This window comes from Undibacterium sp. Ji42W (assembly GCF_049340405.1).
In the GTDB taxonomy this organism is placed as follows: Bacteria; Pseudomonadota; Gammaproteobacteria; order Burkholderiales; family Burkholderiaceae_D; genus Undibacterium.
The window spans coordinates 56,172-113,842 of record NZ_JBMPOV010000002.1 but is presented as its reverse complement, the minus strand read 5'-3'; the positions used below and the strand labels follow the sequence as shown (position 1 = coordinate 113,842).

Sequence of the window (57,671 nt, the reverse complement as noted above, 5' to 3'; positions counted from 1 at the left end):
CGTTGCCGACAAGTCCATTCCGGCAGTGCAGCAACAAAGCATGGCACTGGCGGCGCGGCGTTACTATGCTTTCTGGAATACCGGTGACGCGCAGTTTGCACAAGCGGCACTGGCAGATAATTTCATGGACAGGAATTTGCCTGCGGGTCGGCCACAAGGCCCTCAGGGCGCCTTGTTTGCCTCAAAAAATTTCCGCACAGCCGTACCTGACCTGAAGTTGGATGTGGAAGAGATGTTGCTGGTGGGTGACCGTGTTGTAGGCCGTCTGCATTTTACCGGTCACTTCAGTGGCATTTTTCATGGGCGGCAAGGGAATGGTCGCAAGGTTGATTTCATTGCAACCGATATTTACCGCGTCGTCGATGGCCGCATCGCAGAGAACTGGCATCTGGAAGATAACCTGACTTTGTTGCAGCAACTGGGCATCATCAAAAATTAAGAGAGAGAGTTTACAATGACAAACAAAATCAATCTGCCCGATGGGCAATTTTGGCCAGATGGCATACGCATGGTTGTCTCTGTTTCCATGCAGTTTGAAGCCGGTGCGCAATCAGAACACCAGAACGGTTCCCCTTTTCCTGCCATGTCAGACACCAGCCTGCCAGATTTGCCGGCACGTACCTGGTTTGAATATGGTGCACGCGAAGGCATACCGCGCATGCTGGATCTGTGGGACAAATTCAAGATACCCGTGACTTCGCATATGGTGGGGCAGGCGGTATTGCAAAGACCAGCACTTGCCCGCGAGATCGTTCAACGCGGCCATGAAGCGGCAGCGCATGGTCACAGCTGGACACCACACTGGACCATGACTGAGGCTGACGAGCGCGCATCGTATATCGCCAATATCACAGCGATAGAAAAAGCAACAGGCACACGGCCTGTCGGTTTTAATGCTTTCTGGTTACGTGGCACGCCACGCACCCTGGGGATATTACAGTCACTGGGTTTCACTTATCATATCGATGATCTCAGTGCCGATGAACCGATGACGACCATAGTCAATGACAAGGCCTTTGCGATAGTTCCCTACACCTTGCGCAATAATGATATTGCCCGTTTCGGGGCTGAGGGGCCGTTGACAGCACAGGCCTTTGGGCAGGAATTGCGTGATGAGTTTGATCAGTTGTATATCGAGTCTGGATACAGACGGCGCATGATGTCGCTTTCCGTGCATGACCGCATAGGCGGTACCCCGGGTCGTGTAAAAATCCTGGGAGAATTCTTGCAATATGCGTTACAACATCCCGGTGTAGTTTTCATGCGCAAGGACAGGATAGCTGAACTGGCATTAAGCCTGAAGGATGTACCTGTGAAGTAATTCAGGGTTAAGCTGGAAAGGGGCGATGCTGTTTGTAAAAAGCATCACCCCGTCAAAAGCTGTTGGATGCCAAAGTTAATTTCTGGTTCATACGCCGCCAAAAAAGCGCACCCACTTCGACACTTCATCATCGGGGCCTACACTGCGCTCGGTGCAGATGTTTCTTCTGCCTGCACCATTGTCTTTTAGTTCGCCGGTATCGGTGATGTAATACGCGGTGCGATACCACTCTTCTTCATTCTTGAAGTTGGGTTTGTGGATAATCATGGTTTGTATCATGGTCGGCATTTCTTTGCCTTCCTTGGTTTTGCAATTCCATTTGACTGCTGAACCTGTGTCATCCCCTTTGATACCTACCACCTGATTACCATTGAATTGCTGCCAGCGTATCTGATAAGTCACATAGGGCAACTTGCTGGCAACCGCCTTGAATTCGGGATTATCTTTATTCGCAGGCACGGTATCGACGACAACCAGCAAGATCTCAACATTGCGTTTGAAGGGCATCGTGCGTTGGTTTGGGTATTCCTTTACCCAGTAAGAGACAAAATACTTGCCTGCCCTGGCTTCATAGACTTTGCGTAATTTTTTATCCCTGAACAATGCGTCGCGTGATTCCAGTACCAGCTTGTAACCTAGCTGTTCGCCGCGGATATTGATGGCGGCATAGGCAAACTGGCGGTAGTTTTTGTCGGTCGCCATGCGGCTGTATATTGGGCTGTCAGCACGCTGGGTGATGACATCGGCGTTCTGGTCTATGCTTGGCAGGTCAGTCCAGATTTGTGCTTGCGCTGCCGCACTGAGACCGCAAAGGGCAAGGCTGATTAACTTGTGTGAAATTTTCATTCTGTCGCTATCAAAAACTATTCGATATCATGGCCTGTCGTCAGCGGCAAATGTTGCAAATGCAATGATTCCTGCGCATTACATCGGCAGAACTTGCGCCATATTTTGCGTGTAGATTACCCGCACTGGCTGGCCTATGTAATAGGAATCGCGTCCCTGTTGTTCCTGCGTGACAGTGATGAGGCTGCCATTACTGCGCAGGCGCACTACAATTTCCAGTCCTGGCACGTTGACCATTGAATTTTGTTCAGCAACAGCATTGCCAACTACGCCACCGACGACACCACCTAATACGGTGCTGACTTTCTTGCCGTTGCCTTTGCCAATCTGATTACCCAGCGCTGCACCGGTGACCGCACCTACCACTGCACCAGTTGCGCCTGTCCGTCCTTGCTTTTGCAGTGTCGTTCTGCGCATGTCCTGGATATCACCTACTTCGGCATTCTGCTGATCCTGAAAACCGCCAGCCCTGACGTTGCGCGGTTCATTTTGTGCAGGCGATGTCGTGCAGGCAGACGCAACGAAAATAAACATTGCCAATGGGATATATTTTTTCATTTATATAGCAACCTCATGCGAGTTTTATGGAAATTTGATTGTGTTTTTCCAGCCTATTATAAATATCAAACTATAAATAATTCCTGTTTTATATTGTAAGTTTGTATTTCAAATTCAAAACTAATGATCTTTTTAATAATGTCATTATAATAATATATGCCACTTTCAGATTGCACTTTTCCTTGTACAGAATGCAGCAGTGCCACCTAAGGGCATAAATCAAAAGTTTTTTGACGCTCAACTCACCATGAATAAAGTCTGCTTCATTTTCTTGATAAGCAAATTCGAAATACTTCCTTGTTATTTAAAGACAGTATTTTTATGATCAAATTCCTTATTCGAACGCATTATTAAAAAAAAGGACATCTTGATGAAGCTGGAAACCATTGCCGTACACGGTGGCTATACACCTGACCCGACTACACGCGCAGTTGCCGTACCTATCTACCAGACCGTTGCTTATGCCTTTGATAATACCCAGCATGGTGCAGACCTGTTTGATTTGAAAGTACAGGGCAATATCTATTCACGCATCATGAATCCTACCAATGATGTGCTGGAAAAACGTGTCGCTGAGCTCGAAGGTGGCATTGCCGGTCTGGCGCTGGCATCTGGGCAGGCTGCGATTACCTACGCGATACAGACGATTGCCGAGGCGGGTGACAATATCGTCTCTGCTTCTACCCTGTATGGCGGCACCTATAATCTGTTTGCCCATACGCTGCCGCAGTTCGGCATAGAAACCCGCTTCGCCGATTATCGTGATCCTGAATCCTTTGCCAAACTGATCGACGGCAAAACCAAGGCGGTATTTGTAGAATCGATCGGTAACCCGCTTGGTAACATCACCGATATTGAAGCCATCGCCAACGTCGCCCACCGACATGGTGTGCCGCTGATTGTGGATAACACTGTGCCTTCACCTTACCTGTTGCGCCCCATAGAATTTGGTGCCGACATCGTGGTGCACTCTCTGACCAAATACCTGGGTGGGCATGGTAATTCCATAGGTGGCATCATTGTCGATTCTGGCAAGTTCCCCTGGGCTGAGCATAAAGAAAGGTTCAAACGCCTGAACGAGCCTGATGTCTCTTATCACGGCGTGGTATATACCGAAGCGCTGGGTGCAGCAGCCTACATAGGACGTGCCCGCGTTGTACCTTTACGCAATACCGGTGCGGCCTTGTCGCCCTTCAATGCCTTCCTCATCTTGCAAGGCATAGAAACCCTGGCCTTGCGTCTGGATAGAATCACTGACAATACCATCAAGATTGCCCATTATCTGGACAAACATGCCAAAGTAAAGTGGGTCAATTATGCGGGTCTGCCTGAGCACAAAGACCATGCGCTGGCGCAAAAATACCTGGGCGGCAAGCCTTCCGGTATCCTGACCTTTGGTCTGGAAGGTGGGCGCGATGCTGGCGGTCGATTCCAGGATGCACTGCAGCTATTTACCCGCCTGGTGAATATAGGCGACGCCAAATCCCTGGCTTGCCATCCAGCCAGTACTACCCACCGTCAATTAAATCCTGAAGAACTGGCAAAAGCCGGTGTCACTGAAGACACCGTGCGTTTGTCCATAGGCATAGAGCACATTGATGACCTGATTGCTGATCTGGAACAGGCACTCTCCGCATCCTAGTCAGTCTGGTTTGCTTCAATGACGCTGGCGGCATTCGTTGTGGTGCCTGCCAGCGGCAACTCAAAAAAGAACTGGCTGCCAACGTCCACGGTGGAGGTGAAGCCTATGCTTCCTTCCATTTTTTCTATAATGGTTTTGCAGATATTCAAGCCCAGGCCGGTGCCACCTTTTTTACGGGTATTGGACCCATCTACCTGACTGAATTTCTGGAATATCTTGCTATGGAAGTTGGAAGGTATGCCGCAGCCATGGTCGGTCACGATGACCTTGATCCTTTGTCTGGACAAGATCATTTCTACCGTGACTTCCACCTCGCCACCCTTGTGGGAAAACTTGATCGCGTTTGACAAGAGATTGGCGAGTACCTGACCAACGCGGTGACGGTCAACATTGACCATCAACTCGGCATAGGCTTCATGCCAGTGGATGCTGACACCGTATTGATCCGCATAGGATTTGTTGGCACTGATGGCATCCTGGATCATCGGACCAATCTGGCTGAGCTGGAAATTGAATTCCATCTTGCCTGAGGCGATTTTTTCCAGGTCGAGAATATCATTGATCAGGTGCAGCAAGCGGTCACCATTGCGCATGGCAACCGTGATCAGCTCATGGGCTTTTTCCGGTACTTGCCCAGCAACGCCGGCGGCTACGAGACGCAGTGAACCGTTGATGGATGTCAATGGCGTACGCAGTTCGTGGCTGACCATGGAGACGAATTCATTCATCATCATCTCTACCCGCTTGCGGTCAGCGATATCAAAGCTCATCGCATAAAACCCCGTGACTTGCCCGGCATCGTCATAGGCTGGCACATACACAGACTGATAGTAGTAAGTACGTTTGTTTAATTTTCCCTCGCCTTCAAAACTGACACGTTCACCTGCCAATACTGCCTGCACATGGGGTGCATGGACCTTGTAAAATTCATCGCCAACAACCTCACGCAAAGTGCGCCCCAACAGATGCTCGGGCTTGATGCCAAATTCTGTCATGACGAAAGCGTTCACGAATAAATAGCGTTCTTGCCTGTCCATAAAAGTGATGATACATGGCAGGTTATCTGTAATGGCTTGCAGACGGTTTTGTACAACGCGCTGCTCTTGCAAGGCATTTTCCAGCTGGCTGGCTTTCAGTTCAATTTCTCGCGTGCGTTCAACGACGGTTGCTTCAAGGTCTTGATTGCTGCGTTCGATCTTGTTCAGGTATTGTTCTTCTTTTGCCAGCATTCCCGCTATCGTGGTCGATAAAAGCTGTGCTTCGTGAAAGCCATGAACCACAACCGGGAAGACCGGTTGCGCTGCCTGTGCATCACGGTTTTGGGTACGCTGTTCCATGAAGCTACTGAGCTTGGTCAGTGAAGACGACATGCGCCGAGCCAGCAGCGATGCCAGCAGCGCCAGCACGACGCACAGTATGGCACCAGAAATCAGGATTTCGCGCTGCAGGTTATACAAACCAGCCATGGCAACATCCTTGGGCTGGCGCACGAGTATGCTCCATTGCAAGGCTGGATAATTGCGTGCCTGCCCACTCATGGTATAGGCTGTCAGATATTTTTGGGGGCCTTCCCATGCCTCTTCCGTGACGCCACTCTTGCCTGAACGTGACAGCTTCAGGCTATTGGGAGATATCTTGCTTTCTTCCATCTTCGGTGGCCCCAGCAAGACGGTGCCATCTTCACGCGCCACCATGATTTCTGCCGCATACTGCTTGTCGGCTGGCGCCAGTATGTTTTGCACCAGGTTACGTGTCCAGTTCCAGCTCAGGTGCACACCCAGCACACCATGCAGCTTGCCTTCAGAATTGTAGACCGGGATAGATACATCCACAAAGCGCCAGGGGTCTATGCTGTAAGGTAGCAGTTTTTGCAATAGCAGGGCAGGATGGTAGTCACCTGCATACAAGGCTTTTTTCCCCTCGATGAACCAGGGTCGCTTGCTGACATCCTGCCCTTCAAGCATGCCTTTGGTAGAAGCAAGTACTTTGCCGTCGGGGTCGGCCAATCCTATCCAGGCGTAGTCAGAGAAATTGTGCTGTAAGTGATCAAGGATGCGGCGTACGTCCGCAGGATCTTTACCGTCTTTAACTTCATTCAGTTGCGACAGCAGTTGCACATCGCTGACTGATTTTTGCATGACCTGGTCCAGGGAGTCGCGCATTTGCCAGGCAACTTGCTGCAGTCTTTGCTCTGCTTCTTTCTGCGCATAGTTTTTTGCGAAGTGATCAACCAGCAGCAGGGCCGACAGGACGGTACACAATACTACCGCACTGACACCCAGTGTCAGCAGTGTCGTTAGCCTGGGATACGAGGTAGATTTAGCTGTAGCCATAGTAGCCATAGTAGCGATAGAGTGATGGGATTCTAATATCATACGCCTAACAGACTGCATTGCCATATTTGCGCACCGCAGTAAGTGCCAGCTTTGTGGCAATAGCTACAGCATATTTGAATTTCGGATAATTAACTTCATTTTTATTCGTTTTCTGTCTTAGGTAATTTCTGTACATTCAATCTCTGTGATGAAAACATAAATGCAGAGAACGTGTATGACAGCTTCCCCACTTATCGAGACACAAACTGAACCCCTCACATTAGCTGCTGCACGCCAACGTGCCAAAGATGCTGGTTTGCCATTTGCTGGCAGCGTTTCCCCGGCAGATGCGTGGAAATTGCAGCAGCAAGGCCTGGCGGTAATCGTTGATGTTCGTAGTAATGAAGAGCGCAAATTCGTCGGCCACTTGCCAGACAGCCTGCATGTGGCCTGGGCGACAGGCACGGCACTGACGCGCAACCCACGCTTTGTCAAAGAGCTCGAAGGCAAACTGAAGGACAGGCAGACCGTAGTCTTGCTGCTCTGTCGTAGTGGTAAACGTTCTGCACTGGCGGCTGAAGCGGCCACCAAGGCTGGGCTTCCACATGTCTTCAATGTAGAACAGGGTTTTGAAGGTGATCTGGATGAAGCGCAGCAGCGCGGGCATAGCGGCGGCTGGCGCTTCCAAAAGCTGCCCTGGATACAAGATTGAAGTAATTGAAGAGTTGAAAAAGGCAGAGCATCATGGGACAAGCATTGCAACAGACTAAAGAGATACGCGCCTCGCTATTCGGTATAGAGCAGGTTGTCAGCGAACTGGCAGTGGTGCGTCATGCCTGGCGTCGTCGCCAGCAAAGATCAGCCGAGCCTGGTGGCCGTGAATTGCCATCGCGCGATGCACTGGCAAAAATCCTCAATGACTTGCGCGGTGCCTTGTTCCCCATGCGCCTGGGGCCGCCGGAACTGAGACAAGAGAGTGAAGACTTTTATGTAGGCCATACGCTCGATACTGTCTTGCATTCTTTGCTGGGCCAGGTCAGGCTGGAACTCAGCTATGCATCGCGCTATCATGAAGAAGAGGGCTTGCATATTGATGACCGTGCCCTGACGATCGTACGTGAATTTTCCCGCGCCTTGCCTGGCATACGTTCACTGCTGGACAGCGATGTCATCTCAGCTTACCAGGGCGATCCAGCGGCGCGCACGGTAGATGAAGTCTTGCTGTGTTACCCCGGGATACTAGCGATGATACATCACCGTATTGCCCATCAATTGTATCAACTCGGTGTGCCACTGCTGGCACGCATCGTCGCCGAGATTGCGCATGGACAGACCGGCATAGACATCCACCCCGGGGCCAGCATAGGTGCAGGCTTTTTCATCGATCATGGTACTGGCGTGGTGATTGGTGAAACCGCCGTCATCGGTCAGCGTGTGCGTATTTATCAGGCTGTCACGCTGGGTGCAAAACGCTTTCCCAGTGATGAAGATGGCAAGCTGCAAAAAGGTCTGCCGCGTCACCCCATCGTTGAAGATGATGTGGTCATCTATGCCGGTGCTACGGTATTAGGGCGCGTCACTATCGGCCGTGGAGCCATCGTTGGCGGCAACGTCTGGGTCACCAGCGACGTGGCCGCAGGCAGCCATGTCAGCCAGGCCAGTTTGCGGCACGAACAGCAAAATCCCGTTTCTTTGGTTTGAATAAGTGAGCTTCAAATAAGGTGCCCGGTATCTGATACGAGGGCTCCTTATCCCCGCACGCCTGTTCATGTTTATTTTTTCGATACACTGACTTTTATGGAGTGATTAATGAGCGATGTAAGTAATGAAGTAACTGCAGGTAATTTCGCACTCAGCGATAATGCCGCCAGGCAGTTAGCGAATGCGACCAAGACTGTTCCCCAGTTGTCCACCATTTCGCCGCGCTGGCTGGTGCATTTGCTGCAATGGTTGCCGGTAGAGGCAGGTATCTACCGCCTGAACAAGGTAAAAAATCCCAAGGATGTGCGGGTAGCCTGCTCACAGCGCGATGAATCTGAATTACCACAAACCTTTGTCGATTATGACGAACAGCCACGCGAATATTTCCTCAATGCGGTAGCCACCGTGCTGGACGTGCATACGCGCATTTCTGATCTTTACAGCAGCCCGCACGACCAGATCAAGGAACAATTACGCCTGACGGTAGAAACCATCAAGGAACGCCAGGAAAGCGAACTCATCAATAATCCTGACTACGGTTTGCTGGCAAATGTGCATGACGATCAGCGCATCTCCACCCTGACAGGTGCACCTACACCAGATGACCTTGACGACTTGCTGACCAAAGTCTGGAAAGAGCCAGGTTTTTTCCTTGCCCACCCGCTGGCGATTGCCGCCTTTGGCCGTGAGTGCACACGCCGTGGCGTGCCACCACCAACAGTCAGCCTGTTTGGTTCACAATTCCTGACATGGCGTGGTGTGCCACTGGTGCCGTCTGACAAATTGCCTATCGAAGATGGCAAGACAAAAATCATTCTGTTGCGCGTGGGGGAAAAACGTCAGGGCGTGGTTGGTTTGTTCCAGCCTGGCCTGGCGGGTGAGCAAAGCCCTGGTTTGTCCGTGCGCTTCATGGGCATCAACCGCAATGCGATTGCTTCTTACCTCATTTCCCTGTACTGCTCGCTGGCAGTATTAACAGATGATGCAGTGGCTGTTCTGGACGACGTAGAGATCGGTAAATACCATGACTATCCTGACACCTATAAATGATAAAGGCGGTAATACGGGTCCGGCAAACTCTGGTTTGCCGGATGAGGCTGCGCTGAACCGCATGGCATCAGAATTCTTTGCGCTGGTGCCGGGTGCGGTGCAGGCGGCAGCGCAATTCTTGCCGGGCTTTAGCCAGGGCAATGCGCCTGAAGCGCCGCCGTCGGCGCGTACTCCTGTACACGAGAGCAGCTCTTTGCAAAGCCAGCCTTCTGTCTCAGCCAGTGGCGTGCCGCAAAATGGTGGTAACAGCATTGCACCTTCGCGTCCACAAGCTGGTGGTGCCAGTTCCAGTACACCCTACTATTTTGTCGGGCAGGAGCATGGCTATCCAGTTGCTGACAATAATCTGGACAATCTGGCGGCACAAGGTACAGGCAGGAAGACTGAAAAAACTTCTTTCGCTTCGCCAGGTCAGGATCAATTGCAGCGCATTTTGGGTGAACTGTATCCGGCCACTTCTGCGCCAGTGCAACAAGCTGGTGGCAGTACTGCGCACCCGGCTTATTATTTCCAGCAAGGGGAGCAAGACTACTGGGACCAGGCACCAAGGGCTGCTAATCCATCGCTGGCGGCACCCTTCGACATCAATGCCGTGCGCAGGGATTTTCCTATCCTGGCGGAGCGTGTCAATGGCAAGCAACTGGTGTGGTTTGATAATGCTGCCACGACGCAAAAGCCAAAGTCGGTGATAGACCGCATCAGTTATTTCTATGAACATGAGAATTCCAATATACATAGAGCGGCACATGAACTGGCGGCGCGTGCCAGTGATGCTTATGAGTCTGCACGTAAAAAGGTAGCCAACTTTCTCGGTGCTGCCAGCGAACAGGAAATCATCTTCGTACGTGGCGCGACTGAAGGTATCAATCTTATAGCGCAAACCTTTGGCAAGAAGTTCATCGGTGCGGGTGATGAGATCATCGTCTCTGAGCTTGAACATCATGCCAATATCGTGCCTTGGCAGCAACTGGCGGCTGAGAAGGGTGCTGTCATACGTGTTATTCCTGTCGATGACAGTGGTCAGGTCTTGCTGGACGAATACCGCAAGCTCTTGAACAGCAAAACCCGTCTGGTGGCGGTAACGCAAGTGTCAAATGCCCTGGGTACTATCGCCCCTGTGCATGAGATTACTGCCCTGGCCCATGCGGCTGGTGCCCGCGTGCTGATAGACGGGGCGCAGGCCGTATCACATCTGCGTGTGAATGTGCAGGCGCTGGATGCCGACTTTTATGTCTTTTCGGGCCACAAGATATTTGGCCCGACTGGCATAGGTGTGGTGTATGGCAAGAAGGCCTTGCTGGAGCAACTGCCACCCTGGCAGGGCGGCGGCAATATGATAGCCGATGTGACTTTCGAGCACACCCGTTATCAGCCAGCACCAGCACGTTTTGAAGCAGGGACTGGCAATATTGCCGATGCAGTTGGCCTGGGTGCAGCGATTGATTATGTTGAACGCATAGGCCTTGAAAATATCGCGCTGTATGAACATGCCTTGCTGGAATATGCAACGCATGGGCTGAAGAATATACCCGGCGTACGTCTGGTCGGTACCGCGCATCAAAAAGCCAGTGTCGCATCTTTCGTATTGGCGGGCTATGCAACCGCAGAAGTGGGCAAGGCGCTCAATGATGAGGGAATTGCAGTCCGTTCCGGCCATCATTGTGCCCAACCCATCTTGCGTCGCTTTGGTCTGGAAGCAACGGTACGGCCTTCGTTTGCTTTCTACAATACTTGTGAAGAGATAGACCGTTTGCTGGCTGTGGTACGCAGGCTGGCGAATAATCGTCAATGAAGTAAAGAAGTGAAATCAGTAAATTGATTGATCGCCTGTCCGGCAGCAATTGCCGGACAGGTTTTTATTTCTGTACGGCCTTCAATACAAAATCCTCCGTATCACGCAGTATGGCTCTGGATTTGACTGGGTTATCCATCATGCGCGACAACAGCAGGCCACCGATCAGCGAAGACAAGACACCATGCGCGGTAGCCGCATCATCCTTGACTCCTGAACGTTGCAATTGCTTGCTGATGATGGCCAGTAACTGATCAACACCTTGCGCCATCACTTCCTTGCTGGCTGTCTTGCCGCGTGCTGCTTCTGCTCCTAGTGCCGCAATCGCACAACCATGGCCGGGATGTTCACTATGCGCCCGGCTCAGGTAGCTATGCACCAGGCTGGCGATGGCTTCCTCGTCGCTGACCAGTTCTGTTTTCCGCAGCAGTTCTGTACGTGTGCTTTCCAGCGCGGTACTGCAGGCTTCGGCAATCAGGGCTTCCTTGGATTCAAAGTGCTTGTAAAAACCACCGTGCGTGAGCCCGGCTTCTTTCATCAGGTCGGCCACGCCTATGCCATTGATGCCATGTTCACGATACAGGCGGGCAGCGGTTTCTACGATGCGCTCGCGGGTTTGCGCGGCTTGTTCGCGGGTAGTTCTCATTTGTTCTATTCCTCAAAAATCTGCCAACCAGAGTTTGCATTTTAATACTGGTTTTAATCAAGTTTGACATGAATCTCTATTTTAGATGATAATCAACATCCATTGGATTATATTTGTCATCTAATTTTGAGGGCAGCATGAATACATCAGCCAGAGTAGTAAATAAGGCAATAAATAATGCAGCAAATAAGCCCATCATGGACATGATCTTGCAGGCATTCACCCTGCCGCAAAGGCAGGCAGAAACTCAAGATGATAAAAAAGCACTGACGCATGCGCGCCCCGCCAGCATCCCTTATGCTGGTCTGGAATTGCGCGTCTGGACCTGGGGACAAGGGCCGCAGGTCTTGCTCCTGCACGGCTGGGAAAGCCGCGCCAGCCACATGGCAGGTTTTGTCGCGCCTTTGCTTCAGGCAGGCTTTAGCGTGACGGCACTGGATGCACCTGCACACGGCGCATCGAAAGGCGAAACTACTAATGTTCTCGATTATGGCAAAGCTGTTGTTGCCGCGGCCAGTCATCTTGGACCGCTGATTGCCACTATCGCCCATTCTGTAGGTTCTGCCGCCAGCCTGTATGCCTTTGCGCAAGGTGTGCAAGTCAAGGCCAGCATTCATCTGTGTGGCCCGGCTTCACTGACACGCGTATTCCAGCATGCAACCAGGGCAGGTGGCTTGAATGAAACAGCCAGACAACAGGTGGAAGAGATGCTGGCAAGCAGCATAGGCGCACCGCTTTCATCCATGGATTTGGCACACCTGCAGCAAGGCATGCGCCATCCTGCCCTGATCATGCATGATCCCGAAGACAAAGAAATGCCCTATTCCGAAAGTCAGGCACTGGCTGATGCCTGGCCGCAAGCCAGTCTTGTAGCAAGCGCAGGAACTGGGCACAGGCGTATCTTGCGCACGCCAGAAATACATGCCGCAGCAGTCAGCTTCATTATTAATAAACTTGCCGCCGATATCGTCGAACGAGTGGCAGATACAGGAGAAGCACCATGAAAAACATCAGCCCCTGGCCAACCTTCGCCTTGGCGAGTGTCGCCGTATTTCTGGTATCGCTGGATGCCACTATCGGCTTCGCTGTCTTCCCCGCATTGCGCCATGCCTTTCCCGATGTCCGGTCTAGTGAACTGTCCTGGGTGTTGAACGCCTATACCATCGTTTATGCGGCATTACTCGTGCCTGCCGGGCGTCTGGCAGATTTATTGGGGCGCAAGCGCCTGTTCATTCTTGGTGTGGGTATATTCACCCTGGCATCCGGTTTATGTGGCGTGGCGGGCAGTACCAATATGCTGATTTTCTTCCGCGTCTTGCAGGCTATAGGGGCAGCCCTGCTGACGCCAACTTCACTGGCGCTGGTATTGCAGGCTTTCCCTATCGAGAAACGCGCCATTGCCGTCAGCCTGTGGGGTGCGGTTGCCGCGCTGGCAGCGGCAGTTGGACCTAGTGTAGGCGCTCTTATCATAGAGAGTATCAACTGGCAGTGGGCATTCCTGATCAATGTTCCCATCGGCATAATCGCCATGACCAGGGCGGCACTGAGCCTGTCAGAATCGCGCAACCTGGAAACCGGCCATCGCTTTGACTGGCCAGGTGTGTTCTTGCTCATCGCGGGCAGCGGCTTGCTGATACTAGGCATAGTCCAATCCGACAGCTGGGGCTGGCTGGCGCCGGCAACTCTCGTCACCATCGGCGCAGGCGTAGTGATACTGTTGTTCTTCATCTATTGGGCCAAAGGCAAGCCACATGCAGCAGTAGATTTGAGTTTGTTCGAGGACAGGAATTATCGCTTTGTGAATGCCGCCACATTGGTGTTTGGTGCCGCGTTTACCGCCATGTTCCTGACTTTCTTTTTATTTATGACCGCAATCTGGCATTATGGCCTGACCAAGGCCGGCTTTGGCATCACGCCCGGCCCTTTGATGGTCATGCCGGTGGCGATTATTTCTGGCCGCTACGTCGCGCGCTATGGTCATAAACCTTTGCTGGTAGCAGGTGGATTGATCTATGCCTTGAGTGGTTTATGGTTTTATCTGAACACCAGCCTGACGGCCGATTATCTGACTGTCTGGTTGCCCGGCATGCTGCTCAGTGGCATAGGTGTAGGCCTGGTGCTGCCATCACTGTCAGGCGCAGCAGTAGCACGCCTGCCCGCAAAACGCTTTGGCGTGGGGAGTGCGGTGAACCAGGCTGTGCGCCAGTTTGGTTCTGCCCTTGGCGTCGCTTTCACAGTGACCATACTAGGTGGACAGGTACAGAATCTGCAGCAATTTCGCTATGTCTATCTTTTCCTGATTGCGGGTGGCGTACTGACTGCTTTGTTAAGTCTGTTCATCAGAACGCTAGCTGTGCAAAAACCTGAGATACAAGCCGATGCGACTGCAACAGCCTGATCCAGATCGCCAGGTTCATGCGTCGGGATAAATCAACAAATCCCGTGCATGAGCAAGCGCATCATCGAGCCTGTCATTGCCCCAGTACATCTGCTCGCCGACAAAAAAAGTCGGCGCACCAAAGATGCCCTTGCTCATGGCCAGTCCGGTTTGCCTGCGCAGCTTCAATTTGTTGTCATCGCCCAGGGCTTGCGTGATGATTTCAGTTGCGGGCAAGCCCATATCATTTAACGCAGCAGCCACCATTTCTTTGTTGTCGATATCCTTGTCATGCACAAAATTCATTTGCATGATGCGGCGACAATATTCTGCCATCCAGCTTTGCTCCGCACCTAGTACCGCGACCCTTAAAGGCAGGATGGCCGGACGTGGGAAATTGTCAGGCTTTTTCCAGGGCAGGCCATACTTGTGGCATTGTCTTTCCATATCCAGCCAGACATAATCCCCTTTGGCTTTCTGCAATACAAAGGGAGATGTCTCCCATCCCAGCGCCTGGAATATGGGGCCAAGCAAGAACGGCTGCCAGCGTACCCTGACGCCTGCCCTGGCTGCCTCCTGCTCCATGCGCATGACGCTGAGGTAACTGTAATTGCTGCCAAACTCAAACCAGAAATCGATGACAGGCATGCTGCTTATCGGCGTATCCATCTTGATCTCTTTTTCAAAATACTACCAGGCAGCGCAGCTCTATACTTTCTCTTGGTGGTGCATCTTCAGGAGCATGCGGGTGATCAAATGCAGCATGCGGCGTAAAGCGCGAAACGCCGCTAAACTGGCTGTCATATTGCTTGAAGATCAGTGCTTCGTGTGGCTGCATTTCAGCGAAGTAAGACCAGCGGTGTCTTGGTGAAAATCTGGACAGATAAATTTCACCGGTGCGGTTAGGGTACTTGACATCGCAAGCGAGCAAATGCGATTGCCGCACTGTGCGTGCATCACAAATTGCCAGCGGCGTATCAAGCACGGTATTATGGGTAGGACGCCAGATATTGATGATGCAATAGCGCCGTATCTGCGCCATCACTTCCATATCCCTGACGACTAGGGCCAGGCGTTTTTGCCCCGATTGTTCGGTGTAGTCATTATGTATGCGCCCATTGGCCGCCGCCAAACCATTCTCCGCCCGCTTGCCAAATGACAGGCTGGCTTCTCTCGCTTCGCGTCGCCGGACCAGGTGATCGAAGACATAAGCCTGCTTGCCACCAGTAACAGCCAGCGCCAGTTCACGCGCTTCCTGATAATAATCAGACCTGACTTCTTCATGATCCATGAAGTTTTGGACGGAAGTGGGCGCATCCCACAATTCAAAACCCTCGCGTTCAAGCTGCGGTTCCTGTTCGGCCTGGCGCGCATCATGTATCGCCACTTCACGCAAATCGTAAGTAGCATTTTCCCATGGGATACCAACCGGTGGTTCAAAGGTATAACTGACAGGTCGTTGACCATCAGGAAAAACATAGCTCATGGGTGCCAGTACGTAGCTGCTGCCAGGCATTGATGCCGGTAGTGAAAATTCCCTTTGATGCTCAGTAAAGACATGCATATTGCCTCCGTCCATATTGCGACGAAGCCGTGCTTCCGGATGGTAAGTTCAGGGCTGTCGTCTGTGGATATTTAAACGGATGCGAGGCTGATATTCAAACGAGATTTTTGCGTGATTCGCATGCTTGGCGTGCATGCGAATGCATAGTTCAATTGACGAGCATTACAATATTAATGCCTGTCTTCTGCTAACAGTTTGCTCCTGGCTTCCATCAAGGCAAAACCCAGTAAATTCAAGCCTTGCCAAAGTTGTGGTTTATTACTGTCAGGATGATCTTGCGCCAGACCCGTGCCCCAGATTCTATCCAGAGGGCTGGCTTCGACGATGATCTTGTCTGCGGTACTTAACAGATACAGTTTTAGTTTTGGGTTTTGTGAAAATTTCGCATAGTTGCCATCGACTACGATCCTGAAGCGATGCTCTACCCATGTCGGTTCATCATAATTCTTCACTTTCCTGCCTAGGCGTTTCACCATATCCGGGTCGCTGGCCGCCAGTATTTCTTTGAGCACGACATCGTCACCGAACAGCCTGGCCTTGCCAGCCATCATATAATGTTCAGCCGTAGGGTAAGTGATGCCATCGATCTTGAACGGCGCAACAAACCATTGACTGAAGCAGGCTTTGTCCGCTTGCAGGCCACGTTGTTTATGACCCCAGAATTGCAAATAATTGAACTGCTTGCCCTCGTCTATCTGCTTTAATAATTCTTCTCGCGTATTCATGTCTTTCCTGTACTTTCTGGATTGCTATCCACGGGCCAAGCCAATACCCAGGCATGCTGTTCTGTAGTTTGCGGTGTCTCTGGCCAAAAGCTTTTCTTTTCCATCTGCTGCCATAATTGCGCCAGTTCCTGCAAGCCTGCTTTGGTGTCCTGATGTTGCTCTGCCAGATAGCAGCCTATGACCGTGCCAGTGCGCCCTATGCCGCCAAAGCAATGTACATACACGATATGCTGCTTTGCCAGTGCTTCGTCCAGTGCCAGCAGGATTTCCTGCATATGACCTCGTGACGATGGGGTATGGCGGTCTGGTATGGCAAAGCGGCGGTGTTGGGCTTGCATACCGCGCTCTTTCGCCAGCTTCATCAGTAGCGGTGCATACGGATCTAATTCATCTTCTTCTGTCAGGTCGATAAAATAATCGACGCCGCAATCGAGATATAGCCCCAGCCTTTGCGCTGCCGTGTTTGCGTCCAGTGCACCCGGGTATTCGCCTGCCAGTAATTGTCCTGGTCTTACCCAGTAAGTATTCTGATGTGGTCGCTTAGTGGTCATTATTCATCCTGATTAAATATTTTGGTAAAACGCTGTCGCACAACCATACACCATTTGCTGATACAAAAAACTGGATTCCATCCTCATGCATGTCCTTTGCCATGACTTGCAGGATAACCGGCGTGCCATGCCGCGCACCAACGGTACGTGCCGTTGTCGTAGTTGCCGACAGATGTACATGATGACGTGAACCTGGGCGCAACCCATCCTTCATGATGGATGCAATGAAACGGCTGGCCGTGCCATGATACAAAACATCTGGCGGCACCGTTACAGGCAAGGCCAGATCCACCGCTACCGAATGTCCCTGGTTTGCACGTATGCGCAAACCATTTTCACTGATAGCAAAGCGCTGCTTGTCAGAAATACGCACTGCTTCGTGCAAATCTTCGAGCTTGAAGCGCTTACCATGCTTTGCGGCCTGGCTTATCAGCGTGGATATTTCTGTCCAGCCTTGTACATCCAGTGTAATGCCTATGGAGCCTGGATGGTGGCGCAGTACATAGCTGAGGAATTTGCTGAAGTTTTTTGGGGATTGAGTTATTTTCATTATTTTTTCTTTTTATAGGTTACCTGTCTTGCAGGGTTAATTGCACTATAAATCAAGTTAGTTAAATAATGCAACTAAGATAGTTTTCTACTGTAACTAAGTTTGATCTATTTGTTGTTTTCGCGCATGTAGGAGATAGAAATAAATACTCGCTTAGCATTAATCACCGTGGGAAAGCAAATCCATTGAATATGCAATTTATTGCGGTTTTTGATTCACAGCCCTCGAATTTGCAAGGAATGGTAACCATCAGTGGCAAGAGATGGACTCAGGGTGAAACTAAAGATGTATGCTAAGTTATTGAAAACAAAAATGTTTTTGAATTTCGGGCGGTATTTTTGATGCTGATTAAGGCAATAAAAAAGAATATACAGATACTTAGTTGTAAAAAATAACTAAGTGATCTACAATAGAATCAGCCTCACAAGAAAAAGGAAACATCATGAAACGCAATTTGCAAGTCCTCATCATTGATCCGCAAAATGATTTCTGTGATTTGCCGCCAGCTTATCTGGCAAGGGACGCGCATAGCGCTGAACCATTGTCGCCAGCCCTGCCTGTGCCTGGCGCCCATGCCGATATGTTGCGCGTGGCCGAGCTCATCAATAAAGGGGCCGATGGCATCAGCGGTATCAGCATCACTCTGGATGCGCATCATCGCTATGACATTGCCCACCCTACTTTCTGGATGACAGGGCAGGGTGCTGCGGTATCGCCTTTTACCAGCATAGCTGCAACTGCGGTACGCGCTGGTAAATATCAGCCACGCCAGCCTGATGCTTTGCCACGCGCCCTGGCCTACCTGGATGCACTGGAGGCAGAAGGCCGTTATCAACTGATGATATGGCCGGTGCATTGTGAAATTGGCTCATGGGGGCAAAATGTACATGCAGATGTGCGTGCAGCCTATAATGCCTGGGAAGAAAAACAACTGGGCGTGGTTAATAAAATCAACAAAGGTTCCAACCCCTGGACCGAGCATTATTCAGCAGTGAAGGCAGAAGTGCCAGATGCCAGTGACCCAGATACGCAACTGAACCAGCAATTGATTACAGAACTCCGTAAGGCTGACCGCGTGTATATTACTGGCGAAGCAGGCAGCCATTGTGTGAAGGCGACCACTGAACATCTGGTAGAAAATTTCGCAGCAGCCGATTTGCACAAGCTGGTATTGGTAACTGATTGCATGAGTGCAGTCACAGGTTTTGATGCCCAGTTTGAGGGCTTTGTGCGCGACATGGTTGCCAAAGGTGTGCAGGTTGCGAAGATGGCAGATGTATTGCCTGAGTTGTTGGCGAATGCGTAAAGGCTAAGAAGATAAACGCGTAGGGTGCGCCGTGCGCACCGCCCCTTTGTCAAAAATCAAAAGCTGATGATTATTTGTGGGTGCGTCAAACAATGCTGCGCGTGGCGCACTCTACTTAAATGACACTAGAAAAGAAAAAGATGAAACCCGTCGTTCAAAGTTTGCTGGAAACTGATTTATATAAATTCACCATGTGGCAAGCCTTGCTGCATAGCCATCCAAATGCCCAGACTGAATATGCTTTCGTTTGCCGCAATTCTACGGCTTATCCACTCGCCGAATTGAAGGACGATGTTGAACGTGAAATCGATCACTTGTGCGCATTGAACTTTACTGAAGATGAACTCGATTATCTGCGTTCCTTGCGCTTCATCAAAAGTGATTTCACTGACTTTTTAACGGTCTTTCATTTCCAGCGTAAATTCATCAAGGTCAGTACCGATGGCGACAACCTCCAGATCGTGGCAACTGGCCCGCAAGTGCATGTCATGGGTTTTGAAATCTTTGTACTGCATATCGTCAATGAATTATATTTCCGCCGCTTGCAAACAGAGCAGTCTCTGGTTGAGGGGAGAGACAGGCTGGCAGCCAAGATAGAACAAATCCGTGCATTTGGAAAAGAAGCACCAAGAACTCACCCTTTTGAATTCTTTGATTTTGGTTTGCGCAGGCGCTTCTCTGGTGAATGGCATGATGAAGTCGTCGCCACGCTGGCGCGTGAAGTACCGCAATTCTTCAAGGGCACATCGAATGTCTATCTGGCCAAGAAGCACAAGCTGGTGCCCATAGGGACGATGGCGCATGAATACCTGCAGTCTTACCAGTCCTTTGGTGTGCGCCTGCGTGATTTTCAAAAAGCAGCGCTGGAATACTGGGTGCAGGAATACCGTGGTGACCTGGGTACTGCTTTGACAGATGTGGTCGGCATGGATGCCTTTTTGTCTGACTTTGACCTTTACTTTGCCAAACTGTTTGATGGCCTGCGCCACGATTCTGGGGACCCTGTAGTCTGGGGTGAAAAAGCTTTGGCTCACTATACCAAATTGCGCATAGATGCACATACCAAGCGGCTGGTGTTTTCTGATGGCCTGAATCTGGAAACTGCCTTCAGTCTGTATCACCATTTTGCTGACCGCACCATGACAGGTTTTGGCATAGGCACGAACCTGACGAATGACACAGGCATCAAGGCTTTGAATATCGTCATGAAGCTGATGTCTTGCAATGGCCAGCCAGTCGCAAAATTGTCTGATTCTGCTGGCAAGACCTTATGTACTGATGAAACTTTCCTCGCTTATTTGCGTCAGGTTTTTCATCACCCTATTATTTAAATTCAGGATCTTTTCATTATGTTGAAACTGGCAGTTGCACAATTAAATTATATGGTGGGTGACTTTGCTGGCAATACAGCCGCGATCATCCAGCATATGCAAAAAGCTGCATTAGCTAATGCTGACGTCGCGGTATTTAGTGAGCTCTGTGTCTGCGGCTATTACCCCGGTGATTTGCTCGAAGACAGTGCTTTTTTATTGAAGGCTGAACAGGCATTGGCCAGCATCATGCAGGCTTCCAAAGATTGCCCTGATCTCGTCAGCGTTATCGGCACCGTGCGTCCAAACAAAGGGCAGGGCAAAGCTTTGCATAATGCTTTGCTGGCGATACGCAATGGTGAGATTGTTGCTGAATACTATAAACAATTGCTGCCGACTTATGGCATCTTTGATGAGCGCCGCCATTTTGAACCAGGGCAGGAAGTTGCCAGCACACTGGATGTCGCTGGTCATAAGCTAGGCTTCATGGTCTGTGAAGATGGCTGGAATGATGAAGAGCATGATTACCAGGTTAACCCCTTCAACGCACTGAAAGTGGCCAAGGTCGATTTGATCATCAGCATCAATGCCAGCCCTTCAGATATAGGCAAACGCCAGCAAAGACATGCGATGTTTGCCAGGGCCGCTGCGCATCATCAATTGCCTTTGCTGTATGTGAACCAGGTTGGTGGGCAAGATCAACTGGTGTTTGATGGCGCTTCTTTTGCGGTCACACCTGATCATGGCGTGACTTTTGAGGCAGCACGTTTTAAAGAAGATTTTCAATTGCTGGGATTTGCAAACCATCATTTCACCGCGGTTGATGGTACGACATTAGTCAAACCGGATAGTGCGGGTTTGTCAGTACCAGAATTTACCCGTCGCCAGATCGTGTTGGGCCTGCAAGACTATGCGCGCCGTTGTGGTTTCAAACAAGTGGTGGTCGGTTCTTCCGGTGGTATTGATTCAGCGTTGACTATTGCCCTGGCAGTGCAGGCACTGGGCGCAGAAAACGTTATTGCCATCACCATGCCATCTGCGTATTCAAGTACAGGCTCAGTGTCTGACTCTGTCAAATTATGCGACAACCTGCTAGTCAAATTGTATACGCATCCGATACTGAGTCTGGTGGAGCAATATGCGAAGGGCTTTGAGGATGCATTTGCATTACCCCTGCGTGGATTGACACAAGAGAATTTGCAGGCCCGCATACGTGGCACCATACTCATGGAATACTCGAATGCCTTTGGCGCGCTGTTGCTGACGACAGGTAACAAGAGCGAGATATCGGTGGGTTATTGCACCCTGTATGGTGATACCAATGGTGGCCTGGGCCTGATAGGCGACCTGTACAAGACCGAGGTGTATGCCTTGTCACAACATGTCAACAATGCAGCCGGGCGAGAAATCATCCCGCAAGATGTACTGACCAAACCGCCATCAGCAGAGCTGGCACTTGACCAGCTTGATACGGACAGCTTGCCACCGTATGATGAGCTGGATGAAATGCTGAAATGGCATATAGAAGGCAAGCGCCTGCCAGCGCATGAATTTGTCAAAGCCCAAGCCTTTGTGGAAAAATTGCAAAAGTCAGAAGCTGGTGTGACAAGCATGAACCGCATCATGGGCATGGTAGCGCGCAACGAATATAAGCGCCGCCAGGCACCACCCATCATTCGCGTGCGTGGCCGTGCTTTTGGTAGTGGACGGCAGATGCCGATTGCGGCAAAGTACAGCAATTAAGATTAATCACAGTTTTATTTTATGAAGTCAACCATGCAAATTGATGTTGCAGTATTGATAGGTCGCTTTCAACCATTTCATAACGGCCATGCCACCCTCTTGCAACTGGCGCTGGAAACTGCAGAAGAAGTGGTCGTAGTACTGGGTTCATCTTTCCATGCGCGCAGTACCAAGAACCCTTTCACCTGGCAAGAACGGGCAGACATGATCAATGCGACGCTCACACCCGCAGAACGTGACAGGGTGTCGTATATTGCGGTGCGTGATTATTATGATGATGTACGCTGGGCGACAGCAGTGCGTGGCAAGGTGGAAAGGCACTTCCCCTATGCCAAGCGTATAGCCCTGATCGGCCACTTCAAGGACGCCTCCAGCTATTATCTGAACCGTTTTCCTCAATGGCAGTTGGTCGCGGCTGAGCAATTGCTGGCGATTGACGCCACTGTTATACGCAAGGTATTGTTTGAGGCAGAAGACATGCGTGTATCACTAGATGTGATTGCCCATTACCTGCCACTGAGCATACGCCAATACCTGAAAGCCTGGAGCATTTTGCCGCACTATGCCGCGCTTATGAAAGAGCATGCACAGTTGCTGGCGTATCAGGCAGCATGGAAACCTGCTCCTTATGCACCCATGTTTGTCACGCTGGATGCGGTAGTCAAGGCAGCAGGACATATCTTGCTGGTACAGCGCGGTGGTTTCCCGGGGAAGGGCTTGTGGGCATTGCCTGGCGGTTTCCTGGATCAGAATGAACGTTTGTTCCAGGGGGCGATACGCGAATTGTTTGAAGAAACCAACCTGGCGGTACTGACATCTACGCTTGAGCATTCACTGGTTGATGTCAAAGTGTTTGACCACCCTGGCCGCAGCCTCCGTGGCCGCACGATTACACACGCACATTATTTTGATTTGCAGACGGACCATTTGCCTGACATACGCGCGGCCGATGATGCAGCCCAGGCGGCCTGGGTCAGCATAGACAAGCTGGAGGGGATGGAGGAATTATTCTTTGACGATCACTTCCATATTCTTGACCAGTTCCTTACCCTGACGGCTGGTGAGTGAAAAAGGGCAGACAAATGTAAATTGTCTGCCCTTTTGAGGTGGCAACAAACTCTTATTTCCTGATTTATTCTCTGATTTATTCTTTATATTGCGGTGTCGTCAGCAAGAAACCACCGCCTTGATAAATAGTGGTGATATCGTCTTTTGCAGGATAATCACTACTGTCTGGATAAAGATGAGAAAAAACCGTAGAGCTATCTTTTGCCTTATATCCCAAGTGCGCTGCTTTTTTATTGTCCCACCATTTACCCGGATTTTCAGAAACACCAAAGGCGATGGTGTGACCCACGCGCGGAGCGAAGATGGAGCAACGTAGCATTTCAACCAGATCATCATAGCTGAAGTACGTCACCAGCATGCGGCGCGTAGTTGGTACTGGGAAGGATGAACCTATGCGTATGCAGACGGTCTCTATGCCGAACCTGTCATAGTAAAAACGCGACAAGGACTCACCAAAACATTTGCTGATGCCATACATGCCATCCGGGCGGGTGGGCATGTCAGCATCGATATAATCCGTGGTGCGGTAAAAACCGACTGCATGGTTAGAGCTGGCAAATACCACACGTTTGACATTGTGCTTGTGCACCGCTTCATAGATATTGTAAGTACCCTGTATGTTTGCATGCATGATGGCTTCAAAATTGGCTTCAGTCGAAATACCACCAAAATGCAGCACCACATCCACGCCCTCCATCAATGCCAGCACGGCAGCCTTGTCGGCCAGGTCACATTGCACGACTTCTTCGCCTTCACCCGCTGTGCCGAGATCGGCGATATCGCTAAGGCGCACGATGTTGGCCCATGCCTTGATGCGTTCACGCAAGACTTTGCCCAGGCCACCGGCTGCACCGGTCAGCAAAATGCGGTTGAAAGGTTTTTCAGTGATATTGGTGTTCATGGGATTCTTTCTCTTCTATGGAATTCTTTATGTGCGTTGCTGCTGAGGCGAGGCTATCAGGTAATTGGTGCCGGGTTAAACAATACCAGTGCATTATGCAATTTCCAGTGCTCGGCCCAGGTTTCCTTGCCGCTGGCAACATCCAGCAGCATCTGGAATAATTCCCAGCCTACATCGGCAATCGTGGCTTCACCACTGGCGATTTTGCCGGCATTGATATCCATGAGGTCATGCCAGCGTCTGGCCAGATCGTTCCTGGTGGCGACTTTAATAACGGGAACTGCGGCCAGGCCATAAGGTGTACCGCGCCCTGTGGTGAATACGTGCAGGTTCATGCCTGCCGCCAGTTGCAAAGTGCCGCAAACAAAATCACTGGCTGGTGTGGCAGCGTAGATCAAACCTTTTTGTGTCAGCTTGTCACCGGGTGACAGCACGCCTGAAATAGTCGAGCTGCCAGACTTGACGATGGAGCCCATGGCTTTTTCAACGATATTTGACAGACCACCTTTTTTATTACCCGGTGTGGTATTCGCGCTGCGGTCAACGCCACCACGTTTCAGGTAATCGTCATACCAGGCCATTTCCCTGATCATGGCAGCGGCCACTTCCGGGTTGGCGGCGCGTGAGGTCAACTGGTCTATGCCATCACGTACTTCTGTCACTTCAGAAAACATCACCGTCGCACCGGCGCGCACCAGTAAGTCTGTCGCAAAACCAACAGCCGGGTTGGCTGTGACGCCTGAGAAGGCATCGCTGCCGCCGCATTGCACGCCCACGACAAGCTCTGATGCAGGGCAGGGTTCACGGCGGCGCTTGTCCAGTTCTGCCAGTTGTTTTTCTGCGGTGTTCATGATGGAGGTGATCATGGAATTGAAGCCCACATGTACCTGATCCTGCAGGCATACTAGTGCTGGCTCGCCACTGCCTGTATCACCCTTTTTGATGGGAATACTACCCTTGGGGAACAGGCGTGTTGGCTGCAATTTTTCACAGCCCAGGCTGACTACCATGGCTTGCCCGCCAAAATTTGGATTCAGGCTGATATTGCGTACCGTGCGTATGGGGATATTGGCATTTGGCGCATCAATCGCAACGCCGCAACCATAAGTGTGTTCGAGGCCGACCACATCATCGACATGGGGATACTTGGGTAGTAGTTCTTCCTTGATGCGCTTGACCGCATGCTCAACCACGCCAGACACACATTGCACGGTCGTCGTAATGGCGAGGATGTTGCGTGTACCCACGCTGCCATCCGCATTCCTGTAACCCATGAAGCTGTAGCCTTCTAGTGGTTCCGTATTCGGGGCGTGCACAGTAGCGATAGGTAAATCCACCAGTTCCCTGGCGGGGGGCATGCGTATCAGTGATTCTTCCACCCAGCTACCTTGCGGGATAGCGCGTACTGCATAACCTATGGTGACGTTATAGCGGGTAATGGCGGCACCCTCAGCAATATCCTGCAAGGCCAGTTTATGTCCCTGGGGAACATGCTCCAGTAAGGCCAGGCCACAGGGAAAGACCGTCGCAGCCGGTAAGCCGCCATCATTGGCAACGATAGCAACGTTGTCGTTGCCATGCATGCGTATATAAAGCGGCGAGCTGAGTGGCTGGCTGATGCTGGATACCGTCATTTTCTTTTCCCCTAGGTTGCCAATTTTTTGGCTATCAGTGTACAAAGACATGCGCCTTGCACAATTTTTTTGTTGAAAAATCGGATTTTCATAAAATTGGTCATACCAGAAAGAAACTGGCATGAGCATTTGTAAAGAAAGCGATAACTGCGTTGCTTATTTACATCATTGCCGTAAATAACACGGTTCCAATCAGCTTTCCCTATGAAAATCTGTTTCTGTACCATCAGATTTTTCTTTTTTTACGGGAGAAAATGCAGAGTCCGCTATAATCCCTCACGTATCATTTGTGGCGAGTATGCCACCAAATAAAAAATCTGGCTAGTCCACATTGCATATTTGGTCTGACCACATTAGAATGGTCTGACCGGATTGCTTTTATTCAGCATTTCTATGAGTAGCAAATCATCATGATGAAAAAAAATAGTTCACAGAACGAGGGGGTGCAACATGAGCCCCGCCTGTACAGAGTGGTGGCTGACAGAATCCAGGCCCTGATCACTGAAGAGAACATTGCTGCTGGTGAACGCTTGCCTTCCGAGCGTGATCTGGCAACCAAACTCAGTGTCAGTCGCGCATCTTTGCGTGAGGCACTGATTGCGCTGGAGCTGGGTGGTGTGATTGAGGTGCGTGGTGGTTCTGGCGTGTATGTCAGTGAACTGCCAAAGGCGCAGGCAGATGTGCCTGAAGCAGGGCCAGGGCCATTCGAGGTGTTGTCCGCCCGCCGTTTGATAGAAGCAGAAGTAGCAGCAATTGCAGCAAGAGTGGCAACTGATTCGGCGGTAGATGAAATCTTGAAAGCTGTATTGGAAATGGAAAAGCACCATGCCAATTATTCCAGTAATGAAAACGCGGACAGGAACTTTCATCTGGCCATCGCCAGGGCAACAGGGAATAGTGCACTGGTGGGTACTGTCGAATATCTGTGGAATCAACGCGGTCGTTTGTGGCACAAATTGAAGGAGCATTTCCAGACAGAAGACTTGCGCCAGCAAACGCTGACCGATCATAGACATATTTTGGAGGCGATTGCTTCCCATGATCCTGCAGCAGCGCGCAAAGCGATGCGGGCGCATCTTGAACGTGTAACCAGGACTTTCTCACGCGGCTAAGCAATCAGGCAGTCGAGCATCTGAATAGCCAGGTGAGTGAACAGACAAGCGGATAAGTCACAAAGCAAAGAATACATTTGCGACTGTATCGGCAGTAACCGGATTTGATATTTTTGACCGGCTGTGACCCCGGTGGGGCTTTTGCGCCCATCTTCGTCACAGTGGCATAGAGTACGCGAGGTGCTCCAACTAGCGTTCCATACCCGACGAGGCGTGGTCGCGAGAATTCTATTAAAACAGGAGGAGACTGAACGATGAAACACGATAAGAAATTCCAAAGACCTATGTTTGTATTGTCGTCTATCGCGCTGGCAGTATTGGCGGTAGCTAATCAGGCACAGGCACAAGAGGTACAAAGGGTGGAAGTAACAGGTTCATCCATCAAGCGTCTGGCATCAGAAGCATCATTACCCGTTACCATGGTGACTGGTGAAGAGCTGGAAAAACGTGGTATGACTACACTGGCAGATTTGATGATGTCCTTGCCAGAATCGAGCTCACTGGCACCATCCAATGCCGGTTCTGGAACTAACATCAATCTGCGTGGTCTGGGCGTCAACCGCACCCTGGTCTTGCTGAATGGCCGCCGCCTGGCCAATGAGGCGATTGCCGATGGTTATGCCAATCTCGATGTCATTCCTATGAGTGCTATCGCCAGGGTAGAAATCCTGCGTGACGGTGCATCTTCCATTTATGGTTCCGATGCTATCGGTGGCGTGGTCAACTTCATTACCAAGCGCACGGTGGTCGGTAATTCCGTTTCTGCACAATATGTCAAACCGCAGAAATCTGGCGGTGGTGATGAACAGCGCGTGAGTGCCACAGTGGGTGTTGGCGATTTGCAAAAAGATGGCTGGAATTTGTACGGCACAGTAGATGCGCATCGCCGCACCCGCTTGCTGGCTTCTGACCGCGCCGAATTGAGTACCACAGAAATGCTGACTAGCATAGGCCGTGCGCCAGCATTGGGCAGTGGTGGTTATGCCATGCCAGCCAACTTCACGACAGCGACTAATAAAACTGCTGCCAATCCTTATTATGCAACTGGTTGCCAGGGCCCATACACCATACAAGGTGCAAAAAATACTTGTATCCTGAACGCGGCTTACTACGGCACAGCATTGTATGGTAACGAGCAGGTCACCTTCTATGCCAAGGGTACGAAGAAATTCAGTGATGACCATACGCTGACCATTGATTACATGCGTGGCCAGGAATACATACTCGGCACCAAAAACCCGACCACCAGCCTGACAGCGAATGGCGTTGCTGCCTTGTTGCCTTCTACCAGCAAATGGTATCCAGGTAATGCTGGCGGCGTACCTGCAGTCGCCGGTTTGAAAGGAGAGCCACTGACTGTTACCTGGAGTGTGGCAGACCTGGCAGAAGCCACTACCAAAGACGTACAAGTCAACCAGCGTGTCAGCGTCAATGATGAGGGCCGTTTTGGTAACTGGGATTACAAGGCTGGTTTTGTTTATGGACACAGCCAGCGTGATAATTATTACGAAACAGGATATGTTAACGGCCCTGGCCTGTTGACTGGTATCTCCAGCGGCACACTGAATCCTTTCGGTTTGCAAGATGCGGCAGGTAAGGCTTACCTCGCTAGTATCTCGGTTGACGGCGCATTGAATCGTCATTCCATCAGTACCTTCACAGGCATCGACCTGACTGCTTCTACCGAATTGACTACACTTGCAGGCGGGCCATTGACACTGGCGTTGGGTGCAGACGTACATAGAGATACAACAGAAGATACCAAGACAGATATCACCTCTGTGGTTACTTACGCGGCTTCTGGCCCATCGCATGGCCAAGGCGCACGCAATGTCGCGGCACTTTATGCTGAAATGGAAATTCCTGTCACCAAGGAATTGAATTTCAACCTGGCCGTACGCGACGATCATTTCAGTGATTTTGGAAATACGATTAACCCCAAGGCCAGCTTTCGCTATCAACCCATGAAGTCCTTGATGTTCCGTGGTTCTGCAAATACGGGCTTCCGCGCACCAACACTGTTTGACCGCTATGGCTATCGCGTAGCAGGTGCCAATACCACCACTGCTGCAAAATGGGACGATCCTTTGCAATGCCCGGGTGGCACTCCTGGTGTCGCAGGTACCGGCAAAGCATTGCCTGGCCTGGTCGCGTCAGCAGTATGCAATGTCGCCCTGCCACGCCAAACCGGTAGTAACGCTGACCTGAAACCAGAAACATCCAAAGGCTTTACGCTGGGTATTGCTGCCGAGCCACTGCAAAACCTGACGGTATCTGCTGATTACTGGCATATAGAAATGAAAGACATGCTGGCCAATTTGCCTGAGCAAGTCTACTTCCTGAACCCAACCAAGTATGCTGATCTGTTTGTCCGTAATGCCGATGGTTCACTGGCGTATATCAAAAACATCACGATGAACCTGGGTGGTCAAAAAGCTTCCGGTATTGACGTTGCCCTGGCCTATTCCATTCCTAAAACAGCCTTGGGTAATTTTAAGTTTGAATTGAATGGTACTTACCTGACGCAATTTGATAACCAACTGGAAAAAGACAGCGCTTACGTTTCGAACGTGGGCCGTTTTGGTGTAGCCAGCAATGGTACGACCAGCAGCTTGCCTATCATCACTTTCCGCTGGAAACATACACTGACCATGGCCTGGAATTCTGGTAACTGGAGTTCTCAACTGACGCAAAACTATAATACTGGTTACCATGACCAGAATCTGATTGCGCCAGAATACTTTAGGGACATCGAGCCGTATCAGGTATGGAATCTGACAGCAAGCTACCGTGGTTTCAAGAACCTGACTTTGTCAGCCGGTATAACGAACTTGCTCGATGCCAAACCACCTATCACCAATCATAGTGGTTATACCTACGGCTATCTGAGTAGTGCAGCCAGCCCGATAGGCCGTGCATTTAATGCGCGTCTGACTTATAACTTTTAAGTAGTGACTTGGTGATATAGTCATTTGACATAGACAGGGTTTGCTCGCAGACCCTGTTTTTTTAAGCATTTAGAAAATTCCATGAAACTTATACTCCGCACTATCGCCATGTCTGCGATCAGCGCATTGGTGCTGTGTGCTTGCACCCAGACCCGGCTGGCTGAATTGCCAAGTCCTGCATTGTCCATCAAGCCAACGCGCATCATTCTTGTAGGCGACTCTACCATGGCACCAAAAAGTGGTTATGGTGATGCCTTGTGCGCGCGCATCAAGCCTGATGTGACTTGCCTGAATCTGGCAAAAGGCGGGCGCAGCTCTGGCAGTTACCGTGCCGAAGGCTCGTGGGATGTAGTACAAAAACTCATGGCAAGCAATGCACAGTTTAGCCAGACACTGGTATTGATACAATTCGGCCACAATGACCAGCCCGGTAAGCCTGGGCGCTCGACTGACCTGACGACAGAATATCCCGTCAATATGGCCAGTTATGTGGATGACTTGCAGGCAGCCGGCGCGCAAGCCGTACTTGTGACACCGCTGACCAGACGCAGCTTCAAAGGCACGCAATTGCAAAACGACTTGCGGCCATGGGCAGATGCCAGCATGAAAGTGGCCGCGAACAAGCATGTACCCATGATAGATTTGAACGCCATCAGCTATAGCTCAGTGCAAGCCATGGGCGAGGCTGAAGCCGATACGCTGGCAATGGCACCACCGCCTGCGGCTTTGCCAGCGACGACTGGTGATCTGGCAAAGACTGAAAGAGCAGGCGCAGCAAAATCTGCCTTTGACCGTACGCATCTGGGCAGCAAAGGTGCGGCGCATTTCTCAGCCATGGTGCTGAAAGAATTGCTGCTGGTAGTTCCTGATTTGCAAGCGCATGTGAATGCAGAGAATAAAAAATGAGCAAGCGAAAAAATTTCTCCACAATCCCCATCGCAGTGACAGCAATTGTCGCATCAGGCTTGTTGTTCCTCAGCCCAGCGTTTGCGCAAGACAGCCGGCAGGTCAAAGAACCACAAACACCAGCTACCTGCAGTGTGCTGGCGGCGCAACTGGAGAATGGTAAACAAGATGTCGTATCTGGCCGTGCGCCGGACACGCAGATCTTGCAAGCGGCGATAGATGCGTGTCGCCCCGGACAGGCAGTTCGCTTGCGCAGCCGTAATGGCAAAGCCGCATTTTTGTCTGGAGCCCTGCAATTGCGCAGCGGCGTTTCCTTATTGCTTGATGCTGGTGTGACTTTATATGCATCTACCCACCCCCTGGACTATGATCGTGGCGCTGGCACTTGTGGCATCAATGATGACAAGGGCAAAGGCTGTAAGCCTTTTATCACGGTCGAACGTGCCAAAGGTAGCGGCATTTATGGTGAAGGTGTCATTGATGGACAAGGCGGTGAACGTATCACAGGCAAGGAAGAAAGCTGGTGGCAAATTGCGCGGCGTGCCCAGAAAGAAAACAATCGCCAGAATGTGCCCAGGCTGATAGAAGTCACGCAATCGAATGACTTCATCCTGCATAATATTACATTACGAAATTCGCCGAATTTCCATGTCACCCTGAACCAGGTCGATGGCTTTACTGCCTGGGGTGTACGCATCGATACCCCTGCCAATGCCAGGAATACTGATGGTATAGATCCAATTTCTTCACGCAATATTACTATCGCCAACAGCTACATCCGCACGGGCGACGACAATATCGCCATCAAGGCGGGTAATAACGGTCCGACTGAAAATATCACCATACGCAATAACCATTTTTATTCCGGCCATGGCATGTCCATAGGCAGTGAAACCAACGGTGGTGTCAGCAATGTGCTGGTAGAAAATCTCAGCATGGATGGCACGACTTCAGGCTTGCGCATCAAGAGCGATGTTTCGCGTGGTGGTCTGGTGAAAAATATCAGCTATCGTTATGTATGCATACGCAATGTCAAGGCGCCAATAGATTTTGATACCCATTACGGAAAAACTGCCACAGGGAATCTGGTACCACAATATAAAAATATCTCTCTTGAACATGTGCAGTCACTGACTCCTGGCAAGATCATTTTGCAAGGCTATGACGCAGGCCATCCCATAGGCCTGAAAATGCAGGATGTCAGTCTCGCAGATAAAAGTAGTAGCCAGTTTGAGCATGTACAACTGGAGGGCAGTGATAAAGTTGTCTTCAATGCAGTTGCTGCTCATCCCCAACAATGTGAGCAAGTTTTTATCGCATATCCTGACACGAGCGCTGTGTGGGACAATAGCAAACGCCCGCAACTCAATGCGCAAACAGCCAAAGACTTTGCTTATACTGAAGTATTGAAATATGCAGGTTGGCCCGGCAAGGAACAAGTCGCGCCCTGGGACCCTCTGTCTGAACCTATCGCCGCCGACTCGCAATTGACACCTGACTATGTCGTCGATGCCAATGCCAGTCCAGATGGTGTGAAGGTATTCAGGCAAGTGCAGGCAGCTATCAATCAGGCTATTACCGATATTGACAAGACGACGCCTGGCAAGCAGCGTATCCACATCTTCATCAAACCCGGCACTTACCGTGAGCTGGTGTATGTACCTGAGACCGTCATTCCCATTACCCTGTATGGTAGCGATGCCGCCACTACCCGCATCAGTGCCAACCTGGATGCGGCGACTACCGGCAGTATTTATACCACGCAATTTTCTGCACAGTTTATTGGCGTCCACAGCAGCATCGCAGCCATGTACAACAGCCTCAAAGACAGGCCAGCACTGGGCACTTTTGGCACCGCAGTATTGTGGGTCAAGAGCCCCGGATTCCAGGCAAGAAACCTGACCGTAGAAAATGCCTACAACAAGGATCAGGGTAATGCCAGGGCAGATTGCCAGCCAGGTAATTGTCCTGATGAAAACGGCATTTATGCGCGCAGCCAGATGGTCCATCACCAGGCACTTGCTGTCATGCTTGACGGCGCAGACAAGAGTCATTTTGACGCTGTGCGCATGCTAGGTTTTCAGGATACCTTGTATATGAAGTCAGGCAAGGATGGCCAGACTGCCAGGAATTTTTTCCAGCACTCTTACATAGAAGGAGATGTGGATTTTATTTTTGGTGATGCAACAGCCTTTTTTTTTGATACCGAAATCAGGACCCTGGGTGACCGCAACTCAGCCTATGTCGGCGCTCCCAGTACCAATGTAAAGACACGCTATGGTTTTGTGTTTGATCGTTGCCGCTTCACTCACGATGGCAGTAGCAATTCCCTCGCAGGCAAATTCAGCCTAGCCCGCCAGTGGTTCTCTAACGAGCGCTGCACACCCTATGCGCCAGTGCCCATTCCCGGATATGACTGCCAGATAGGTGAAGTAGATGTATTCAATTCTCCAATAGGCACCATCAGGAGACAGACGCTGGAAACGGTAGGCAAGATGGTCGTCATGAATTCTGTTATCGGTGCACATATCAATAAAAAGCAGCCTTGGTCAGACTGGAACAAGAAGGGCACCTTACCTTATCGTCCTGCACAATTCACCAGCGATGATTACTGGGCGAATTTACTGGCTTCAAAAATCGATCCGGTAAAGCAGATGGGATATGACGGACCTTTTTCACCTGTCCGTATCTTCCTGGCTGAATTTAATAATACTGAAGAGTGAGCCTGTCACGGCAATAGCACAAGAGAGACGAGATGAAGCAAGAAAAAAAACCACGAGCAGGCCAAGCGACGCGCCGCAGCTTTATGAAAAAAATATCGCTGACAGGATTGTCTGCCACAGCTGGCAGCGCACTACCTATAGGCCATGCACTTGCGGCAACAATGATAGAAGACCCGTGGCAAAAAGCACGGGACATCGTTGACCGTCTCTCCAAACCCTTGAAGTTCCGTGCTGCTGATTACCGCATCACCGATTTTGGCGCGGTCACTTGTGAATTGAAAAAAGTCAAAGCCTGGATATCTTTTGAAGAGCAGGATAATTTATCTACACCTGACGCAAATTCCAGGGATATTTATCCTGCCATGACACAGGCCATCAAAGCTTGTCATGAAGCCGGCGGTGGCCGTGTGATCATCCCTGCGGGTAACTGGTATTGCGCAGGCCCCATCGTCTTGCTGTCAAATGTGAATGTGCATCTGCAAAAAGGCGCGCATATCTATTTCAGCAATAATCCTGAAGACTATGCCAAATACGGTAGTTTTGATTGCGGTGAAAATGGCAAGCTGGTGATTTCCCGTTGGCAGAGTAATGATTGCCTGAATTTTTCACCCATGGTGTATGCCTATGGTCAAGACAATATCGCCCTGACTGGTGATGACTGGACCAGCATACTCGATGGCCAGGGCGGTGTCCCCTTTGATGATAATGGTGATTGCTGGTGGACCTGGAAGGGCAAGCAAAAAACGATCAATTCTGTGGGGCAAAACATCTCACCCAATTACAAGCATGGCAAGCGCTCAGAAAATACCGCGAATGACTTGAACGCCACCAGCCTGGAAAAAATCGCACCACAGCTGGATGAAAAACAAAGACTGCGCATACAGGGCGATAATGATAAATGGCGGGCCGATGCCAATTACCTGCCATCCCTTTCTGAAGCCGGTGTGCCCGTAGGCAAGCGTATCTTTGGCATGGGCCATAATCTGCGTCCACCGATGATACAGTTCATCAGTTGCACGAATGTCTTGATGCAGGGTTACCAGGTCAACCATACCCCATTCTGGCAACACCACCCTGTGCATTGCCGTAATGTCGTGATACGCAATGTCCTGGCGAAGAGCCATGGCCCCAATAGCGATGGCTTTGATCCTGAAGCTTGTGATCATGTGCTGGTTGAATCCTGCACCTTTGATTCAGGTGATGACTGCATCGCCATCAAGGCAGGCAAGAACCTGGATACCCAATATGGGCCTTCGCAAAATATCGTTATCCAGAATTGCACCATGCAAAGTGGTCATGGTGCGGTAACACTGGGCAGCGAAATGGCGGGCGGCATACAGAATGTCTATGCGCAAAATCTCTTGTTCGAGAATATCAACTGGGCCACGAATCCACTGAATACGGCGATACGTCTGAAGACGAATATGAACCGTGGCGGTTACCTGAAGAATTTCTTTGTACGCAATATCACGATACCAAATGGTGTACAGACCAGTCCGTCTTTCTACACATCTTTACCTGGCTCACCGATACAGTCAAAAACTGTGGCCACCGCTGCTGGCGCTGTAATTACTTTTGATTGCGATTACGCACCTGTCAGTGACAATGTCAGAACCAGGCCACCGGTGGTGACGAATGTGCATATCTCGAATGTCAACGTGGGCAATGTCACGACCAAGAATGGAAAATTCTCCTGCTTCCAGGCCATCGTCATCCTTGGCCCGGTCGCATCGGATTATAACGGTGACGACAAGAATCCCATGATTTTCCCCGTCACCAATGTGACCATCAGTGACTGCCAGTTTGGTACGCCAGTGAATGCCGCCAGCCCGCTCTATCTGTACAACGTCAAAGGCCTGGAATTGAAGAATGTGCAGATAGGCGACACGCTGCACAATAGCCAGCTCTCCGCATAAAAAAATGCGCATAAGAGATTAGTGGCGTGTAACAGTGAAATCGAGAGTGAAGGACATGTGCCCGGCGCATCAGGGCAAGGCGCAAAGCATAGCGATAGCGGGGCTATCGCGAGTATTTGCAACGCAGCCATGATCGTCGCGCACATGGCAGGCACGCCGATTTCTACTGTTACAGTTCACTAGCTCTTATGCGCCTAAGTACTGCTGCGCTTTCAGGAATCAGGAATTAGTTTGTGAAATTAACTGGAAAATCTTGTTTCTGGTACACCTGCCACACCCGGCCTGACTAGCACAAGGCTGCCCGCCCATTGATCATGTTCTGCCTTGCCAGCGCCGATAGAGCTCACCAGTAAAGTACTCATGTCTGGCCCGCCAAAAGTGCACATGGCGGGCTTATTCATGGGCAGTGCGATTGTTCTGTCGAGCTTGCCTGCAGGTGTGAAACGTAACACGCAGGCACCATCGTTGCCACATATCCAGTAGCAGCCATCGACATCCATGGCAGCACCGTCAGGTCGGCCAGCCATGGGTTTCATGTCAGCAAAGACACGTCTGTTGTGTGGCATGCCTTCTTCTACATCGTAATCAAATGCCCAGATGGTCTGGCTGGCAGGATGGGAGTCGGACAAATACATGGTTTTACCATCAGGTGACCATGCCAGGCCATTCTGGGTCAACAGATTGCTGACCACAGGTGCCGACAAGCCTTGCTCCTGGGTATAGCGATACAGATTGCCGACAGCTTTTGCAGCAGCCATGTCCATGAACATGGTACCACTCCAGAAACGCCCCTGGCGGTCGCAGCGCCCGTCGTTGAAGCGCATGCCTGTCCCGGTCTTCGCCAGTTCTGCTGGCGCTGCCAGATGTGTTTGCAGGGCATGTGCGCCGTTACCCAGACACAGGTTAAAAATACCGCTCTCCATACCCGCAATAAAATCACCATCCTGTTTCAGGGCTATGCAGGCCGCCATTTCTGTGGTCAGCCACGACCTCAGTTGGCCGTTCCTGGCATCCAGTTTCCAAATGGTTTTCGCCGGTATATCAACCCAATACCAGGCCGCCTGCTCCGCATGCCACAAAGGGCTTTCACCGACGATGCAGTTCACGGCTGGTATCGATTCTATGTGTGAAAATTGAGTCATCTGGATTAAAAAATTTGGTTGATTTTAACTTGTGCAAAATTGTCCCAGCAAGGTCATCGCTTTAGGAAACATCTCTGGCAAGAGATGTTCATTTCGTTGGCAGACAACATGTTGTCTGAACCCCCAACTCCACCATAGCGACGAAGACAGTACTTTAATACGGCTAGGCGCTACAACGCAGCTGGGCGGTTTTGCGCAAGTTAAAGGTCTGTAATTTCTTTATGGGTAGGCACCAGGGCCTTCATCATGCCCCATGCCAGCAGGTAGGCCACCGCACAGAAAGTAAACATGATGGTGTAACCAGTCTGGATATGACCCAGCTGGCCGTAATAATCAAACAGCCACCCGCCCGTTTTTGAAACCAGCACACCACCCAGGCCACCTGCCATACCGCCTATGCCAACGATGGATGCCACTGATTTTTTCGGGAACATATCAGACACGGTAGTGAATATATTCGCAGACCAGGCCTGGTGGGCAGAAGTGCCTATACCGATCAGCAATACCGGCACCCAAAAGCCGAGATAGCCAAATGGCTGTGCCAGTAAGACTACCAGAGGGAACAAGGCGATCACCAGCATGGCCTTCATGCGGCCGTTGTAGGCACTGTCGCCACGGCGCATGAAATAACTGGGGAACCAGCCACCGCCTATGCTGCCTATCATGGTCATGCTATACAAGACGGCCAGTGGCAGGACGATTTCAGTCTTTTGCATCTTATACTGCGCTTCCAGGTATTTGGGCAGCCAGAACAAGAAGAACCACCACACGCCATCCGTCATGAACTTGCCAATGACAAATGCCCAGGTTTGTTTGTACGACAGCAGTTTTAACCATGATACTTTTTTGCCTGCATCATCAGTACTTGCTGTCGTCTGTGTTGTTTGCGTATCACTGCTATTGATGTAAGCGAGTTCTGCTGCTGACAGGTATTTTTGCTGTTCAGGTTTGTCATAGAACATGTTCCAGAAAATCATCCAGACAAAACCTATTGCACCAATGATGATGAAGGCAGCTTGCCAACCCCATTGCGCGGCAATCAAAGGTACAGTCAAAGGAGCCAGGATCGCACCGATGTTGGCTCCAGAATTAAAAATGCCAGTGGCGAAGGAACGCTCATGTTTGGGGAAATACTCTGCGGTGGCCTTTATCGCTGCCGGGAAGTTACCGGCTTCACCAATTGCCAGCACAGCGCGTGAAATCATGAAGCCTGCGACAGACACAGGAATTGCAGCGATGCCCAGAGCAGTCAATGCACTGACCATGCCTTCGCCCAGCATGATGGAATAGGCATGCATGACCGCGCCGACTGACCACACTGCGATGGCGATCAGGTAAGCTTTCTTGGTACCTATCTTGTCGATGAAACGGCCAGCCAGCAACATGGAAATGGCATACACAAACTGGAAAACCGCCGTGATATTGGCGTAGTCAGTATTGGTCCAGCCAAATTCCCTGGATAAATCGGGGGCTAATAAGCTGAGTACCTGGCGATCCAGGTAATTAACCGTAGTGGCAAAAAATAGCAGGGCACAAATAGTCCACCGGTATTTACCTATAGTTTGCTGGCTCATGCGAGCGTCTCCTGATTATAATTTTTATCGCCATGCCTGCACCTCTTTTGTGTGCTGTGTACATGTGCTTATTTTGCAGAACAGCCCGGGCATGCCCGGGCCATTCCAACTATCCAGCTTTTCAAGTCTTCAACTTTCGTTAAGCGAGAGTCAATTTTCCATCCATGATACGTGCAAGTTGCAGGGGATTGCTATCCTGCAGTGCCGTTGGCAATAAATCTGCCGGGAAGCCTTGGTAACAAACCGGGCGCAAGAAACGTTCAATCGCTGCGGCACCAACTGAAGTGCTGCGGCTATCCGAGGTTGCCGGGAAAGGGCCGCCATGTACCATCGCATGCGCCACTTCTACACCGGTAGGAAAGCCATTGAACAAGATGCGGCCAGCTTTTCTTTCCAGCACTGGCAGTAGCTTTCTGGCTTGTGCATGATCGTCAGCTACGGCATGCACTGTTGCTGTCAGTTGCCCTTCCAGTGATGAGGCCACTGCGATTACTTCATCAAAGTCCTTGCACAAGATGGCGATGGAAGAGGGGCCAAAAATTTCTTCCTGCAAGGCTGGTGTATTCAGGAAAGTAGTACCTGAACACACAGACAACATTGCTTGTGCTGCGCATGGGGACTCTGCCTGCTGGCCCTTGGCCACCAGTTGCAATTGCGCTATGTCAGCGAGATGTGTGGTGCCTTTGACATAGGCCTGGTGTATGCCAGGTGTCAGCATGGTCGCTGCATGCTTGTCTTCCAATGCCCTGGCGGCATCTTGCAAGAACTGACGTGCTACCGCACTTTCTATGGCGATCACCAGACCAGGGTTGGTGCAGAATTGGCCAGCACCCAATGCCAATGAATCAACAAAGTTTTTCGCCAGTGTCGTGGTTTGTGCAGTCAGTGCATGGTCCAGTAAAAATACCGGATTGATACTGCTCATCTCTGCGTAGACCGGGATAGGTTCTTTTCTCAGGCTGGCAGTTTTCACTAGTGCCAGACCGCCAGAACGTGAACCTGTGAAGCCCACTGCCTTGATGGACGGATGATCAACCAGTTGCTGTCCGACCTGGCTACCGGCACCTACCAGCATGGAAAATACACCTTCATGCAAGGCGCAATCTGCCACTGCTCTTTGTATGACACGGCCAACCAGTTCGGCTGTACCCAGATGGGCATTGTGTGCCTTGACGATGACCGGGCAACCAGCAGCCAGGGCAGATGCGGTATCGCCACCAGCGACAGAAAACGCCAGCGGGAAATTACTTGCACCAAACACAGCAACCGGGCCCAGGGCGATGTTTTGCAAGCGCAAATCCGGACGTGGTGGTGCGCGTTCTGGCAGGGCGCTATCTATAGTCGCATCCAGCCAGTTTCCATCGCGTACTACCTTGGCAAACAGGCGCAATTGATTGACGGTACGGCCACGTTCACCTTCGAGGCGGGCGACGGGCAAGCCGGTTTCCTGTGCTGCACGTTCTATCAGTACGGGGCCCAGATCCATGATGCCTGTGGCTATCGCTTCAAGGAAACGTGCCCGCAGTTCCAGGCTGGTGGTGCGGTAGCTGTCAAACGCCTGTTCAGCCAGCAGGCAAGCCTGCTCAACTTCATCTTTTGTGGCGAAGCCAAAGACAGGCTCGATTTCCTGATTGGTGGATGGGTCTATGGCTTTGACATTACCTGCCAAACCAAAAACCACTTTTTTACCGATCAGCATTTGCCCGGTGATTTGCATTCTGTACTCCCTTTGCTTCTGAATTTATTGTGGACCTTGCGCCAAAATCAATTTGTGCAACATGGCATCTTCTTCCTCTGTCAGGTCGGTCAGCGGTGCGCGGACCGGGCCGGCGCTATGGCCAACCAGACGTGCACCTGCTTTGACGATACTTACTGCATAACCAGCTTTGCGGTTACGGATTTCGAGGTAAGGCAGGAAGAACTGGTCAAGCAGGCGATTCGATGTGGCATGGTCATCTGCTGCAATGGCGTGGTAAAAGTCCATCGCCAGTTTTGGTACGAAGTTGAATACGGCGGAAGAATAAACCGGTGTACCCAGTGCCTTATAAGCTGCTGCATAGACTTCAGCAGTAGGCAGGCCACCGAGGTAACTGAAACGGTCACCCATACGACGCCAGATTGATACCATCAATTCAATATCGCCTATGCCGTCCTTGAAGCCGATCAGGTTAGGGCAGCGCGCTGCCAGTTTTTCCAAAGAATCAGCGGTCAGGCGGGAATTGCCACGGTTGTACACCACAACGCCAAATTTAACCGAAGCGCAGACTTCTTCTACGTGACGGATCAGGCCGTCCTGGCTGGCTTCAGTCAGGTAATGTGGCAACAACAAGATGCCGTGTGCGCCCAGGCGCTCTGCTTCCTGTGCATAGGCAATCGCCTGGCGGGTAGGACCACCGGCACCAGCGAGGATAGGCACCTTGCCACGGCAAGTGTCTACCGCAGTCTTGATGATGTCGGAATATTCACTGCCAGTCAGCGAGAAAAATTCACCCGTGCCACCTGCCGCAAACAAGGCACTGGCACCATAGGGCGCCAGCCATTCGAGACGCTCTGCATAAGTCTTGGCATTGAAGTCGCCAGCCGCGTCAAAGTCAGTCAAAGGAAAAGACAGCAGGCCAGAGGACAGGATTTGTTTTAGTTCTTGAGGATGCATGGTAGCTCCGGAAATGGAAACCTGGAATGCGTCGTGGCCAGGTTTGATCGTGTTTTAAAAAAGTAAGTGCTAAGTAATTGTTTTTGCGTCGTTGCTTAAATAAGTCATACGTCATCGTACAACTTAAAACAAGAGAAGACAAGCATACTTTTAAAAAAGTGAATTGCCCAAGGGGTTAAATTGAAATTTCAACTGAAACTCCTGCTGAGATTTCATTTGCGCTTATGCTGCGGGCGCCTCTATACGCTGTTGTGCCTGACGCAATCTTTCCCTGCTATTGCTCAGGTGAGTACGCATGGCGGCACGGGCTGCTTCCGGGTCTTTGCGCTGGATGGCGAGATAGATATCCTCATGCTCGCGGTTGACTCTTTCCAGGTAACTGGCACTTGAGTTATTACTATTGCTACCCTCAAGCGTCAGCATGGCAGATTTCAATCTGGCGCGCGGGATAATGGTGGTGCCCAGGTTGCTGAGAATGTCAACAAAATAGCGGTTGCCGGTGGATTGCGCAATCAACAGGTGAAAGCGCACGTCGGCATTCACAGATGCGTTTTCCTCCGTCTTGTTCGCCAGGATATCTTCCAATGCCTTGCCCAGCGCCAATGCCTGTTCTTCAGTGCGGCGTGAGGCGGCCAGCCAGGCAGCCTCGGTTTCCAGGCTGATCCTGAGTTCCAGTATATCCAGCACATCCCTGACGGTGACAATGGCTTCGCGCAACATGCCTGTGCTGGCAGCCTGGCTGGGCTCAAGGATGAAGGTACCTATGCCATGGCGGGTTTGTACCAGCCCTGCAGCCTGCAAATGCGATATGGCTTCGCGCACCACAGTGCGGCTGACATCGTAAAGATTCATGATGGCAGACTCGGTCGGCAGCTTTTCACCCGGCTTCAGGATGCCGTTCTTGATGTTATTGCTGATACTTTCTACCAGCCCCTGGGACAGGCTTTTATGCCGTCTTTTGGTGGGTAGAGCGTTGGCGTAGTCTTGAGTTTCCATGAAGCGGGTATTGTAATGATGGCAAAGGGCAACAAATAAAGAGTAAAAATAAAGCGTCAATAGCGATGATTTGATTTTAACTTAAAAAATCCACATATGGTTGTATGATAACGCATGACAAAATTGTCTATATGTCTTAAATCAAGCTTGCAGATATTCCTAATAGTATGCACCTGGTAACAAGCGGTTTAACAGGCGTTACTTGCAAGCGACACCGGCTTCGCGTTTTCATGAAATACGCAGGCATGACATTTGTCACTGGCAAGTCCTGACACTTTGCTCTGATGTGGCTGGCTCTGTTTCGACATACTGGCAGCAATTCAACAAGGAGTGTCCATCATGTCTGCAATCAACCCTGCCGTATTTTCTTCTTATGCTGCCCGTGCCAAGGGTGCGATGTTCTTTTCGGTCTTTGGCGCTGCCTGGATGGTGTTATGGAATCAGCGCGCCATGCAAGGCAAAGGACTGGTCTATCTGCTTATCGCCATTTTTGGACTGACCCTGGCCGGGCTGGCAGTGCAGTGTCATCGGCAGTACAAGGTTTATGCCGACGACCATAGCCCGGCAGCGCAAAGAGCAGGGCGTCTGTTCTATGTGATTAATGCAGCTCAGTGGATCATCATTCTGGTAGGCGGAAATGCGCTGGTAAACAGGGGGCTGGCGGAGTGGATCACACCATTCGCCATGCTGGTCATTGGCCTGCACTTCCTGCCTTTGTCCAAAGTATTTAATGTGCCAAGTCATTTCTGGTTTGGGCTGGTGATGAGTGTGTTTGCTGCCACCTATCCCTTTGTGTTTGCTCTCGGTGCGGCAGATCCTTATGGCTGTCTGGGGGCGGGCTTGCTGTTGTGGGGTTATGCCTTGTTGAAACTCATGGGTATCCCGGCAGTCCAGAATATGAATGCAATTTGAAATAGACCCTCTAATTGATTTGCTGCAGAATCGCTGGCATATAAAAACAATGAAGACACCATGCCAGTAAATTTTCTGCCGCCTGCACCAGCGCATGTCCTGCATCCTGATGGTCAGGTACGATGTGGCAAATATGCCGGTGCACCAACAATCATAGACTGGTCGGCACTGGCCGGATCATACAGGCGCGGCAGATTGTGGGAAGCCTTGCACCATAAGCACTGGCATTATGTGGCGCTGGCGACAGAAGAAATATTCTGCGGCATCGCCATCGTCGATGTGGGCTGGACCAACACCGCCTTTGCCTATGTGTTTGACCGGCTGGCAGGCAAGCTCATCGCCAGTTATTCTCAAGATGGTTTGCCAGGTCTGACAGCAACACTAAATGCGCATCCTGCGGAACAGGCCAGTTCCGCATTCCGGTTTTTAAGTAACAGCATACGCTTTCAGCATCTGCCAGCCAGCGGGTGCTATGAATTGCAATTGCATTGCGGAGCATTCAATATCACTGCCATGCTGGATGCAAAAGCGGCTGCACCTTGCTTGCTGGCAGTGGGAGAGGTACAAGGTGGCACTGTGCATGCGACCGTTAAATCTGCGGGTATGCAATTGAGTGGCGAAGTAGGTGTTGGCAGTCGCAGCTTCAATCTGCAGAATGGCACGGGCAGTTATGATCATAGCAATGGATTCCTGGCTCGCGAAACAGAGTGGCGTTGGGCATCAGCACATGCGCTGGACATGGGTTTCAATTTGCAAGCCGGATATTTTTCCAGCCATGAAAATGCGTTATGGCTGGATGGGCAACTCATTTCGCTGGGGGCTGCACAGTTTGACTTTGATGCCTCTCAGGCCTTGGCTGACTGGCATATATACACCGATGATGGTTTGCTGGACTTGCATTTTCATCCCGAAGGTTTTCGCGCAGAAAATAAAAACCTTATCATCGCCAGTAGCCGTTATCTGCAGCCAGTAGGTGTCTTCAGCGGCTGGGTCAGGGCGAGCCTGGATGTGCCCAAGCGGCAGATAGAAAAACTTGTGGGTGTGACAGAAGACCATTACTCCAAATGGTAATGAATGGTAATGAATGGTAGTGAATGGTAGTGAATGGTAGTGAATGGTAGTGAATGGTAACGATTGAGTGCTGGCTGGTGAGGCAAACGCATCTCACGCTATTGATGAAATGCGTTCTGGCTTCACTGGATAAAAATCTAGCGCAAGCGACCTATATAGGTTTGATCGACCATGGCATTATGATCAAGCACGGGCGCGGGTATCTTGGTCATATCCGGCATGGTGCTTTCGTCCAGCTTGTTGCTGACCTGCTTTCTGATCGCCAGTCTGTTGAGTAAAGGACTGGGCGGTGGTGGCGTGACGAACAAGCCATCTTCGCCAAAATAAAGGTCATCCAGCTTTTGGCAGATGTCATGCAAATCCTGATTCGGTAATTCCAGCGCCATGTCCAGTATGGCACGGCAATAGCCAGGATTGATACGCATGTATTCTATGTCCGTCACCCGGCCATTTTGCCGCCGTAAAATCACATGCAGTCTTGCCATGAGGGCGAAAGCAAGATTATCCGCCATGGCATTCTGTATCAGGCTACTGGTACTCATAAGATATGCTCCCCGTGAAGTTCAAGATCAAGTCCTTCTCTTTCCTGCTCAGTGGTAACGCGCAAGCCAACGGTCACTTTGATCAGCCACAAAATAAGGGCTGTCACTGCACCGGAATAAATTACAGTGACGATGACACCAAAGGCCTGGGTCGCCAGGCTGCCATCGGCCCCGCCTATGCTTTTCAGTGCGAAGACACCCGTCAGCAAGGCACCGACGATGCCACCTATGGCATGCACGCCAAATACATCGAGTGAATCATCATAGCCACCCATGGATTTGAGGGAAGTCGCACCCCAATAGCAGGCCACATCGGCGACTGCACCGATCACCAGTGCGCCTGTCAAATCGACAAAACCAGACGCAGGCGTAATCGCCACCAGTCCAGCGACAGCGCCCGAGACGATGCCTAGCACTGATGGTTTGCCGCGGCGCAGCCATTCCACGAACATCCAGGCCAGTGCAGACATCGCTGTAGCCACCTGTGTCACCAGCATCGCCAGGCCGGCGCGTCCATCTGCTGCACCGGCAGAACCGGCATTAAAACCAAACCAGCCCACCCACAGCAATGACGCACCAATAGCAGTCAGCAATAAATTATGCGGTGGCATGGGTTCCCTGCCAAAACCCAGGCGCGGCCCGATGATCAGTGCGGCCACCAGGCCAGATACACCAGCATTGATATGCACGACAGTACCACCGGCAAAATCCAGCACGCCGCGCGCTGCCAGCCAGCCTGCCGGTTCCCACACCCAGTGCGCGACTGGCACGTACACCAGCAATGACCACAGCGTGATGAATAGCAGCAAGGCAGAAAATTTCATGCGTTCGGCAAAGGCACCAGTGATCAGGGCGGGGGTGATGATGGCGAAGGTCATCTGGAACATCAGGAATACGCTTTCCGGTATCGTCGGTGCCAGTTGATGCACGCTGAGTTGCCCGGCTTCTTTCAGAAAGCGCACGCCATGCAGCATGAACCGGTCCATGCTACCCAGAAAAGGCGAGCCCGCAGTGAACACCAGGCTGTAACCCAGCACCACCCACAACACCGTGACGATGCAGGTGGTCGCCAGACTATGCGCCATCGTGCCCAGGGCATTTTTCTTGCGCACCATGCCGGTGTAGAACAGGGCCAGGCCGGGGATGGTCATCAGCAATACCAGTGCGGTTGATGTCAGCATCCAGGCGGTGTCGCCAGCGCTGATTTTGTCAGCAGCGATCATGCCCGGTTTGGTCATGGCGGGGGGAGCTATCACAGCAATTGCAGGCATAGTTGTAACTGGAGTTGCTGCACTCGTTGATGCAGTTGCGGGAGATTCTGTCTGTGCATAGCAAGTGCCGTTGCAAAGCAAGAGACTGAAAGAAAGGGAGAACAATAAGCTGGAGAGCACGCGTATTTTCATCAAGCTAGCCTTTTAAAAAACATCGTCAATGACACACAAGCATGTGCATTGCAGCATTTTCCATGCCATGGCTAATACCAGTCGATTTGATGCGGCTGAGAGCTATTAAAGGGAAATATATTGCTTGTGATACTAGTGACAGCACGTACATGCACCAAAATGTAAGCAAATATTTCTGCCTGGCATGAGTTTGCACGCAGGGAGTGCCTAAGCAGATTTCTTTACAATTATTCCATTTGGAGGAATAATGAATTCAATAATATGGATATTCTTTACATGGATGAAGTGAATTAAAGTGCCTGTCATTCGCTGAGCATGCGCAAGGCGAATTCCAAATCCGGTATAAACCATGTAAAGGAACACGTTATGTTACTCACATCCATGTCACGCACATCCAGCAGCATTGCCAACACTCTGGTTAGCAAAATCAAATTCATTTTCTTGACAGCAGTAGCCGCATTGTCCCTGGCAGCAGTGCCAGGCATCAGCGCGGCTGATACAGTTGCCAATAGTGTCATAGGTGCACGGGGCTACGATCTCACGACTTTCTTTACCAGCGAAAAACCAGCTCATGGCACCGGTCATCATGTCGCGACTATCGACGGTGTTGATTACCTGTTCACCAGCGAAGAAAACAAAAAAACTTTCCTGGCGAATCCGGAGAAATACCTGCCAGCCTTTGGTGGCTACTGCGCTTACGGCGCTTCCATAGGCAAGAAATTTGTTGCTGACCCGGACGTGTATGACATCGTCGATAACAAACTTTACTTCAATCTCGACACCAAGATCCGTGCGATCTGGGCCAAGGACATTGCAGGCAATATCGATCTTGCAAAAACCAACTGGAAAACCATCGCCAGCAAGAAGCCTTCTGAACTCTGATTGCCTGCACATATGAAAACGCCGCTTTGCCCAAAGGCTAAAGCGGCGTTTTTGTATTCAGAGCAGTGATTTACACTGGCAAGGCAATCTGGTGATCAACACTGAATTGATAATCTCGGAACACATGTTCAGCACTCAGCAATTCATAAGTGCCATCCGGCAGTTTGCGGGTCGTGTCTTTCAGACGGTAGGTCATTTGCCCACAAGTCCAGCAATTGAAATTGCGCATATGGGTGCACAGGCAAGTCTTGTCCATGACCGAGACTTTCTTGGCATCAGGATGTGCCGCTACTTCACGGTTATAAGACGTGATGTAGGCACAGTTGCCATTGCCATCGAGCAGATAACCATAAGATTCACAACCCGGGCGTATGCCATCGCCAATGGCAGGCGTGTTCTTCAGCATGCGCATGGGGTAGCCGGTAGGCGAGATATGATTGACTTCGATATCGTCTTCGCTGGCCTTGAAATATTCCTGCTTGACGCTGGCAGGCAAACCGCATTCGTTAGTGACAGTAAAACGGGTCGCTACCTGTACACCAGCAGCACCATTTTCCATGAACGATACCGCATCGCTGCCTGTGAAAATACCACCAGCAGCAATCAGCGGGATGTCCAGGTTTTCAGCTTTGAGGTACTGGACGATCTCACTAATGATGGTTTGCAGATCATATTCAGCCCAGTCCATGCCAAAACCCAGATGGCCGCCCGCCAGCGGTCCTTCAACGATGACGTAATCCGGCAGGCGGTTCAGGCGGGAATTCTTGCGCAGGAATAACTGCAGCGCACGTACAGAAGAAACAATGATGCCCAGTTTGGCATCGCGGAAGCGTGGATGATCAGCGATCAGGCCAAAGGAACCCAGATGCAGGCCGGCACTCATGGTGATGCCATCAATACCGGCATCGAGAGAAGACTCCAGGCGCACCTTGAGGGTTTCGCGTGGGCCGTTCATGGTCAGCTTTTCCATGCAATTAACAAAGATCATGCCTGTGCCCTGCTTGGCTTCCATGGTCTTGCCTACGTGCAGGCGTGTGGCTTCGGCCAGTTGATCCAGGTTGAACTTGATGTCAGTCTTGTCGGAATTGTTAATATTGTATTTGTAGAATTTGGTCTTTTCCTTGACAAAGCTGGTATCAAAACGACGGTCAGAGACATCCTGCACCATGGCATCAGAAATATGGCCAACCCCACCGAGACGTGCAGCAACCAGCGCCAGTTCAGCAGTGGAGATATCAACACCCATGCCACCGATCATGATAGGAACCAGCTCATCTTTGCCCAGCTTCAGGCGGAAATCATCTACACGTTTCATTGTTATCCTTGATACATTTTGCTCAAAAGTAAATCACGCGACGCTATATTCAGTACTCTCTCAATACCCTTAGTACGCTTACTCTACAGATACATATTGCATACTTCTTGTTATTTCTTGTTAATTCTGGGCTGCAAACCAGCAGACGAACGAGATTGTAAGCCAGGGCTAGCCGCTATAGCTAAGATTATATTCTGGAAGGGAGGCCAATACACAGGCGCAGGCTTTATCTCTTGCTATTTGACCAACGTAATTTGGCCCAGGCAGCCTGTTGGCTTACATCCAGGAAAGTCCAGGCAACCAGACGGCTCTCTTTATTGCCCTGGCTCATGATAATGGTTTTTTCATCAAGGACTTTGACCTGCTTCAATGCCGCATGGATTGCAGGCAAATTGGCCGATTTTGATACCAGGGTAGAAAACCATAAAATCTTTGTGGGTATAGCCGCGCTTTCCACTATCATTTTCTTGATAAACGCCAGTTCCCCGCCTTCGCACCAGAGCTCTGCATCCTGGCCACCAAAGTTCAATACCGGTTCAGCCTGCGCTGCCTGGCCGGTTTGCTTCAAGTTTCCCCACTTGCGTTGGCTGCCAGCTCTCGCTTCTTCAGCAGAAGCGTGAAATGGCGGGTTGCACAGGCTGACATCGAACCATTCATCATCGCCAACAATGCCATGGAACAGGGATAGCGCATTGGTTTGATGACGTAACTGTATCTGCTGGCCCAGGCCGGGATTGTGTTCCAGTATGGCCCGGGCATTTGCCAATGAAGCCGGATTGATGTCGCTGGCACAGAATGACCAGTCATATTCGCTGGCACCGAGCAAGGGATAAATGCAACTGGCACCTGTACCAAGATCGAGTGCCAGTATCTGCTTGCCTTTTGGCAAACGCCCCTGATTGCAGCCAGCCAGCAAATCAGCCAGATAATGCAGGTAGTCTGCCCGGCCCGGCACGGGTGGACAAAGATTTTCAGGCGGTATGTCCCAGCCACGCACGCCATAGCTGCTGTGCAGCAAGGCCTTGTTGAGCAGTTTGACTGCCAGCGGGTCGGCAAAATTGATGCTGGTTTCGCCAGTTGGCGTGCTGACCAGTACAGATTCCAGTTCAGGTTCTGCCTTGATCAGGACAGCAAAATCATAGCGACCCTGATGGCGGTTGCGCACATGCAGCAATGAGCTGCCAGCCCGGTTTCTTGCATCCTTCTTGTTCTTGTTGCTCATCTGACCTGATCCATCATCCTTGATGCCTGCTCATCTGCAGGCGAATTCCGCATTGTCCCACGAAGCCCCGTGGCCTGCTGAGCAGAAAAATCGAGACTGCCGGCGGTTTTCGCCAATGTTGCTCATACTTTGTTCATACTTAAGTAGGGGTCTTGTTCTCCTGACAAAGGATGTAAAATTCAGTAAGTGTTTTATTTGTTTTGAAACACCATTGCTAAAATTTAGCGGCTCTAATTGAAAGGTACAAGAAATGAAGAAAATCGCTATCGCTGGCAGTATTGCTACTGCTGCCATCCTGTCAGCCTGCTCGACTGCGCCTGTTAAACACACAGCTGACCCAGTTGCACCTGCTGCACAGATCGTTAGCGTGCCAGTCAGTCTCAAAGCACCTGCAGGTGAAGTACTGGCCTTCCAGATGGCAGCTACCGGCGTGCAGATCTATGATTGTCGCGCCAATAAATCTGGCCCTAAAAAGTTTGAATGGGTATTCCGCTCACCAGAAGCCGAGCTGTACGCCAGCCATGACCCTACCAGCCCCAAACTGGGCAAGCATTATGAAGGCCCGACCTGGGAAGCCGCTGATGGCAGCAAAGTAGTCGGTGAAGTAGTTGCCAAGAGCGATAGCGTCGATACCAATGCCATCCCCTGGTTATTACTGAAAGCCAAGTCCAGCTCGGCGAATGGCACTTTTTCCAAAGTAAGCAGCATACAGCGCGTAGTCACCGTGGGTGGCAAGGCTCCTCAGACAGGATGCTCCGACTTTCAGATAGGTGCAGAAACCCGCACACCTTATAAAGCCACATATTATTTCTTTAAGGCAAATTAATTGCCGCTTGTTAAGGATATCGGTTCATAATATGAGGACTGACGCAAAATTGTCACAACAAGGTGTAGCGACGAAGACCGTATTTTAGTACGGCCAGGAGCTGCCAACGCAGTTGGGGCGGTTTTGCGACAACTCTACATAGGTTTCCCGCTATGAACTTGTTATCCTCAAACAATGATACCGGATGGCTTTGATCTTGCCATTTTGCGTTGCCTGCAAAATAATGCCCGCCACTCTGCAGAGCTGATAGGAGCGGACATAGGCTTGTCCACCACTGCCGTGCAGCGGCGCATACGTAAATTACGCGACGATGGTGTAATCCGGGCCGAGGTGGCAATCGTCAACCCTCAGGCAGTTGGCTATCCTTTGACAGTCATGGTTGAAGTGGCTTTCAAAAAAGGCTTGGGCGATGCCATCGACAGCTTCAGGCAAGACATGCAAGCCCTGACAGAAGTACAGCAATGTTTCTATCTCTCGGGCGAGTTTGACTTCATGCTGATTGTGCAAGCCACAGACATGGCTGCCCATGAGCGCTTCGCTCGCGCCGTGTTCTCCACCAACGATCATATCCTCAAGTTCCAGACCACACTCGTCATGGATACCGTCAAGCAAAGCTACTGCCTGCCGATTTAAACTGCGGTAGTCAGCACGCAGCAGCAGTCGTAGTATCCAGTGCTGCAAACACCTCTTTGGCAGCAAACAAACCATTCAAAGCAGCTGGAAAGCCTGCATACACTGCCATCTGCATGATGACCTCAGTCACTTCTTCCCGCGTACATCCCACATTCAATGCGGCCTGTATATGCACCTTGAGTTGGGGAGTGGCATTTCCCATGGCTGTCAGTGCTGCGACTACGGCAATTTCGCGTGACTGCAAATCCAGTTGCGGGCGCGAATAAATATCCCCGAAAGGGAATTCAATCAGGTAGCGAGCAAAGTCGGGAGCAATGTCTGCCAGTGACGCAATGATTTTTTCGCCTGCTTCGCCATCAACTTCTTTCAGTTTTTCCCAACCACGCTGATAACGTTCGCCAGTGCGTGCATTCGTGTTTTGATCCATGATCAGACTTTCTTTTTCTTGCCAGTTTTGCGTATCATTTCCTGATAAACATCAATCTTGTCATCCAGGGCGCTGGCATTTGCCGCAAGCTCAGACATGGTGGTGACCAGGCGTTGACGATGGAGCTCCAGCATCGTCAACCGCTGTTGTAAGCTCATTTCCCCATCTGCCCTGAGCTGCGCATACTCACGTATGTCTGCCAACGGCATGCCGGTTTTCTTCAGGCGCAGCACGAACTCCAGCCACAAGACATCCTGAATGTTATAACGCCTATGGCCGTTATCGGCCCTTTTTGCTTCCTGCAATACCCCCGCCTTTTCGTAGAAGCGCAGGGTGTACGCAGACAAGCCTGTCAGGGAAGCCAGCTTACCTATGGAAATGAATTGTTTGGTCACGGTTTGATCATGGAACTTAGAGTGGACTCTAAGTCAAGCATAAAGGACATCTTTTTTCCTGCAAATTTTAAATTGACAATGGCAGTTCAAAACGATAGCCCACGCCATACACAGAATGCAGGCACTCATTGCCAGGCAGTTTTCGCTGTATCTTTTTGCGTATATTTTTGATGTGTGTATCCACTGTCCTGTCATTGATGTCGCGCTGATCTTCATGGGAAAAATCGAGTAGCTGCTGGCGTGAGAACACCCGCTCAGGATGGCTGATGAATTCGGCCAGCAAGCGATATTCTACTGGTGTCAGATTCAATGGCTGGGCATCGACCAATATGCGCAGTTGCTCTTTATCGATAGTAAAAAGTGATTGTTCAGAAGCTGGCTGTCTAATCAGACCCATGCTGCGGCGTAAATGTACCTTGACACGCGCTACTACTTCACGCGGACTGAAGGGTTTGCAGACATAGTCGTCGGCCCCGGTTTCCAGCCCCAGTAAACGGTCTACTTCTTCCACTCTCGCAGTTAGCATGATGATGGGCACTTCGCTGAATTTGCGTACTTCATTGCAGATACTGATGCCATCCAGTTCTGGCAACATCAGGTCAAGCAAGATCAGGTTGGGTGCTGACAGGCGCAATTGTTCCAGCGCCAGCCTGCCATTCGCTTCATGGCTGACCTGGTAGCCTGCTGCGAGCAAATAGTCTTTTAACAGGGCTGCGATTTTCAAGTCATCTTCAACAATGAATATGTGGGCGCTCTTGTCCATGTGGTGATTTACGGTGTCTTGATAAAAGGCAATTGCATCAAAATTTTCACGCCTCCCAATTGTGAAGCAGATGCACTGATACGTCCACCATGTGCTTCAACAATGACCTTGCAAATCGCCAGGCCCAGGCCGCTGCCACCACTGGCGCGGTTGCGTGCACTATCGGCCCGGTACAGGCGGTCAAACAACAGCGCATGGCTGGCATCCGGCACACCAGGCGCACTATCTTCAATACCCAGCTCAAGCAAGGCACCATTGCGTGTCAAGGTACAGAGGATAACCCCGCCACTATCGGTATAACGTATGCTGTTTTCCAGCAGATTGCTGAGTACCTGGGTCAGGCGTCCGCCGTCGGCATTGATCCATGCTGGCATGTTGCCCAACTGGCTGTCCAGGTGTAGGCCAGCTTGCGCCATGCGCAGACTGAAGCGCTGCAACAGGTCAGCGAACATGGGATGCAAATCCATGGCCTGGAACTGGTAATGCAGTTCACCGGCATCGGCCAGGGTCAGTTGGCGCAAATCATCGACCAGCTTGTTGATGTGACGTACTTCTGCATGCAGGGACTCCAGCGCCGCTGGCGTGATATGACGTACACCGTCCATGAGTGCTTCCACCTCCCCCTGTATGACAGTCAGCGGGGTACGCAGCTCATGGGAAATATCTGCCAGCATCTTGCTTCTTTGCGCCTCGTTTCTCTCCAGGTTTTGCGCCATGCTGTTGATGTCACGGGCGAGGTCACCGAGTTCATCCTGGCTGATCATTTCAGCCCTGGCATCAAGCTGTCCCTTGGAAATTTTTGCCGTGACCTGATGCAGGGATTTTAAAGGACGCAATAAATGCCTGGCCAGCCACAGGGAAAATGCCAGCGATACCAGTATCAGTGCCAGCGCCAGCCACAAAGTATGACGTATTTGCACGCTGACAAAATCCATCGCGCTGGCGTTCGAGATTTGCCGCAAGGGTGCCAGCCTCAGCGTGCCTACCTTTTCATTGCCCAGCATGATGGGCACGATGCTGCCGCCAGGCGCATCGCCAGGGCCTATCAGAGCTATACCACTCTTGTCTATCAGGGATAGTCTTTGGCCAAAGTTCATGGGATCTATCGGTGGCCTTTGCTCAGGTGGCGCATCGCGTTGTGCCCTGCCCTGGACCCTTGGCGGGGGAGGTGGGGGCCGCTGGTCACGATGATCCTCAGCATCGCCTTCACCTTGTCTTCTTCTAGGTGGCGGCGGTGGTGGTGCATCTTCATTTTGTGGGCGCGGCTGGCTGCGTATCTGGTCCAGCAAGTCACGCATGGGGCGACGGTTGGCCTGGAAACGATCAAAATTGCCATTTTGGCGATAATCTTCCGCCAGCAAATTACTTAGCCTGACCAGGTCCTGTCTTTCCAGATCACTGAGATAGGCAATAAAGCCACTTTTCAGGTTTTGACTGGTGACCCAGGCCAGCGTACTGATGCTGATAATCACAATTGCCGTAATGGCCAAAGCAAGTTTGCGGGCGATGGTCAGACGCATACTTCAGGGCTCCCGGATCATATTGAATATATTAATTTGCCATGGTGCCAGCCAATTATGGAGGAATCATGGAGTAAAGACGATAAGCATCAAAAAAATATTTTTCTGCAATTCTGTCGACGATATTTTAAAAACCCCGTGGTCTTCATTTTTTCTTCACATTCAGAAATCATTCTGTAGCCAGTCTCAGAACATGGCAGTTCCAGAACGGCGGAGAATGCAAGGCTTCTTGAGCAGCAAAAAATTACACTCCAGGGGGAATTTCAAATGGAATTATATAAAGAACAGCGATTGCATGGCCGAGTACAGATAGTCAGTGCCATCGTCATGTTGATGAGCCTCGCTGCCTGCGGTGGCGAGGCCAGCACTACAGGATCAACGACAAGCAATTCAGCCACACAGGCTGTGCCACCGGTAACAACGTCATCAGCGCTTGCTGCACCTGCACCAGCACTCTCACCAGCGCCGGCAGACCCACCTTCACTCGTGCCTATCGCCAATGGCGAGGGGGCTGCACTGACGGTATCCACGACTGGCAGTATAGACAAGGGCAATCCCTACTTTAAAGCCTTTGGCAATGGCCGCAGCTGTGCCAGCTGCCATCAGGAAAGCCAGGGCTGGAGCATACGTCCAGACGACCTGCAACTGAGATTTAATGCCAGCAATGGCAATGATCCGGTGTTTGCCCTCATTGATGGGGCGAATTCGCCGACGGCCAAAGTGGCAACGATAGACCAAAAGCGCCAGGCTTATAACATGCTGCTGTCCAAAGGGCTCATCAGAGTCGGTTTGCCTGTACCCGCTGATGCTGAATTTATACTGGATAAAGTCGATGACCCCTATGGCTACGCCAGTGCCAAAGAGGTATCGCTATTCCGTCGCCCGCTGCCAACTACTAACCTTAAATTCCTGAGCACCGTCATGTGGGATGGCCGTGAAACCTTTAGCGATGCCAAGTCCAGTCTGTGCATACGTAATACCCGTCCGTTGCAATGTTTTTCCACTACCGATGTCGATTTGTTGCATCAGTCAAATAGCGCAGTCACTGGCCATGCCCAGGCAGCACAGGGCCTGACTGCGGCAGAGCAGCGCAGCATCGTCGATTTTGAAAAGACTTTATTCACTGCACAGATCAGCAGCCTCGCAGCCGGTAACCTGACAGATCTTGGCGCCAAAGGTGGGCCTGTTGAACTGGCAAAGAATAATTTTTATTTTGGTATCAATGACCTTGATGCCGGTGACTATATTACGGGTGCACCGTTCGACCGTAATGTCATGAACATGTTTGCCGCATGGCGCGGACTGGACAGGCCAACGCCACCAAACCCGCCAGTGCAGGGGCGTGCTCCGCAACCTCAACAGCCGCCGCAGCCACCAACAGCGATCAATATTGCCAGGGCATCGATAGCCAGAGGTGAACAGGTTTTCAATAACAAGCCTTTTAACATCACACGCGTTGCCGGCTTCAATGATGAATTGCGCGTCCCCTTGCAGCGCGCAACCTGTGCCAGTTGCCATAGCGTAGGCAATGTCGGTACGCATTCTGTACCGCGTCTGTTCAATACCGGTGTATCAGATGCCGGCCTGCGCACACCAGACATGCCGCTGTACTCTCTCAGGAACAAACTGACCGGCGAAATCGTGCAAACCACAGATCCTGGCAATGCCATGAATACAGGAAAATGGAAAGACATAGGTCGCTTCAAGGTACCCAGCCTGCGCGCCATAGAAGCACGTTCCCCTTACTTCCATAATGGTGGCATGGAGGAGATTACAGATGTCGTGAAATTCTATGACAAGCGTTTCAATATAGGATTTACGCCGCAGGAGATTATTGATTTGGCGGAATTTCTGAAGGTATTGTAAAGCTGGTTTGAATAACGTGAAAAGAGCAGGCTCAAGGGCCTGCTCTTTTGTTTCAGGGGGCTGTGTATTATTGTTAGCCAGCGTAAAAACAGCGGCCACATACATGTTGATAACGCTCATTTCCACCAATATCAATTTGCTGGCCAGATTTCATGCGTCTGCCGTTTTCATCAACACGGATATTCATCGTGGCTTTCTTGCCGCAGGCGCAGATGTTTTTTAATTCTTCTATATCGTCTGCGAGCGCCAGCAAATATGCTGAGCCGGTGAACGGCTCACCAAGAAAATCACTGCGCAAACCGTAGCAAATCACAGGCACACCGCGCACCTGTGCCAACTGATGCAGTTGACGTACCTGATCAGCAGACAGGAATTGCGCTTCATCCACCAGCACGCAACTGACCTTGGGTGTTTCTGCCAGAAAATCAAAATTCGTATCAAAGACTTCTGCCTGCCTTTGTGGGCCTAAACGGGACGTGACTTTACCAGCGCCATAGCGGTGATCGATGGCTGCAGTGTAGAGGCGGACTTTCTGTCCCTGCTCTTCGTAGTTGTGGGCTACTTGTAAAAGTGCCGTGGATTTTCCTGCGTTCATTGCTGAATATCTGAAGTAAAGCTTGGCCATGCCTGTTTCCTGTTTTTCTTTGAACTGTTGTAAATATTGCTGCTGAGAATAATCTCAAATTAATAAATTTTATTGAAGAAAAAAAATTTGATATCGGGGTCTTGAAACTCTTGGCACCAGCGCCATTTTCTACTCAGCAGATGCTCGAAGCTGAGGTCTGTGAAGTAGAAGTAAACAGGCATTATTGTAGTAAGAGTTTCAAAAATAGTTTCTAAATTTTTAATTTATATCGCTTCAATTTATAAGGATATTATCATGCGTAATTTTGACTTCGCTCCTCTGTACCGTTCCGCTATCGGCTTTGACCGCCTGGCCCAGTTATTTGACGATGCTCAACGTGCTGAAACAGCACCAAGCTACCCCCCTTACAATATCGAACTGATTGCAGAAGATAAATATGCAATTACCATGGCAGTTGCAGGCTTTGACCGCAGTGAAATCGACATTGAAACCGAGCGCGATACGCTGAAAATTGTCGGTCGTCGCCAGAAGGCCGAAGGCACACGCAACTTCCTGCACCGTGGCATTGCCTCTCGTGATTTTGAACACCGCTTCCGTCTTGCCGATCACGTCAAAGTAGTCACCGCACGTCTCGATAATGGCTTGCTGAATATCGAACTTGTACGTGAAATTCCAGAAGCACACAAACCACGTCGCATTCTGATTGATGCAGATAATCTGCAACTGGTAGAGTCACAAAACCAAACTCAAGATCAATTGCAACGTCAGGTTGCTTAAGTAATAAATTTGGCCCATGCATATACATGGGCTAGTTTCCAAAAATGAAGTTATAAAAGCATGGGCTTGCCCATGCTTTCATGCTTCGTTCACCTGTGATGTGATCGGTTTATTTCATTGCTTTATTTCATCTGGTAAGCCGTACTTTGTTGCAGCTTGATTTTGGCAATCGCCAGAGTGGCTTCTGCCTGTAAATAAGCCTGATAAATTTCATCGGCATTGCGCTGAGCATTCAAGAGTTCCAGCATCGACGCTGCCCCTTTGCGATAGCTGGTGCGCACGCTCTGTAGCAAGCGATCGGAATCATCGAGTACATGTTCCTTATAGTTGTTGATATTTTGCAAGGCAGCCTGATATTGGAGATAGCTGCCTCTTACCTCAGTTTCTGCCTTCATCAGCGTTGAGCGCAATTGCAGTTGCGCCTGTGTCAGCGCTGATTGTGCCTGGCTTAATTCACCGCTTTGCATGCGTGAAAAAGGAATGGGAATCGTAACAGTCAGGCTCAGCGGACTCGAACGTTCAGCCGGAGAATTCGTGACTGTGCCGCTGGCATTCTGTATCGCGTTAACCCTGGGCGTGTTCTTGATACCAAGATTGACTACTGGATCTATCCAGCGATTGGCTCTTGCCAGTTCTATATTGTCTTTGGCATTCTCGCTGGCGGAGCGTGCTACTTGTATGTCTTCCCGTTTCTCCAGGGCTTGCCGTGTCAACGTAGCCAGGTCTGCTATCACATCGTCCTGCTGATAGCTGCAATCCAATTTTCTGTCTGCAAAAATCTCTTGGTAGCTCTTCCCCAGGAAATTCGATAATTGTGCTTCAGCATTGATAGTATCAGCGCGGGCACTGGTGACATCCATGAAAAAACGATCGGCTTCGACTTTTGATTGCACCAGTTCCTGCTTGCCTATGTCACCTGTTTTAAAACGTGTTTCATTCATCTTTACAATATCGCGCATGG

Annotated in this window: 51 protein-coding genes (2 of these 51 cut by a window edge); 25 read left to right on the top strand and 26 right to left on the bottom strand. The window is 50.7% G+C overall.

Translation table 11 applies throughout. From position 1 onward, the window contains the following. Both ACO0LG_RS03845 and ACO0LG_RS03840 read left to right on the top strand, forming a co-directional pair. A protein-coding gene (locus tag ACO0LG_RS03845) for an ester cyclase (RefSeq protein WP_423023505.1) crosses the window boundary here: on the top strand, positions 1 to 439 show its 3' portion. It extends 101 nt beyond the left edge of the window; the window shows 439 of its 540 coding nt (coding positions 102-540); the start codon falls outside the window, past its left edge; it ends in the stop codon at positions 437 to 439. A gap of 15 nt (positions 440 to 454) precedes the next feature. Then, positions 455 to 1,321, top strand: coding sequence for a polysaccharide deacetylase family protein (locus ACO0LG_RS03840; protein WP_423023503.1), 867 nt, complete (start codon positions 455 to 457; stop codon positions 1,319 to 1,321). Positions 1,322 to 1,408: 87 nt separating this feature from the next. Here the strand turns inward: ACO0LG_RS03840 and ACO0LG_RS03835 are convergent, their stop codons facing one another. Together ACO0LG_RS03835 and ACO0LG_RS03830 are read right to left on the bottom strand one after the other, a co-directional pair. Then, positions 1,409 to 2,167: a hypothetical protein gene (locus ACO0LG_RS03835; RefSeq protein WP_423023501.1), complete on the bottom strand. Its 759-nt coding sequence runs from the start codon at positions 2,165 to 2,167 to the stop codon at positions 1,409 to 1,411. A gap of 78 nt (positions 2,168 to 2,245) precedes the next feature. Continuing rightward, positions 2,246 to 2,725, bottom strand: a complete 480-nt coding sequence (locus tag ACO0LG_RS03830; protein ID WP_423023499.1) for a glycine zipper 2TM domain-containing protein — start codon at positions 2,723 to 2,725, stop codon at positions 2,246 to 2,248. 370 nt (positions 2,726 to 3,095) lie between these two features. On the opposite strand from ACO0LG_RS03830, the gene ACO0LG_RS03825 reads away from it, so the two are divergent. Next, on the top strand, positions 3,096 to 4,367 hold the full coding sequence (locus tag ACO0LG_RS03825) for an O-acetylhomoserine aminocarboxypropyltransferase/cysteine synthase family protein (RefSeq protein ID WP_423023497.1): 1,272 nt from the start codon (positions 3,096 to 3,098) through the stop codon (positions 4,365 to 4,367). On the opposite strand, the gene ACO0LG_RS03820 is transcribed toward ACO0LG_RS03825, so the two are convergent. Continuing rightward, complete coding sequence (locus tag ACO0LG_RS03820; RefSeq protein ID WP_423023495.1) at positions 4,364 to 6,700, bottom strand: sensor histidine kinase; 2,337 nt, start codon at positions 6,698 to 6,700, stop codon at positions 4,364 to 4,366. The genes ACO0LG_RS03825 and ACO0LG_RS03820 overlap by 4 nt on opposite strands. 217 nt (positions 6,701 to 6,917) lie before the next feature. Between ACO0LG_RS03820 and ACO0LG_RS03815 the strand changes: the two genes are divergently transcribed. From ACO0LG_RS03815 to ACO0LG_RS03800, 4 genes are all read left to right on the top strand, one after another. Then, positions 6,918 to 7,394 carry a rhodanese-like domain-containing protein gene (locus ACO0LG_RS03815; protein WP_423023493.1) on the top strand — a complete coding sequence of 159 codons (477 nt, stop codon included), beginning with the start codon at positions 6,918 to 6,920 and terminating at the stop codon, positions 7,392 to 7,394. A 32-nt stretch (positions 7,395 to 7,426) separates the two neighbouring features. Continuing rightward, the gene (gene epsC / locus ACO0LG_RS03810; protein ID WP_423007670.1) at positions 7,427 to 8,383 is read left to right on the top strand and encodes a serine O-acetyltransferase EpsC; all 957 of its coding nucleotides are present in this window, start codon (positions 7,427 to 7,429) and stop codon (positions 8,381 to 8,383) included. A gap of 108 nt (positions 8,384 to 8,491) precedes the next feature. After that, on the top strand, positions 8,492 to 9,433 hold the full coding sequence (locus tag ACO0LG_RS03805; RefSeq protein WP_423023491.1) for a family 2A encapsulin nanocompartment shell protein: 942 nt from the start codon (positions 8,492 to 8,494) through the stop codon (positions 9,431 to 9,433). Continuing rightward, on the top strand, positions 9,408 to 11,225 hold the full coding sequence (locus tag ACO0LG_RS03800; RefSeq protein ID WP_423023489.1) for a family 2A encapsulin nanocompartment cargo protein cysteine desulfurase: 1,818 nt from the start codon (positions 9,408 to 9,410) through the stop codon (positions 11,223 to 11,225). Before ACO0LG_RS03805 ends, ACO0LG_RS03800 begins: the two co-directional genes overlap by 26 nt. Positions 11,226 to 11,289: 64 nt before the next feature. Here ACO0LG_RS03800 and ACO0LG_RS03795 read toward each other — a convergent pair whose 3' ends face one another. Next, entirely contained in the window at positions 11,290 to 11,871 is a 582-nt protein-coding gene (locus tag ACO0LG_RS03795; protein ID WP_423023487.1) for a TetR/AcrR family transcriptional regulator, read from the bottom strand. A gap of 137 nt (positions 11,872 to 12,008) precedes the next feature. Here ACO0LG_RS03795 and ACO0LG_RS03790 point away from each other — a divergent pair, with 137 nt between their 5' ends. Together ACO0LG_RS03790 and ACO0LG_RS03785 are read left to right on the top strand one after the other, a co-directional pair. Then, positions 12,009 to 12,875, top strand: coding sequence for an alpha/beta fold hydrolase (locus ACO0LG_RS03790; protein ID WP_423023485.1), 867 nt, complete (start codon positions 12,009 to 12,011; stop codon positions 12,873 to 12,875). Then, complete coding sequence (locus ACO0LG_RS03785) at positions 12,872 to 14,269, top strand: DHA2 family efflux MFS transporter permease subunit (RefSeq protein ID WP_423023483.1); 1,398 nt, start codon at positions 12,872 to 12,874, stop codon at positions 14,267 to 14,269. The genes ACO0LG_RS03790 and ACO0LG_RS03785 overlap by 4 nt, the downstream gene beginning before the upstream one ends. A gap of 15 nt (positions 14,270 to 14,284) precedes the next feature. Here the strand turns inward: ACO0LG_RS03785 and ACO0LG_RS03780 are convergent, their stop codons facing one another. From ACO0LG_RS03780 to ACO0LG_RS03760, 5 genes are all read right to left on the bottom strand, one after another. Further along, positions 14,285 to 14,917, bottom strand: a complete 633-nt coding sequence (locus ACO0LG_RS03780) for a 2-hydroxychromene-2-carboxylate isomerase (RefSeq protein WP_423023481.1) — start codon at positions 14,915 to 14,917, stop codon at positions 14,285 to 14,287. A gap of 13 nt (positions 14,918 to 14,930) precedes the next feature. Beyond that, a complete protein-coding gene (locus tag ACO0LG_RS03775; RefSeq protein WP_423023479.1) occupies positions 14,931 to 15,812 on the bottom strand; it encodes a CmcJ/NvfI family oxidoreductase in 882 nt (293 codons plus the stop codon). 170 nt (positions 15,813 to 15,982) lie between these two features. Beyond that, positions 15,983 to 16,537 carry an NADAR family protein gene (locus ACO0LG_RS03770; protein ID WP_423023477.1) on the bottom strand — a complete coding sequence of 185 codons (555 nt, stop codon included), beginning with the start codon at positions 16,535 to 16,537 and terminating at the stop codon, positions 15,983 to 15,985. Continuing rightward, positions 16,534 to 17,088 carry a protein-tyrosine phosphatase family protein gene (locus ACO0LG_RS03765; RefSeq protein WP_423023475.1) on the bottom strand — a complete coding sequence of 185 codons (555 nt, stop codon included), beginning with the start codon at positions 17,086 to 17,088 and terminating at the stop codon, positions 16,534 to 16,536. Before ACO0LG_RS03765 ends, ACO0LG_RS03770 begins: the two co-directional genes overlap by 4 nt. Then, entirely contained in the window at positions 17,078 to 17,638 is a 561-nt protein-coding gene (locus ACO0LG_RS03760) for an RNA 2'-phosphotransferase (protein ID WP_423023473.1), read from the bottom strand. The genes ACO0LG_RS03765 and ACO0LG_RS03760 overlap by 11 nt, the downstream gene beginning before the upstream one ends. Before the next feature lie 442 nt (positions 17,639 to 18,080). Here ACO0LG_RS03760 and ACO0LG_RS03755 point away from each other — a divergent pair, with 442 nt between their 5' ends. From ACO0LG_RS03755 to ACO0LG_RS03740, 4 genes are all read left to right on the top strand, one after another. Beyond that, complete coding sequence (locus tag ACO0LG_RS03755) at positions 18,081 to 18,944, top strand: cysteine hydrolase (RefSeq protein WP_423023471.1); 864 nt, start codon at positions 18,081 to 18,083, stop codon at positions 18,942 to 18,944. 140 nt (positions 18,945 to 19,084) lie between these two features. Then, positions 19,085 to 20,275 (top strand): nicotinate phosphoribosyltransferase, encoded by a 1,191-nt coding sequence (pncB, locus tag ACO0LG_RS03750; protein WP_423023469.1) that lies wholly within the window; start codon positions 19,085 to 19,087, stop codon positions 20,273 to 20,275. 18 nt (positions 20,276 to 20,293) lie between these two features. Further along, entirely contained in the window at positions 20,294 to 21,997 is a 1,704-nt protein-coding gene (locus ACO0LG_RS03745; RefSeq protein WP_423023467.1) for an NAD+ synthase, read from the top strand. Positions 21,998 to 22,030: 33 nt separating this feature from the next. Then, a complete protein-coding gene (locus ACO0LG_RS03740) occupies positions 22,031 to 23,065 on the top strand; it encodes a bifunctional nicotinamide-nucleotide adenylyltransferase/Nudix hydroxylase (RefSeq protein WP_423023465.1) in 1,035 nt (344 codons plus the stop codon). 76 nt (positions 23,066 to 23,141) lie between these two features. On the opposite strand, the gene ACO0LG_RS03735 is transcribed toward ACO0LG_RS03740, so the two are convergent. Continuing rightward, a complete protein-coding gene (locus tag ACO0LG_RS03735) occupies positions 23,142 to 23,966 on the bottom strand; it encodes an NAD-dependent epimerase/dehydratase family protein (RefSeq protein ID WP_423023463.1) in 825 nt (274 codons plus the stop codon). A gap of 56 nt (positions 23,967 to 24,022) precedes the next feature. Continuing rightward, positions 24,023 to 25,600, bottom strand: coding sequence for a galactarate dehydratase (gene garD / locus ACO0LG_RS03730; RefSeq protein WP_423023461.1), 1,578 nt, complete (start codon positions 25,598 to 25,600; stop codon positions 24,023 to 24,025). A gap of 410 nt (positions 25,601 to 26,010) precedes the next feature. Here garD and ACO0LG_RS03725 point away from each other — a divergent pair, with 410 nt between their 5' ends. The 5 genes from ACO0LG_RS03725 (at position 26,011) to ACO0LG_RS03705 (ending at position 35,205) form a co-directional block, all read left to right on the top strand. Further along, positions 26,011 to 26,712, top strand: a complete 702-nt coding sequence (locus tag ACO0LG_RS03725; RefSeq protein ID WP_423023459.1) for a FadR/GntR family transcriptional regulator — start codon at positions 26,011 to 26,013, stop codon at positions 26,710 to 26,712. A gap of 254 nt (positions 26,713 to 26,966) precedes the next feature. After that, positions 26,967 to 29,660, top strand: a complete 2,694-nt coding sequence (locus tag ACO0LG_RS03720; protein ID WP_423023457.1) for a TonB-dependent receptor — start codon at positions 26,967 to 26,969, stop codon at positions 29,658 to 29,660. Positions 29,661 to 29,741: 81 nt separating this feature from the next. Further along, positions 29,742 to 30,566, top strand: a complete 825-nt coding sequence (locus tag ACO0LG_RS03715) for a rhamnogalacturonan acetylesterase (RefSeq protein ID WP_423023455.1) — start codon at positions 29,742 to 29,744, stop codon at positions 30,564 to 30,566. Further along, on the top strand, positions 30,563 to 33,289 hold the full coding sequence (locus ACO0LG_RS03710; RefSeq protein WP_423023453.1) for a pectinesterase family protein: 2,727 nt from the start codon (positions 30,563 to 30,565) through the stop codon (positions 33,287 to 33,289). Before ACO0LG_RS03715 ends, ACO0LG_RS03710 begins: the two co-directional genes overlap by 4 nt. Before the next feature lie 32 nt (positions 33,290 to 33,321). Beyond that, entirely contained in the window at positions 33,322 to 35,205 is a 1,884-nt protein-coding gene (locus ACO0LG_RS03705; protein WP_423023451.1) for a glycoside hydrolase family 28 protein, read from the top strand. A 239-nt stretch (positions 35,206 to 35,444) separates the two neighbouring features. Here ACO0LG_RS03705 and ACO0LG_RS03700 read toward each other — a convergent pair whose 3' ends face one another. From ACO0LG_RS03700 to ACO0LG_RS03680, 5 genes are all read right to left on the bottom strand, one after another. Further along, the gene (locus ACO0LG_RS03700) at positions 35,445 to 36,347 is read right to left on the bottom strand and encodes an SMP-30/gluconolactonase/LRE family protein (protein ID WP_423023449.1); all 903 of its coding nucleotides are present in this window, start codon (positions 36,345 to 36,347) and stop codon (positions 35,445 to 35,447) included. A gap of 200 nt (positions 36,348 to 36,547) precedes the next feature. Continuing rightward, a complete protein-coding gene (locus ACO0LG_RS03695) occupies positions 36,548 to 37,921 on the bottom strand; it encodes an MFS transporter (RefSeq protein ID WP_423023447.1) in 1,374 nt (457 codons plus the stop codon). A gap of 139 nt (positions 37,922 to 38,060) precedes the next feature. Then, positions 38,061 to 39,638 (bottom strand): aldehyde dehydrogenase (NADP(+)), encoded by a 1,578-nt coding sequence (locus ACO0LG_RS03690; protein ID WP_423023445.1) that lies wholly within the window; start codon positions 39,636 to 39,638, stop codon positions 38,061 to 38,063. A gap of 24 nt (positions 39,639 to 39,662) precedes the next feature. Beyond that, a complete protein-coding gene (gene kdgD, locus ACO0LG_RS03685; RefSeq protein ID WP_423023443.1) occupies positions 39,663 to 40,574 on the bottom strand; it encodes a 5-dehydro-4-deoxyglucarate dehydratase in 912 nt (303 codons plus the stop codon). A gap of 222 nt (positions 40,575 to 40,796) precedes the next feature. Further along, positions 40,797 to 41,570: a FadR/GntR family transcriptional regulator gene (locus tag ACO0LG_RS03680; RefSeq protein WP_423023441.1), complete on the bottom strand. Its 774-nt coding sequence runs from the start codon at positions 41,568 to 41,570 to the stop codon at positions 40,797 to 40,799. Between the two features lie 339 nt (positions 41,571 to 41,909). On the opposite strand from ACO0LG_RS03680, the gene ACO0LG_RS03675 reads away from it, so the two are divergent. Together ACO0LG_RS03675 and ACO0LG_RS03670 are read left to right on the top strand one after the other, a co-directional pair. Then, on the top strand, positions 41,910 to 42,482 hold the full coding sequence (locus ACO0LG_RS03675; protein ID WP_423023439.1) for a hypothetical protein: 573 nt from the start codon (positions 41,910 to 41,912) through the stop codon (positions 42,480 to 42,482). Positions 42,483 to 42,542: 60 nt separating this feature from the next. After that, on the top strand, positions 42,543 to 43,553 hold the full coding sequence (locus ACO0LG_RS03670; RefSeq protein WP_423023437.1) for a DUF2804 domain-containing protein: 1,011 nt from the start codon (positions 42,543 to 42,545) through the stop codon (positions 43,551 to 43,553). A gap of 137 nt (positions 43,554 to 43,690) precedes the next feature. Here ACO0LG_RS03670 and ACO0LG_RS03665 read toward each other — a convergent pair whose 3' ends face one another. After that, positions 43,691 to 44,095 (bottom strand): hypothetical protein, encoded by a 405-nt coding sequence (locus ACO0LG_RS03665; protein ID WP_423023435.1) that lies wholly within the window; start codon positions 44,093 to 44,095, stop codon positions 43,691 to 43,693. Further along, entirely contained in the window at positions 44,092 to 45,366 is a 1,275-nt protein-coding gene (locus tag ACO0LG_RS03660; protein WP_423023434.1) for an ammonium transporter, read from the bottom strand. Before ACO0LG_RS03660 ends, ACO0LG_RS03665 begins: the two co-directional genes overlap by 4 nt. 498 nt (positions 45,367 to 45,864) lie before the next feature. Here ACO0LG_RS03660 and ACO0LG_RS03655 point away from each other — a divergent pair, with 498 nt between their 5' ends. After that, positions 45,865 to 46,380 carry a YHS domain-containing (seleno)protein gene (locus ACO0LG_RS03655; RefSeq protein ID WP_423023433.1) on the top strand — a complete coding sequence of 172 codons (516 nt, stop codon included), beginning with the start codon at positions 45,865 to 45,867 and terminating at the stop codon, positions 46,378 to 46,380. Between the two features lie 70 nt (positions 46,381 to 46,450). Here ACO0LG_RS03655 and ACO0LG_RS03650 read toward each other — a convergent pair whose 3' ends face one another. Beyond that, positions 46,451 to 47,695: a nitronate monooxygenase gene (locus ACO0LG_RS03650; RefSeq protein ID WP_423023431.1), complete on the bottom strand. Its 1,245-nt coding sequence runs from the start codon at positions 47,693 to 47,695 to the stop codon at positions 46,451 to 46,453. 226 nt (positions 47,696 to 47,921) lie between these two features. Next, a complete protein-coding gene (gene rlmF, locus ACO0LG_RS03645) occupies positions 47,922 to 48,917 on the bottom strand; it encodes a 23S rRNA (adenine(1618)-N(6))-methyltransferase RlmF (RefSeq protein ID WP_423023429.1) in 996 nt (331 codons plus the stop codon). 250 nt (positions 48,918 to 49,167) lie between these two features. Here rlmF and ACO0LG_RS03640 point away from each other — a divergent pair, with 250 nt between their 5' ends. Continuing rightward, entirely contained in the window at positions 49,168 to 49,743 is a 576-nt protein-coding gene (locus tag ACO0LG_RS03640; protein WP_423023427.1) for a DUF3455 domain-containing protein, read from the top strand. A 174-nt stretch (positions 49,744 to 49,917) separates the two neighbouring features. Continuing rightward, positions 49,918 to 50,376, top strand: coding sequence for an Lrp/AsnC family transcriptional regulator (locus tag ACO0LG_RS03635; RefSeq protein ID WP_423023425.1), 459 nt, complete (start codon positions 49,918 to 49,920; stop codon positions 50,374 to 50,376). Positions 50,377 to 50,386: 10 nt separating this feature from the next. Here the strand turns inward: ACO0LG_RS03635 and ACO0LG_RS03630 are convergent, their stop codons facing one another. From ACO0LG_RS03630 to ACO0LG_RS03615, 4 genes are all read right to left on the bottom strand, one after another. Continuing rightward, positions 50,387 to 50,803 carry a carboxymuconolactone decarboxylase family protein gene (locus ACO0LG_RS03630; protein ID WP_423023423.1) on the bottom strand — a complete coding sequence of 139 codons (417 nt, stop codon included), beginning with the start codon at positions 50,801 to 50,803 and terminating at the stop codon, positions 50,387 to 50,389. A gap of 2 nt (positions 50,804 to 50,805) precedes the next feature. Next, positions 50,806 to 51,198 carry a MerR family transcriptional regulator gene (locus tag ACO0LG_RS03625; protein WP_423023421.1) on the bottom strand — a complete coding sequence of 131 codons (393 nt, stop codon included), beginning with the start codon at positions 51,196 to 51,198 and terminating at the stop codon, positions 50,806 to 50,808. Positions 51,199 to 51,265: 67 nt separating this feature from the next. Continuing rightward, the gene (locus ACO0LG_RS03620) at positions 51,266 to 51,961 is read right to left on the bottom strand and encodes a response regulator (RefSeq protein ID WP_423023419.1); all 696 of its coding nucleotides are present in this window, start codon (positions 51,959 to 51,961) and stop codon (positions 51,266 to 51,268) included. Between the two features lie 8 nt (positions 51,962 to 51,969). Next, positions 51,970 to 53,481 carry an ATP-binding protein gene (locus ACO0LG_RS03615; RefSeq protein ID WP_423023417.1) on the bottom strand — a complete coding sequence of 504 codons (1,512 nt, stop codon included), beginning with the start codon at positions 53,479 to 53,481 and terminating at the stop codon, positions 51,970 to 51,972. A 267-nt stretch (positions 53,482 to 53,748) separates the two neighbouring features. On the opposite strand from ACO0LG_RS03615, the gene ACO0LG_RS03610 reads away from it, so the two are divergent. Next, positions 53,749 to 55,347 carry a cytochrome C gene (locus ACO0LG_RS03610; RefSeq protein ID WP_423023415.1) on the top strand — a complete coding sequence of 533 codons (1,599 nt, stop codon included), beginning with the start codon at positions 53,749 to 53,751 and terminating at the stop codon, positions 55,345 to 55,347. A gap of 73 nt (positions 55,348 to 55,420) precedes the next feature. Here ACO0LG_RS03610 and ACO0LG_RS03605 read toward each other — a convergent pair whose 3' ends face one another. Continuing rightward, positions 55,421 to 55,972 (bottom strand): thymidine kinase, encoded by a 552-nt coding sequence (locus tag ACO0LG_RS03605; RefSeq protein WP_423023413.1) that lies wholly within the window; start codon positions 55,970 to 55,972, stop codon positions 55,421 to 55,423. A 255-nt stretch (positions 55,973 to 56,227) separates the two neighbouring features. On the opposite strand from ACO0LG_RS03605, the gene ACO0LG_RS03600 reads away from it, so the two are divergent. Next, positions 56,228 to 56,710, top strand: coding sequence for an Hsp20 family protein (locus tag ACO0LG_RS03600; protein WP_423023411.1), 483 nt, complete (start codon positions 56,228 to 56,230; stop codon positions 56,708 to 56,710). Between the two features lie 122 nt (positions 56,711 to 56,832). Here ACO0LG_RS03600 and ACO0LG_RS03595 read toward each other — a convergent pair whose 3' ends face one another. Beyond that, on the bottom strand, positions 56,833 to 57,671 hold the 3' portion of the coding sequence (locus ACO0LG_RS03595; RefSeq protein WP_423023409.1) for a TolC family protein. It continues 529 nt past the right edge of the window; the window shows 839 of its 1,368 coding nt (coding positions 530-1,368); its start codon lies off the right edge, out of view — the gene reads right to left on this strand; its stop codon occupies positions 56,833 to 56,835.

Excerpts from the sequence above, each read along its gene's own strand:
- ACO0LG_RS03665 (WP_423023435.1), bottom strand. The coding sequence starts at position 44,095 with ATGAGTACCAGTAGCCTGATACAGAATGCCATGGCGGATAATCTTGCT.
- ACO0LG_RS03720 (WP_423023457.1), top strand. The coding sequence starts at position 26,967 with ATGAAACACGATAAGAAATTCCAAAGACCTATGTTTGTATTGTCGTCT.
- ACO0LG_RS03830 (WP_423023499.1), bottom strand. The coding sequence starts at position 2,725 with ATGAAAAAATATATCCCATTGGCAATGTTTATTTTCGTTGCGTCTGCC.
- rlmF (WP_423023429.1), bottom strand. The coding sequence starts at position 48,917 with ATGAGCAACAAGAACAAGAAGGATGCAAGAAACCGGGCTGGCAGCTCA.
- ACO0LG_RS03775 (WP_423023479.1), bottom strand. The coding sequence starts at position 15,812 with ATGCATGTCTTTACTGAGCATCAAAGGGAATTTTCACTACCGGCATCA.
- ACO0LG_RS03615 (WP_423023417.1), bottom strand. The coding sequence starts at position 53,481 with ATGCGTCTGACCATCGCCCGCAAACTTGCTTTGGCCATTACGGCAATT.
- ACO0LG_RS03640 (WP_423023427.1), top strand. The coding sequence starts at position 49,168 with ATGAAGAAAATCGCTATCGCTGGCAGTATTGCTACTGCTGCCATCCTG.
- ACO0LG_RS03705 (WP_423023451.1), top strand. The coding sequence starts at position 33,322 with ATGAAGCAAGAAAAAAAACCACGAGCAGGCCAAGCGACGCGCCGCAGC.
- ACO0LG_RS03800 (WP_423023489.1), top strand. The coding sequence starts at position 9,408 with ATGACTATCCTGACACCTATAAATGATAAAGGCGGTAATACGGGTCCG.
- ACO0LG_RS03710 (WP_423023453.1), top strand. The coding sequence starts at position 30,563 with ATGAGCAAGCGAAAAAATTTCTCCACAATCCCCATCGCAGTGACAGCA.
- ACO0LG_RS03600 (WP_423023411.1), top strand. The coding sequence starts at position 56,228 with ATGCGTAATTTTGACTTCGCTCCTCTGTACCGTTCCGCTATCGGCTTT.
- ACO0LG_RS03700 (WP_423023449.1), bottom strand. The coding sequence starts at position 36,347 with ATGACTCAATTTTCACACATAGAATCGATACCAGCCGTGAACTGCATC.
- ACO0LG_RS03820 (WP_423023495.1), bottom strand. The coding sequence starts at position 6,700 with ATGGCTACAGCTAAATCTACCTCGTATCCCAGGCTAACGACACTGCTG.
- ACO0LG_RS03825 (WP_423023497.1), top strand. The coding sequence starts at position 3,096 with ATGAAGCTGGAAACCATTGCCGTACACGGTGGCTATACACCTGACCCG.
- ACO0LG_RS03715 (WP_423023455.1), top strand. The coding sequence starts at position 29,742 with ATGAAACTTATACTCCGCACTATCGCCATGTCTGCGATCAGCGCATTG.
- kdgD (WP_423023443.1), bottom strand. The coding sequence starts at position 40,574 with ATGCATCCTCAAGAACTAAAACAAATCCTGTCCTCTGGCCTGCTGTCT.
- ACO0LG_RS03670 (WP_423023437.1), top strand. The coding sequence starts at position 42,543 with ATGCCAGTAAATTTTCTGCCGCCTGCACCAGCGCATGTCCTGCATCCT.
- ACO0LG_RS03755 (WP_423023471.1), top strand. The coding sequence starts at position 18,081 with ATGAAACGCAATTTGCAAGTCCTCATCATTGATCCGCAAAATGATTTC.
- ACO0LG_RS03690 (WP_423023445.1), bottom strand. The coding sequence starts at position 39,638 with ATGCAAATCACCGGGCAAATGCTGATCGGTAAAAAAGTGGTTTTTGGT.
- ACO0LG_RS03610 (WP_423023415.1), top strand. The coding sequence starts at position 53,749 with ATGGAATTATATAAAGAACAGCGATTGCATGGCCGAGTACAGATAGTC.
- ACO0LG_RS03760 (WP_423023473.1), bottom strand. The coding sequence starts at position 17,638 with ATGAAAATAACTCAATCCCCAAAAAACTTCAGCAAATTCCTCAGCTAT.
- ACO0LG_RS03790 (WP_423023485.1), top strand. The coding sequence starts at position 12,009 with ATGAATACATCAGCCAGAGTAGTAAATAAGGCAATAAATAATGCAGCA.
- ACO0LG_RS03725 (WP_423023459.1), top strand. The coding sequence starts at position 26,011 with ATGATGAAAAAAAATAGTTCACAGAACGAGGGGGTGCAACATGAGCCC.
- ACO0LG_RS03635 (WP_423023425.1), top strand. The coding sequence starts at position 49,918 with ATGATACCGGATGGCTTTGATCTTGCCATTTTGCGTTGCCTGCAAAAT.
- ACO0LG_RS03630 (WP_423023423.1), bottom strand. The coding sequence starts at position 50,803 with ATGGATCAAAACACGAATGCACGCACTGGCGAACGTTATCAGCGTGGT.
- ACO0LG_RS03735 (WP_423023463.1), bottom strand. The coding sequence starts at position 23,966 with ATGAACACCAATATCACTGAAAAACCTTTCAACCGCATTTTGCTGACC.
- ACO0LG_RS03770 (WP_423023477.1), bottom strand. The coding sequence starts at position 16,537 with ATGAATACGCGAGAAGAATTATTAAAGCAGATAGACGAGGGCAAGCAG.
- ACO0LG_RS03785 (WP_423023483.1), top strand. The coding sequence starts at position 12,872 with ATGAAAAACATCAGCCCCTGGCCAACCTTCGCCTTGGCGAGTGTCGCC.
- ACO0LG_RS03660 (WP_423023434.1), bottom strand. The coding sequence starts at position 45,366 with ATGCCTGCAATTGCTGTGATAGCTCCCCCCGCCATGACCAAACCGGGC.
- ACO0LG_RS03805 (WP_423023491.1), top strand. The coding sequence starts at position 8,492 with ATGAGCGATGTAAGTAATGAAGTAACTGCAGGTAATTTCGCACTCAGC.
- ACO0LG_RS03815 (WP_423023493.1), top strand. The coding sequence starts at position 6,918 with ATGACAGCTTCCCCACTTATCGAGACACAAACTGAACCCCTCACATTA.
- pncB (WP_423023469.1), top strand. The coding sequence starts at position 19,085 with ATGAAACCCGTCGTTCAAAGTTTGCTGGAAACTGATTTATATAAATTC.
- ACO0LG_RS03655 (WP_423023433.1), top strand. The coding sequence starts at position 45,865 with ATGTTACTCACATCCATGTCACGCACATCCAGCAGCATTGCCAACACT.
- ACO0LG_RS03650 (WP_423023431.1), bottom strand. The coding sequence starts at position 47,695 with ATGAAACGTGTAGATGATTTCCGCCTGAAGCTGGGCAAAGATGAGCTG.
- ACO0LG_RS03780 (WP_423023481.1), bottom strand. The coding sequence starts at position 14,917 with ATGGATACGCCGATAAGCAGCATGCCTGTCATCGATTTCTGGTTTGAG.
- ACO0LG_RS03680 (WP_423023441.1), bottom strand. The coding sequence starts at position 41,570 with ATGGAAACTCAAGACTACGCCAACGCTCTACCCACCAAAAGACGGCAT.
- ACO0LG_RS03740 (WP_423023465.1), top strand. The coding sequence starts at position 22,031 with ATGCAAATTGATGTTGCAGTATTGATAGGTCGCTTTCAACCATTTCAT.
- ACO0LG_RS03605 (WP_423023413.1), bottom strand. The coding sequence starts at position 55,972 with ATGGCCAAGCTTTACTTCAGATATTCAGCAATGAACGCAGGAAAATCC.
- ACO0LG_RS03795 (WP_423023487.1), bottom strand. The coding sequence starts at position 11,871 with ATGAGAACTACCCGCGAACAAGCCGCGCAAACCCGCGAGCGCATCGTA.
- ACO0LG_RS03835 (WP_423023501.1), bottom strand. The coding sequence starts at position 2,167 with ATGAAAATTTCACACAAGTTAATCAGCCTTGCCCTTTGCGGTCTCAGT.
- ACO0LG_RS03745 (WP_423023467.1), top strand. The coding sequence starts at position 20,294 with ATGTTGAAACTGGCAGTTGCACAATTAAATTATATGGTGGGTGACTTT.
- epsC (WP_423007670.1), top strand. The coding sequence starts at position 7,427 with ATGGGACAAGCATTGCAACAGACTAAAGAGATACGCGCCTCGCTATTC.
- ACO0LG_RS03840 (WP_423023503.1), top strand. The coding sequence starts at position 455 with ATGACAAACAAAATCAATCTGCCCGATGGGCAATTTTGGCCAGATGGC.
- ACO0LG_RS03620 (WP_423023419.1), bottom strand. The coding sequence starts at position 51,961 with ATGGACAAGAGCGCCCACATATTCATTGTTGAAGATGACTTGAAAATC.
- ACO0LG_RS03765 (WP_423023475.1), bottom strand. The coding sequence starts at position 17,088 with ATGACCACTAAGCGACCACATCAGAATACTTACTGGGTAAGACCAGGA.
- ACO0LG_RS03675 (WP_423023439.1), top strand. The coding sequence starts at position 41,910 with ATGTCTGCAATCAACCCTGCCGTATTTTCTTCTTATGCTGCCCGTGCC.
- ACO0LG_RS03695 (WP_423023447.1), bottom strand. The coding sequence starts at position 37,921 with ATGAGCCAGCAAACTATAGGTAAATACCGGTGGACTATTTGTGCCCTG.
- garD (WP_423023461.1), bottom strand. The coding sequence starts at position 25,600 with ATGACGGTATCCAGCATCAGCCAGCCACTCAGCTCGCCGCTTTATATA.